Annotated in this window: 52 protein-coding genes (1 of these 52 running past the window's edge); 31 read left to right on the top strand and 21 right to left on the bottom strand. The window is 48.9% G+C overall.

The annotated features are described in order from the left end of the window. Positions 1-983 carry the 5' portion of a L,D-transpeptidase family protein gene (locus C8R30_RS10650; RefSeq protein WP_239654071.1) on the bottom strand. The gene continues 91 nt to the left of window position 1, outside the view, so the window shows 983 of its 1074 coding nt (coding positions 1-983); it begins with the start codon at positions 981-983; its stop codon lies off the left edge, out of view. 528 nt (positions 984-1511) lie between these two features. On the opposite strand from C8R30_RS10650, the gene C8R30_RS10645 reads away from it, so the two are divergent. Both C8R30_RS10645 and C8R30_RS15915 read left to right on the top strand, forming a co-directional pair. Further along, on the top strand, positions 1512-1901 hold the full coding sequence (locus C8R30_RS10645) for a hypothetical protein (protein ID WP_090672470.1): 390 nt from the start codon (positions 1512-1514) through the stop codon (positions 1899-1901). A gap of 13 nt (positions 1902-1914) precedes the next feature. Further along, complete coding sequence (locus C8R30_RS15915) at positions 1915-2067, top strand: hypothetical protein (RefSeq protein WP_177182381.1); 153 nt, start codon at positions 1915-1917, stop codon at positions 2065-2067. A 21-nt stretch (positions 2068-2088) separates the two neighbouring features. Here C8R30_RS15915 and C8R30_RS10640 read toward each other — a convergent pair whose 3' ends face one another. The 4 genes from C8R30_RS10640 to C8R30_RS10625 all read right to left on the bottom strand — a co-directional run bounded on the left by C8R30_RS10640 (position 2089) and on the right by C8R30_RS10625 (position 8272). After that, positions 2089-3687 (bottom strand): S10 family peptidase, encoded by a 1599-nt coding sequence (locus C8R30_RS10640; RefSeq protein ID WP_146162691.1) that lies wholly within the window; start codon positions 3685-3687, stop codon positions 2089-2091. Positions 3688-3788: 101 nt separating this feature from the next. Beyond that, the gene (locus C8R30_RS10635; RefSeq protein ID WP_107790102.1) at positions 3789-5258 is read right to left on the bottom strand and encodes a DegQ family serine endoprotease; all 1470 of its coding nucleotides are present in this window, start codon (positions 5256-5258) and stop codon (positions 3789-3791) included. A 121-nt stretch (positions 5259-5379) separates the two neighbouring features. After that, positions 5380-6432, bottom strand: a complete 1053-nt coding sequence (locus C8R30_RS10630; RefSeq protein ID WP_107790101.1) for a hypothetical protein — start codon at positions 6430-6432, stop codon at positions 5380-5382. Positions 6433-6646: 214 nt separating this feature from the next. Continuing rightward, entirely contained in the window at positions 6647-8272 is a 1626-nt protein-coding gene (locus tag C8R30_RS10625) for a flavin monoamine oxidase family protein (protein WP_107790100.1), read from the bottom strand. Positions 8273-9165: 893 nt separating this feature from the next. On the opposite strand from C8R30_RS10625, the gene C8R30_RS10620 reads away from it, so the two are divergent. The 4 genes from C8R30_RS10620 (at position 9166) to ftsH (ending at position 15993) form a co-directional block, all read left to right on the top strand. Then, on the top strand, positions 9166-10122 hold the full coding sequence (locus C8R30_RS10620) for a hypothetical protein (RefSeq protein ID WP_090666616.1): 957 nt from the start codon (positions 9166-9168) through the stop codon (positions 10120-10122). A gap of 727 nt (positions 10123-10849) precedes the next feature. Continuing rightward, a complete protein-coding gene (locus C8R30_RS10610) occupies positions 10850-12385 on the top strand; it encodes a class I SAM-dependent methyltransferase (RefSeq protein WP_090666618.1) in 1536 nt (511 codons plus the stop codon). Between the two features lie 291 nt (positions 12386-12676). Next, positions 12677-13468 carry a SapC family protein gene (locus C8R30_RS10605; RefSeq protein WP_107790099.1) on the top strand — a complete coding sequence of 264 codons (792 nt, stop codon included), beginning with the start codon at positions 12677-12679 and terminating at the stop codon, positions 13466-13468. A 710-nt stretch (positions 13469-14178) separates the two neighbouring features. Next, entirely contained in the window at positions 14179-15993 is a 1815-nt protein-coding gene (ftsH, locus tag C8R30_RS10600) for an ATP-dependent zinc metalloprotease FtsH (RefSeq protein ID WP_090666783.1), read from the top strand. A 24-nt stretch (positions 15994-16017) separates the two neighbouring features. Here ftsH and C8R30_RS10595 read toward each other — a convergent pair whose 3' ends face one another. Beyond that, a complete protein-coding gene (locus tag C8R30_RS10595) occupies positions 16018-16506 on the bottom strand; it encodes a DUF3293 domain-containing protein (RefSeq protein WP_239654114.1) in 489 nt (162 codons plus the stop codon). Here C8R30_RS10595 and C8R30_RS10590 point away from each other — a divergent pair. The 4 genes from C8R30_RS10590 to C8R30_RS10575 all read left to right on the top strand — a co-directional run bounded on the left by C8R30_RS10590 (position 16505) and on the right by C8R30_RS10575 (position 19569). Further along, complete coding sequence (locus C8R30_RS10590; protein WP_244887978.1) at positions 16505-17251, top strand: c-type cytochrome; 747 nt, start codon at positions 16505-16507, stop codon at positions 17249-17251. The two genes, C8R30_RS10595 and C8R30_RS10590, sit on opposite strands and share 2 nt — an antisense overlap. Continuing rightward, positions 17248-18528, top strand: a complete 1281-nt coding sequence (locus tag C8R30_RS10585) for a c-type cytochrome (RefSeq protein WP_239654116.1) — start codon at positions 17248-17250, stop codon at positions 18526-18528. Before C8R30_RS10590 ends, C8R30_RS10585 begins: the two co-directional genes overlap by 4 nt. Before the next feature lie 155 nt (positions 18529-18683). Further along, the gene (locus tag C8R30_RS10580) at positions 18684-19043 is read left to right on the top strand and encodes an SPW repeat domain-containing protein (protein ID WP_090666622.1); all 360 of its coding nucleotides are present in this window, start codon (positions 18684-18686) and stop codon (positions 19041-19043) included. A gap of 151 nt (positions 19044-19194) precedes the next feature. Beyond that, positions 19195-19569 (top strand): hypothetical protein, encoded by a 375-nt coding sequence (locus C8R30_RS10575; protein ID WP_090666624.1) that lies wholly within the window; start codon positions 19195-19197, stop codon positions 19567-19569. Positions 19570-19622: 53 nt separating this feature from the next. Here C8R30_RS10575 and C8R30_RS10570 read toward each other — a convergent pair whose 3' ends face one another. Continuing rightward, positions 19623-20513: a c-type cytochrome gene (locus tag C8R30_RS10570; protein ID WP_107790098.1), complete on the bottom strand. Its 891-nt coding sequence runs from the start codon at positions 20511-20513 to the stop codon at positions 19623-19625. Between the two features lie 58 nt (positions 20514-20571). Here C8R30_RS10570 and C8R30_RS10565 point away from each other — a divergent pair, with 58 nt between their 5' ends. Then, positions 20572-20961 carry a YchJ family protein gene (locus C8R30_RS10565; RefSeq protein ID WP_218143419.1) on the top strand — a complete coding sequence of 130 codons (390 nt, stop codon included), beginning with the start codon at positions 20572-20574 and terminating at the stop codon, positions 20959-20961. Between the two features lie 202 nt (positions 20962-21163). On the opposite strand, the gene C8R30_RS10560 is transcribed toward C8R30_RS10565, so the two are convergent. Together C8R30_RS10560 and uvrA are read right to left on the bottom strand one after the other, a co-directional pair. Continuing rightward, entirely contained in the window at positions 21164-22435 is a 1272-nt protein-coding gene (locus tag C8R30_RS10560) for a glycerate kinase type-2 family protein (RefSeq protein WP_090666628.1), read from the bottom strand. Continuing rightward, the gene (gene uvrA / locus C8R30_RS10555; protein ID WP_107790097.1) at positions 22432-25284 is read right to left on the bottom strand and encodes an excinuclease ABC subunit UvrA; all 2853 of its coding nucleotides are present in this window, start codon (positions 25282-25284) and stop codon (positions 22432-22434) included. The genes C8R30_RS10560 and uvrA overlap by 4 nt, the downstream gene beginning before the upstream one ends. Positions 25285-25377: 93 nt before the next feature. Here uvrA and C8R30_RS10550 point away from each other — a divergent pair, with 93 nt between their 5' ends. After that, positions 25378-26736 (top strand): MFS transporter, encoded by a 1359-nt coding sequence (locus C8R30_RS10550; RefSeq protein WP_090666632.1) that lies wholly within the window; start codon positions 25378-25380, stop codon positions 26734-26736. Continuing rightward, positions 26737-27213 (top strand): single-stranded DNA-binding protein, encoded by a 477-nt coding sequence (locus C8R30_RS10545; RefSeq protein WP_090666634.1) that lies wholly within the window; start codon positions 26737-26739, stop codon positions 27211-27213. It abuts the gene before it with no gap. A 74-nt stretch (positions 27214-27287) separates the two neighbouring features. Here the strand turns inward: C8R30_RS10545 and C8R30_RS10540 are convergent, their stop codons facing one another. Further along, a complete protein-coding gene (locus tag C8R30_RS10540) occupies positions 27288-27896 on the bottom strand; it encodes a hypothetical protein (protein ID WP_107790096.1) in 609 nt (202 codons plus the stop codon). A gap of 136 nt (positions 27897-28032) precedes the next feature. Between C8R30_RS10540 and C8R30_RS10535 the strand changes: the two genes are divergently transcribed. The 3 genes from C8R30_RS10535 to C8R30_RS10525 all read left to right on the top strand — a co-directional run bounded on the left by C8R30_RS10535 (position 28033) and on the right by C8R30_RS10525 (position 31768). Continuing rightward, on the top strand, positions 28033-28992 hold the full coding sequence (locus tag C8R30_RS10535) for an alpha/beta hydrolase (protein ID WP_107790095.1): 960 nt from the start codon (positions 28033-28035) through the stop codon (positions 28990-28992). 288 nt (positions 28993-29280) lie between these two features. Continuing rightward, positions 29281-29790, top strand: a complete 510-nt coding sequence (locus tag C8R30_RS10530) for a DUF3015 domain-containing protein (RefSeq protein ID WP_107783276.1) — start codon at positions 29281-29283, stop codon at positions 29788-29790. A 61-nt stretch (positions 29791-29851) separates the two neighbouring features. Further along, on the top strand, positions 29852-31768 hold the full coding sequence (locus tag C8R30_RS10525) for an Lnb N-terminal periplasmic domain-containing protein (RefSeq protein ID WP_258192009.1): 1917 nt from the start codon (positions 29852-29854) through the stop codon (positions 31766-31768). A gap of 538 nt (positions 31769-32306) precedes the next feature. Here C8R30_RS10525 and C8R30_RS10515 read toward each other — a convergent pair. Together C8R30_RS10515 and C8R30_RS10510 are read right to left on the bottom strand one after the other, a co-directional pair. After that, positions 32307-32795 carry an NUDIX domain-containing protein gene (locus C8R30_RS10515; protein WP_107790092.1) on the bottom strand — a complete coding sequence of 163 codons (489 nt, stop codon included), beginning with the start codon at positions 32793-32795 and terminating at the stop codon, positions 32307-32309. A 77-nt stretch (positions 32796-32872) separates the two neighbouring features. Further along, positions 32873-33871, bottom strand: coding sequence for an isoaspartyl peptidase/L-asparaginase family protein (locus C8R30_RS10510; RefSeq protein WP_107790108.1), 999 nt, complete (start codon positions 33869-33871; stop codon positions 32873-32875). 781 nt (positions 33872-34652) lie between these two features. On the opposite strand from C8R30_RS10510, the gene C8R30_RS10500 reads away from it, so the two are divergent. Beyond that, on the top strand, positions 34653-35906 hold the full coding sequence (locus tag C8R30_RS10500; protein WP_090666661.1) for a D-alanyl-D-alanine carboxypeptidase: 1254 nt from the start codon (positions 34653-34655) through the stop codon (positions 35904-35906). Between the two features lie 109 nt (positions 35907-36015). Here C8R30_RS10500 and C8R30_RS10495 read toward each other — a convergent pair whose 3' ends face one another. From C8R30_RS10495 to C8R30_RS10485, 3 genes are all read right to left on the bottom strand, one after another. Then, complete coding sequence (locus tag C8R30_RS10495; RefSeq protein ID WP_107790091.1) at positions 36016-36783, bottom strand: hypothetical protein; 768 nt, start codon at positions 36781-36783, stop codon at positions 36016-36018. Between the two features lie 24 nt (positions 36784-36807). After that, positions 36808-38259: an alkaline phosphatase D family protein gene (locus C8R30_RS10490; RefSeq protein WP_146162690.1), complete on the bottom strand. Its 1452-nt coding sequence runs from the start codon at positions 38257-38259 to the stop codon at positions 36808-36810. 172 nt (positions 38260-38431) lie between these two features. Next, positions 38432-38992: a macro domain-containing protein gene (locus C8R30_RS10485; RefSeq protein ID WP_107790089.1), complete on the bottom strand. Its 561-nt coding sequence runs from the start codon at positions 38990-38992 to the stop codon at positions 38432-38434. A gap of 166 nt (positions 38993-39158) precedes the next feature. Between C8R30_RS10485 and C8R30_RS10480 the strand changes: the two genes are divergently transcribed. Continuing rightward, positions 39159-39584, top strand: coding sequence for a hypothetical protein (locus C8R30_RS10480; protein WP_090666668.1), 426 nt, complete (start codon positions 39159-39161; stop codon positions 39582-39584). Between the two features lie 49 nt (positions 39585-39633). On the opposite strand, the gene C8R30_RS10475 is transcribed toward C8R30_RS10480, so the two are convergent. Then, positions 39634-40881 (bottom strand): Nramp family divalent metal transporter, encoded by a 1248-nt coding sequence (locus C8R30_RS10475; RefSeq protein ID WP_181257746.1) that lies wholly within the window; start codon positions 40879-40881, stop codon positions 39634-39636. Between the two features lie 352 nt (positions 40882-41233). On the opposite strand from C8R30_RS10475, the gene C8R30_RS10470 reads away from it, so the two are divergent. The 3 genes from C8R30_RS10470 to C8R30_RS10460 all read left to right on the top strand — a co-directional run bounded on the left by C8R30_RS10470 (position 41234) and on the right by C8R30_RS10460 (position 43378). Continuing rightward, complete coding sequence (locus C8R30_RS10470; RefSeq protein WP_090666671.1) at positions 41234-41536, top strand: DUF4389 domain-containing protein; 303 nt, start codon at positions 41234-41236, stop codon at positions 41534-41536. 147 nt (positions 41537-41683) lie between these two features. Continuing rightward, entirely contained in the window at positions 41684-42574 is an 891-nt protein-coding gene (locus tag C8R30_RS10465; protein WP_239654120.1) for a transglycosylase SLT domain-containing protein, read from the top strand. A gap of 33 nt (positions 42575-42607) precedes the next feature. Further along, on the top strand, positions 42608-43378 hold the full coding sequence (locus C8R30_RS10460) for a DUF3750 domain-containing protein (protein WP_090666672.1): 771 nt from the start codon (positions 42608-42610) through the stop codon (positions 43376-43378). A 76-nt stretch (positions 43379-43454) separates the two neighbouring features. Here C8R30_RS10460 and clsB read toward each other — a convergent pair whose 3' ends face one another. The 3 genes from clsB to nadA form a co-directional block, all read right to left on the bottom strand. Then, a complete protein-coding gene (gene clsB, locus C8R30_RS10455; protein ID WP_107790088.1) occupies positions 43455-44624 on the bottom strand; it encodes a cardiolipin synthase ClsB in 1170 nt (389 codons plus the stop codon). Beyond that, positions 44621-45373 carry an endonuclease/exonuclease/phosphatase family protein gene (locus tag C8R30_RS10450; RefSeq protein ID WP_090666676.1) on the bottom strand — a complete coding sequence of 251 codons (753 nt, stop codon included), beginning with the start codon at positions 45371-45373 and terminating at the stop codon, positions 44621-44623. Before C8R30_RS10450 ends, clsB begins: the two co-directional genes overlap by 4 nt. A 63-nt stretch (positions 45374-45436) precedes the next feature. Beyond that, the gene (gene nadA, locus C8R30_RS10445; RefSeq protein ID WP_090666678.1) at positions 45437-46537 is read right to left on the bottom strand and encodes a quinolinate synthase NadA; all 1101 of its coding nucleotides are present in this window, start codon (positions 46535-46537) and stop codon (positions 45437-45439) included. A gap of 297 nt (positions 46538-46834) precedes the next feature. Between nadA and lptC the strand changes: the two genes are divergently transcribed. From lptC to C8R30_RS10425, 4 genes are read left to right on the top strand one after another with little or no spacing between them, the layout of a single operon-like run. Continuing rightward, positions 46835-47413, top strand: a complete 579-nt coding sequence (lptC, locus tag C8R30_RS10440) for an LPS export ABC transporter periplasmic protein LptC (protein WP_090666680.1) — start codon at positions 46835-46837, stop codon at positions 47411-47413. Between the two features lie 43 nt (positions 47414-47456). Further along, positions 47457-48014: a lipopolysaccharide transport periplasmic protein LptA gene (lptA, locus tag C8R30_RS10435; protein ID WP_107790087.1), complete on the top strand. Its 558-nt coding sequence runs from the start codon at positions 47457-47459 to the stop codon at positions 48012-48014. Positions 48015-48052: 38 nt separating this feature from the next. Next, positions 48053-48775: an LPS export ABC transporter ATP-binding protein gene (lptB, locus tag C8R30_RS10430; protein WP_090666683.1), complete on the top strand. Its 723-nt coding sequence runs from the start codon at positions 48053-48055 to the stop codon at positions 48773-48775. A gap of 54 nt (positions 48776-48829) precedes the next feature. Continuing rightward, a complete protein-coding gene (locus tag C8R30_RS10425; protein ID WP_107790086.1) occupies positions 48830-50296 on the top strand; it encodes an RNA polymerase factor sigma-54 in 1467 nt (488 codons plus the stop codon). A gap of 123 nt (positions 50297-50419) precedes the next feature. On the opposite strand, the gene C8R30_RS10420 is transcribed toward C8R30_RS10425, so the two are convergent. Continuing rightward, positions 50420-51988: a sigma 54-interacting transcriptional regulator gene (locus tag C8R30_RS10420; RefSeq protein ID WP_090666796.1), complete on the bottom strand. Its 1569-nt coding sequence runs from the start codon at positions 51986-51988 to the stop codon at positions 50420-50422. A 229-nt stretch (positions 51989-52217) separates the two neighbouring features. On the opposite strand from C8R30_RS10420, the gene C8R30_RS10415 reads away from it, so the two are divergent. The 6 genes from C8R30_RS10415 to C8R30_RS10390 all read left to right on the top strand — a co-directional run bounded on the left by C8R30_RS10415 (position 52218) and on the right by C8R30_RS10390 (position 57225). Further along, positions 52218-52877 (top strand): DUF938 domain-containing protein, encoded by a 660-nt coding sequence (locus tag C8R30_RS10415; protein WP_090666687.1) that lies wholly within the window; start codon positions 52218-52220, stop codon positions 52875-52877. Next, on the top strand, positions 52874-53608 hold the full coding sequence (locus C8R30_RS10410) for an SDR family NAD(P)-dependent oxidoreductase (RefSeq protein ID WP_107783288.1): 735 nt from the start codon (positions 52874-52876) through the stop codon (positions 53606-53608). Before C8R30_RS10415 ends, C8R30_RS10410 begins: the two co-directional genes overlap by 4 nt. A 21-nt stretch (positions 53609-53629) precedes the next feature. Then, complete coding sequence (locus tag C8R30_RS10405) at positions 53630-54238, top strand: DUF1326 domain-containing protein (RefSeq protein WP_107790085.1); 609 nt, start codon at positions 53630-53632, stop codon at positions 54236-54238. A 100-nt stretch (positions 54239-54338) separates the two neighbouring features. Then, positions 54339-55091, top strand: coding sequence for a DUF2182 domain-containing protein (locus C8R30_RS10400; RefSeq protein WP_219908845.1), 753 nt, complete (start codon positions 54339-54341; stop codon positions 55089-55091). Between the two features lie 826 nt (positions 55092-55917). Then, a complete protein-coding gene (locus tag C8R30_RS10395) occupies positions 55918-56508 on the top strand; it encodes a pentapeptide repeat-containing protein (RefSeq protein ID WP_107790106.1) in 591 nt (196 codons plus the stop codon). A 105-nt stretch (positions 56509-56613) separates the two neighbouring features. Further along, positions 56614-57225: a hypothetical protein gene (locus C8R30_RS10390; RefSeq protein WP_107790084.1), complete on the top strand. Its 612-nt coding sequence runs from the start codon at positions 56614-56616 to the stop codon at positions 57223-57225. Positions 57226-57368: 143 nt separating this feature from the next. Here the strand turns inward: C8R30_RS10390 and C8R30_RS16170 are convergent. Then, the coding region (locus C8R30_RS16170) for a hypothetical protein (RefSeq protein WP_219908843.1) at positions 57369-57671 on the bottom strand (303 nt) is incomplete at its 5' end.

The raw sequence follows: 57671 nt of genomic DNA, 5'->3' as shown, positions 1-57671 counted from the left end.
TTCTGCACACGTGTAGCATGATCAAGATAAGCTTGCAGCGTGAGATGCTGGTAAGTGATCGGGACGGCGAGTGCGCGCGGGTTCTGGATCACCTCTTCTAGCAGAATCGGGTTGATCGTGGCTTGGGGGCGTGCATCGAGCTTTGCTTTGGGGGTTGAACGGAGGGTGGTGGCAAGCGATTTCTTGAACAGCTTGTTGTGATCGCGCTTATCGTCTTCCAGAATAGGATAAGCCTGTAAATAAAGTGTCTGTCCTCGCCAACCCAACAATCGGGGTTGATTGACCACACGCACCGGCGTTCCAACCGAAACCTCGGTGTAGATATGCGCGATGTCTTCGGGATACATGCGCAAGCAGCCATGGCTGCCGCGCAAACCAATACTCGGGGGTTTGTCGGTGCCATGAATGGCATAGCTCGGCCATGCGAGTCTCAGTACATGAGTACCCATCGGATTGTCTGGCCCAGGAGGGACGATGGCAGGCAGGGGATTGCCATTTTTTGCGTATTCTTTACGAATAGAAGGTGTTGGTATCCAAGGGGGATTTTCCTGTTTGGCGGTAATGCGGGTCGTGCCTTCCGGTGTTTTCCATTCTACGCGTCCGATACCGAGTGGGTGTGTAATCACTTTCTGCAGTTCGCCGGCTTTGGCTTTCGGGAAATAATACAGCCGCATCGCCGCGAGGTTGACGACGATACCTGTCCGGGGTGCATCTGGTAATACGAACTGGGTAGGAATGATGATTTCGGTGCCTGCTTTCGGAAACCAAGGATCGACACCAGGATTGGCACTTACGATTTCTTCGTAGCCAAGATTGAAACGCCGTGCGATATCGGAAAGGGTATCTTCATCACGGACAGTAATGACTTGTAGCGTACCGACGACATCTTCGCGGGCTGGGTCAAAGCTAAATTCGTGACTGGCGATTGGAATAGGCAGTGAAAGGGTTGCTGGCGCAGGCGAATCTGCTGATAGTTTGGTCATAAATGACTGGCATCCGCTCAGAAGGGTAAGAGCGCCAATCAGACTCATTAGCAGACTATACGACAGCAGTGACGAAAGAATTCTGTTCATCCGGAATTATGCGGTTATCTGTATTATCAACATGATGAGATCATAATACGATTAATTATAGGGTTATTGCGTATTGCATGCCAATCCTTATCTTAATGGACAAGACAATCGGTACGATCTAAAAGACTGCGAAAAAATCAACTGAACACGCCAATCGTTGGGTTGGGCGGTGGTCGTTAAAATTTTTATCGATACTTCGTTTTACAGATTATAAGCCACATCTATCACCGTAAACATGGCTACACAGGCGATGATCAAGCAGCTGGTAAGCGCTGATCGCCTCAATTTTTATTTATCCGGACACGGTTACCACGTTTACATGGAAGACGATTCACATCGCTGCTGGGTCAGAACCTAACAGACGCGTTGCCCCTTCGCATTGGTGACTGCGAAGTTTTTATCCCAATTCTTACAAAAATATCCAACGACGCTACCTGGATGAGAAGAGAGTTCGATTGGGCACAAAGCACCATTTTGCCGGCGATGATCGATCGGGTAGCCGATGCACAGAAAATCGTTGAAAACGCGCAAGCACAGAATCCGGGTGATTTGGATCTGGCCAGAATGTGTTGGGCGCTGGGCACCTACTCGGCTAGTGGAACCGATAGACTGGAATGGATTAGGCTTGCGACGGAAAAGAACAACCTTTGCATGACACTGGCGTTTCCTGTTAAACGTATCGGTTCAAATTGGCAGTTATTGCTTCAGATGGAGGCAGCGCCACTTTCTTATATCTTGCCTGAAGATTGGGCTAATTATTGTATCCCTCAAATCGCGGGGCACATCGTTTGGTCAGCAGCGGCACAAGGCATTTCCGTAAAAAAGTAGCGCAACGTTATGCATGGAGATTATCCGAACATCAGCGGATCAGCCTGGCTTAAATGGGGCAGCAAGTACTTTTTATCCCGATGAAGGAAGTTTCTTCCAAGCCATCCTGAATCAGGCTATTTATGCCGCACTGATTAAAGGGTATACAGGGACGCCTACATTATGACAAGCTTTATGGTGGTCACCGTTAAGGTAGTGATTTGTAAAAACGCGCGGTATCCTCATACATGTGATGAAATGTACGCTCCTGCAGATAGGGCATGTGCCCGCCGTGATAAACTTTAAGCTGAACGTTTTTGCTTATTTGCGGATCAAGCGCCATTTGTTTGATGATGATTTCAGAAGCATAGTAAGGTGTCACGAGATCAAATACACCGTGCATGATGAGTACGCGCATATCAGGATGCAAGCTCATGGCTTGTTTAAGATCTGAAGCTGCTTCGACAAAACCTTGCCGGCCCCGAATCCCGGAGCGCCAGTTCCACGAGTCGAAAACGTCATTATTTAATAATAAGTAAGGCAGGTCGGTCCTAAAATGCAGCTGTTCCTGGATGTAACTGTTAAACGCTGTCGTCATTGGCACATTGAGACGATCAAGATATAAATCGCGGCCTGTGAGCAAATGTGATGCGGGTTCTGGATCTATCGACACAATCGATCCATCATACAGACTCAATACACGGTGCCGGTCAGCTAGTAAAACCTTGGTAAAACGGGCGGGTGGAACGCGCCCCACCCAGCGTCGTAAGGTGTCATTGTCAAGGCTGGTCAATCTACTGGTTTGATCGAGCCAGTTACCCGAGAATGTGCCTGTCGCCAACCCGCTTAGAAAATCAGATAAGGCGATGCGCTCTACTTCCCCAAGGGAGGCACGGGGATTATCTGCCTTGTAATGGATTTGATCACTGCGTTCATGGTGGGCTGCAACGGCCGCGTAGCTTGGCAATAGGGCTACCCATGGCCAGAGGCTTCGTTCATTTCCCCAGATAAAACTGAAATCAAGCACGGGTGAGATAAGAATCAACCCACTGGGTGCGATATTGAAATTGGTCTGCAAACGTTTAGATAGTCGCGCGACGCGGAATCCGCCGTAGCTTTCGCCAACAAGATAAATCGGTGATAGCCAGCGATTCTCTTTGGTGAGATAGGCGCGAATGAAGTGGGAAAGGGACTGGGTATCCTCTTCAACACCCCAGACTTTCGATGACAAAGGCGCATTCTTGGAATGCCATGAATTCTGGTTTGCTTCTTTGCCCTGATTTCCTTTTTTACCCTGCTTGATTTCGCGGCTATAACCTGTTCCAACAGGGTCGACAAATACTAGATCGGTAAATGCCAGCCAGCTTTTCGCATTATCTGCGATCCGGGCGGGCATGGGAGGCACGCTCCCATCTGCATTAAATACAACACGCCGTGGCCCAAGTGCGCCAAGGTGCAGATAGGCAGATGCCGCCCCCGGCCCTCCATTGAATACGAAGGTGAGCGGCCGTGATTGTCCGTCCTGAGGTTTGGCCGTATACGCAACGTAGAAGATTTGGCCCATAGGTCTAGATTGTTTGTCATTGACCGTGATCGATGTGGCGGTGGCCGTATACTTCAATTCAGTTTCGCCTATCTTTAAAGTATGCGAAGTAATGGAGCGATTGAACTCATCAAGTATGCCCAGTTTGCTCGCAGATCTGGCGCGTGCTTGATTCTCTCTTTCTTCGTGCGCGCTCCATACGCTCGTCACTTGTGTCAGGCCGATACAAATTGAGACCAGAGTACATAGCATGTGCCGATTCAAATCAACTCTCCTGATGAATGAATATTTTTCGCTTAAATGAGAGCTTGTTGAAAAGCGAGGCTCACAAGCTCTCGGTAGAACGCCCTGTATGGCTGTATTGACTACCAGTTCAGTACAACGAAGCGTTGAATGCCACCTTCCCGGACAAGCAATAGCAAGCGTTTGTTCCTAATACTTTCCTTAATGGCTTGCTGAAAGGCGTCAACACTATTCACCTGTTTGCGGTCAACCTGGAGAATGATTGTGCCCTGTCTGATCCCAGCCATGGCGGCAACGGAACCTGGCCTGACTTCTGTAACGATGACACCTTCTCCAACAGTTGCATCAAACTGTTCCGCCAACTGGGGTGTCAAGGTCTGTACGGTCAGTCCGATATCTTCCGCGCGTTCTGAGGTTGCTTCTGTGAGGTGTTGGCCCTTGGCGAGTTTTCCGATAGTGACTTCAACGGTTTTTCGTTTGCCATCTCGCAGAATGGTGAGCTCTATTTTGCTTCCAGGAGCAGTCAGCGCTACGCGGTTACGAAAATTACCGACATCTTTCACGGGGTCGCCTTGGAAACGTTCAATAATGTCGCCTTGACGCAACCCCGCTTTTTCCGCTGGTGATTGCTTGCTGACATCACTGACGAGTACGCCTTGCAGTGAATCGATTCCAAAAGATTCAGCCAGATCGGATGTCAATTGTTGAATCACGATACCCAAGTAACCCCGTGTTACTTCACCTTTCTCAATTAACTGATTGGCAATCGCCTTGGCTAGATTGCTGGGGATGGCAAACCCAACGCCCATATAACCCCCGCTTCGGCTAAAGATGGCCGTATTGATACCGACGACTTCACCGTCCAAATTGACTAAGGGCCCGCCTGAATTGCCAGGATTGATGGCAGCATCGGTTTGGATGAAATCTTCGTAGTCATTGATGCCGATACTGGTTCGCCCCTTGGCGCTAACGACACCGACCGTTAGGGTATGGCTGAGGCCAAATGGATTTCCAATTGCGACGACCCACTCGCCAACTTCCAATTCTGATGAATCTGCGAGCGGTAATGCAGGCAAATCACTTGCTTCTACCTCGATGACTGCTATATCAGATTGGGGATCTCGGCCGGTAATCTTGGCTTCAAATTCACGCCCATTCTGGAACCGTACTCGAATCTTATCCGCATTTTCGACTACATGGTTATTCGTGAGGATATAAGCTTTATCGGACAGTAATTTGTCCTTGGTTGTAAAAACAAAGCCAGATCCCTGACCGATGATACGGCGCTCTTCTCGTGGCTTGCCAGAAGGCGGCATACGCGGTATTCCCGGTAGGCGGTCACCAAAAAAATGCCTGAAAAAATCGTCGCTAAACGGCCACTCATCTTTGAAGGGTGAGGAAAACGGTGAGCTTCCGCTGGATGTTTTTCCTTCAACTTGGATATACACGACAGATGGGGATACTGCACGTGCCACTGAGGCAAATGCCTTGCCCGTTTGCCGCAGATTATCAATCGCGTCATCACTGGCATGAGTGGACGCGGTGATTAGACATACTATCCACAATAACGTAATGAATAAGTTTTTTTTCATGATGTTAGTGTTTCCTGTTGTATATCTTATTGATCGTATCTAATGGAAATTAAAAATGACTTTTTGGCTCTTTTATTCGTGATTCAGAGACTCACACATAAACTCTCGTGCGCAGTCACGCCTATAAACGTTTCACCGCCGAACGCAATCCTTTTAAATTTTTGACCATTTGTTTCTTCATTTGCTCACGGCCGATGCTGCGTTTTAAATTATTACCAAGGCCCGTGACCTGATCAGTATACGTTCGGTGTGTATAGAAAACGATAGCACCCTCACGATAAGGTAAGCAGCCCACAATGAGATGGCTGGAGTTGTAGGAATGGCCTACAAAGAACTGTCTGGTAATAATGACCGAGGAAGCATCGGAAGCCAGCAAAATACGATGACTCAGTATAGCGGTAGGCCGATCATTGACTTGGCGGTTAAGCCAAAAAAAACGTTCCTCTGCCCCTTTCGGGAGCTGGCTGGGATAGTTGAGCCAAGCTTGTTGCAAAGCCGGGGAAAAAAGCGCCAGTAATTGGCTATTAACTGCTGCGCTGCGTAACTCTTCGGCAGGGCTGGATTCTGTCTCTTCACGTGCATAAGGTACGATACCGGCCAGTCCCTTGTTTCGATAGGCATTCCAGCGATTCCATAAGATGTGTTGGTAGTGTTGCGAAACTTTCGAAACGGAAGACACTTTGTTGCTGTTCGTCAATTGTTCCCTGAGTGCAGCAAAACCGTGGATTTCTTCTGATGACAAATTAAATTGATCACCTGGTTCAGTGTTGAGCAAATGCTGAACTTCATCATGCTGCTGTGGTGTAAAAACAAATCCTTTGAAAGCCTCTTTGCCGGATTTTGGCGAAATTTCGCCAAAGGCTGAAACATCTGGATCGATCGTCGCCATGTCTCCTTTTTTGAAGAAAGTCACAAGCTTTGCGGGGGGCGATGGTAGGTATATTGCTAGCCCTCCCGCCAATTCTTTGGGAGAACTTTCTTTGACTTCGAAGGCAATGATTTTACCTTGTTCAAGATTAGCGATCTGATCCTGATCAAGCTCAAGTAATGCGATGATGTTTTTAACGGTAAGCGTGGAGGCTGTTTGACCGCTAATAGGTGATAACAGTATCTGTATAAGCAAAAACCATGAGAATTTAATATAGTTCGAACAGCTTGTGGCAGGTTTGCTCATTTGTACCCCCTATTTGCTCGTCAGTCGTGCATTCCCAGCGAAGGGTTGCTCGCAGCACCATCGTGCTTCCCTCAACTCAACAGGGTGATAGTATAGCCAAAATGGTGGCTATGTGGCTGTTATCGAGAAGGTCCTGTTTTTTTTCAGCCGCGGCAGTATCACAAAGTAAGTGATAGTGAGCGAATGGAATGATGTTATTTGCGGGGCTGCACCGTCAAAGTAATCTTTGTTTTCCACTTGCGGTGACAATTTCTTTCGCAACGCGTTTCCCGGATAGGACGGCGCCTTCCATGAAACCTTGCCACTCATAGAATGAGCTCGTATGCTCGCCAGCGAAATAGATATTATCAATGGTCTTCGCTTCATTATCGGCAATAGTCGTGAAGTAGCCAGGGTGATTGCATACATAACTGCCTTTAGAAAAAGGGTTAGAGGGCCAGTGTTCTAGATGAACTACCCATTGATTGTCCGCTGTTCGTCTGGCCATCGACATTGTTCCTGGATAAATTTTTTCAAGATCGCCGAGAAAGCGCTCAGCTGCAAATTGCGGATCGGCCGGATTGAGTGTGGCGCCACGCAAGCCCCCAGAATAATCGGTCAATATTCCATGTGTCTCGGTCGCAAAGGTAGGTTGTGTTTCCCATGTCGTTTGATGATTGGGGAGATTACTATACGATGCGCCGTTACTGCCATGTTGTTGCCACGGTCTGCCATTGAAAGCAATCATCATTTTGCTATTGGTCCCATAGCGTAAATTTTCGATGGCATAGCGTTTCCATGGGGGTAATTGCAGATTGGTATCAAATTCTACTTGACCATCGCGCATGACTGAAAAAGGAAGGGTCAGAACAACAGCGTCATGTCGCGTAACCTTGGAAATACCGTCACAATCGAATGTCAGTTCAATGCGTCCATCGCTCAATCGTGATAGATGTATCAAGCGATGCTCAAATTCGATCGGGTAGGTGAGTGCATTTTCCAGTCCAGTGACGATGGCCTGATTTCCCTCGACCACATGATATCGCTCGTCGCTGAAGACACCGAAAGGTTGAAAGCGTGAGCGGCGATCGGCATGCATGAAAAGCAACAAGTTCAGTGCGCTTTGTTCACTGGTTTCCAGACCGAATTCGATGTTGTAAGCGACGTCCAGCACTTTTCTCAACAACGGGCCTGCACCCCGCGAATCCAAATACTCAGCCAGCGACATCATATCAAACGCACGGTCGAGTTCGGTATGGCTGCTTGCTGTCGGTGCGCCAATCGATCGCAAATCATTGTTCATCTGTTTGAAAAAAGCGCGAAACTCCTCAACGATCGCACTTTCATGATAATGCTGGCCATCAAAATAATAGGCGATTTCGCCTGGCTGCTTGCCAACGTCTTCCAGCGTCAGACCGAACTCGCGCGCGTAGCCAATCATTGCCTTATGCCCTGTATCAATCAATTCACCGCCACGTTCGATTGTCTGTCCAGCGAAGTCTACCGGTCCTGGAAAACCAGGTCCCATCGAATAGCAACGTCCCCCACTACGTGAGGAAGCCTCGAAAATTTGAGCGGCGATACCATTTTTTTTCAATTCATAAGCACAACTCAATCCAGCCAAACCTGCACCGACAACTGCAATATCAAGATCAGACGGCCGTTGTTTACTGATTCCACCTGCAAGTGCCCATGACATAGTGGGTTGAATTAACGCTGTACTTCCGATCAGCGTGGCCCCGCGAACAATGAATTTACGTCTTGATTGCTTAAAGTTTATGAGGGCTTGGTTGGGTTTACTAGGGAATTGCACCTGAGAAAGCATGCTGAGCAATGAACGAAACAGTGGACTGCGAGCCATTGATATCTCTCCTTGGATTGTGACTACTTGTTGTTACGACAATAACTTTCTCAAGTTTATATCTTGCCAGTGATGATGTCGTGTTGCTAGACACTTTGAAATCATCAAATCGAGTATTTTTTGGAAAGAACGAGCGTAATCAAATGCTAATATGAGGGTTGTCAGTCTGTGCTGAGTGATGTTATTTCCGTAATAATTATTTCTGATGTTCCAAAGCACCACTGGACTGACGCAAGCGGTCGTAGCGGTTAATCAACAGATACATGCGATTAGCCACGATGATTGGCGGCGCTGACGGCAAGCTGCATCTTTGCGGCCAGGGGAAGACAGAAGCGGCAACTTGCCATGGGTGCCTGCCAATGACAGACGCAGTCCTTTCTGTCCCGCCAACATCGGTCGGTTAACGGCTTCACAGATTGTCTCAGGATCGGTACTTTTTTCGTCCTGTCTATACCAAGTATCTGAAATACCTGCTTCGCCAAATCAATCCCAACTCATGTTATATTCATAATTTCCCCGCTTTTTGATTTGCTAAAATTCTGGGTTTGGCATATGCGATGCCGTTTAAGGGGGAGAACCCAGCATCGCTTTACCTCTTTGGATGTATGGAATTACAAACAGATTAAGATGTGATTGTGGGAGCATTGGAAATACTGAATAGTTTGCCATTTGGAATGATGTAGACGGGTTTTGCGGGCTTTATGGCTTGGGTTACTTATGGATGCGATAGGGTGTTAAGGTAGCGTGATATAAACACCGTTAAACTCGCGTAAGGCAATAATCCTCGGACAATGCGTTTCGCTCATTTACTTTACCACTTGGTAGTAGATCTGAAGCTGCTATGAAAAACCGGTGCTAAAGCATTTTTTTTAACTTCAGGCGCACCTTTATATGTGCCCGTCATACTTAACCACTTAACCTTCACCATCTTTTTCCCTTTACTACTGATGACTGGTTGCAGACCACTTCTGCCAAATGAACCGCGTGTACCCGATTGGCAAAGCGAACAGGTATTGACCCATCAATTCCTGACGCCTGCGCTTGCTAATTTGGAGGCATTTTTTCTCACTGTGCGCAACATCCTTGATCCTGAATTGAGCCGTGCTCAGCCTAGCAAATGGGGCAAACCCTATCCGCTTGGTCAGTGTCTTGAAATCTCTAAAGCGGTGCAGCAGTATCTGGAACAAAATGGTCTTTCCGGACTAGACGGTGCTTCGGCAGAAGGTTATACGGCTTTGATCGCGTTTCTGCGTCATGGTGGGAGCATGCGGCAGGTGTGGGGCGATTTGCGCGGTGAGTATTTTCAAAATGCGTTTCTGCTCGGCACGCTCTATGTCGATGTATCCAATGATACCGTGGTCAGCACCAAGCCCAAGGTCGAGATTCTACCTTTGGAGCAAGCGCGATTCGTTCCTCTTGAAGATTATGGCCATTTCGCCCGAGTGGCGGCACGCTACTGGCAGGCGCACATTTTTCCCAATCACATCGTGCCGGCATTGGCGCCCTATTTTCCAATCATTACCGTCGTACCAGGGGGGAATGTGCGGTTTCAATCGGTGACCAACTACATGATCGCCCTTACACAGCACGGCGAATTCCGGCCCAGTGAAATCGCGCTGGACGCACCTTTGCTGAGCAGTGATTTGTTTCAGCTTCTGACTCATTGTTTTCCGGATTTCGCATTAGATGTTGCAGGCAACCCGGCGCAAGGACGTGATTTGGCATTGCGTCATTGCCAGCAATACCGTGCGGCGCGCTGGCACCGCTCAAACGAGCGAAGAACCTGGGCGATCAACAAAGTGACCGAAGCCAACCATTGCCTGGCAAGAATAACGGTGAACTCTGCGTAAAGTTTATTTCACCACTTCGCTTCCTATCTGAAGCTGAACGGGAGAAATTTGCTGGGGCGGTTTTGTATCGTTTAGTATGCTATGTTTTTGTCTGAAAACAATAGGAATTAAAGCATCAACGCGGGCTGAAGTTCGAGAGATTCAAGCAGATGGGGGAACGGTTTGAGCAGATAGATAAGCATTTCGAGGCGCTGATCAACACGTATCAATCGTTTTATGATCTGGTCGTTTGCGATGACACTTGCTATCGGTGGTCTGGTTGTTGCCGCAATTAAATCCTAGTCCGTGCAAGTGCAATAAACAACGAGTATGGTACTGCAAAAAAAATCAAGAAGATCGCGTAGCGCGACTTGTTTATTGCCCTACAACCCTGGTAAAGATAGCAATAATGCATGAGGATAACGGTTCCAGACGCTCGAGTGCTTGTCGGTAAGGATATCTGCTCTCAGAAACTAAAGCACGATGAACCCCTGCAGTACTTCCCTCATGACGGAGCTCATTCATGCACGGCAGATTCCAGCGACCTCCATAAATCTTCCAAAATGATGAGTAGAAAGGCAGTACTCAGCCCACGTGGCTTGAGCGGTGATGTCTGGATGCTCGTTATAATAGGCCGGTCGAGGAATAATTGGGTCGGAAAAGTTTGAACTTCATTCCAGAACTAAGCTGCAATGAGGATAATATGCATTAAAAAAACGATTGACCACTATTTTTGAAAGAGGGTTTTATGACAGATTGGACGGCCGGTTATATGGCCGATGTTGGCTACACCTATGGGTACTATGCGGAGCTCAATCCATTGCGTCTCAGCTTGCCTTTTCTGGCAGCGGGTTTGGTTTTTCCAAAGGTAGAAACAGCTTGTGAGCTGGGTTTTGGTCAGGGTATGAGCATCGGTATCCATGCGGCAGCTTCCACGGGGCATTGGTACGGTACTGACTTCAATCCCGCCCAAGCCCATTTTGCCCGTGAACTCGCGGCAGTAGCGGGTTCGGGGGCGCAGCTTTACGACGAGGCTTTTGCCGATTTTGCTCACCGTTCCGATCTGCCCGAGTTTGATTACATCGGGCTGCATGGCATTTGGAGCTGGATTTCCGATGAGAACCGGTCCATCGTCGTCGATTTCGTCCGCCGCAAACTGAAAGTCGGGGGCGTGCTTTATATCAGTTATAACACACAACCTGGTTGGGCATCGATGCTGCCGATGCGTGATCTGCTTACGGAATATGCGGAGGTGATGGGAGCAAGCGGTCAAGGAATTATCAGCCGCATCGATGCAGCGCTCGATTTCGCAGACCGCCTATTGGCTACCAACCCGCTCTACAGTCGGGTGAACCCGCAGGTGGCCGAACGCATCAAGAAAATGAAAGAGCAGAACCGTAATTATTTAGCGCATGAATACTTTAACCGCGACTGGCATCCGATGTCCTTCACACGGATGCATGATTGGCTGGCGGCAGCCAAGCTGAGTTTTGCCTGTTCTGCACATTATACGGACCATGTCGATGCGGTGAATCTTTCGGAAAGTCAGCAGCAATTCCTACGCACTATTCCTGATCCGGTTTTCCGGGAAATGACGCGCGATTTTATGTGTAATACCCAATTCAGGCGGGATTATTGGATAAAGGGAGCGCGGCGTACTGATCTGATTGAGCGGGGAGAACAATTACGCGCTCAGCGCGTAGTGTTGAGCAGCTCACGCGAAGCGGTCGAGCTAAAAGTGACCGGTTCGTTAGGTGAAGCGACGTTGAATGTGGGTGTCTATGTGCCGATTCTCGATTTGCTGGCTGATTACAAGCCGCGCACATTGGGACAGATCGAGCAGGCAGTTCAGAGTAAGAACATCGTATTTTCGCAAGTTTTGCAAGCAATGATGATTTTGATCGGCAAGGGGGATGTCACGCTGGTGCAGGAAGAGGTTTCGGCGTCAAAAGCGAAGCGTAGCACGGATAAGCTCAACCTTCATTTGATGAACAAGTGCCGTGGCAGCAACGATTTCGCTTATCTTGCCAGCCCGCTCACGGGAGGGGGCGTTTCTGTCAATCGTTTCCAGCAGCTCTTCTTACTGGCTCGCCATCAGGGTAAGAAAACACCAGGCGACTGGGCGCAATTCGCATGGCAGCATTTGGCTATATTGAATCAAAGACTGACGAAGGAAGGAAAAGTCATTGAATCCGAGGGTGAAAGCCTGGCCGAGCTTAGCCGGCAGGCCAGCGAATTTGCTGAAAAACGCTTGCCGATGCTGAAGGCGTTGCAGGTTATTTGATTGGGTGTTGTAACCGGAAGTAGGGTAAGTGATATTCCGCTTATTCTGTCCGGATGTTTAAAAACGGCTCCTCTCAGGGAAGCCTTGGCAGGGGTGAGATAAGGTGTGGTAGGCGGAGTATACATTTTGCACCGGATGGCCGATCTAGGTGCATTTGCCACCCTGTCCACAGGCTATCGTGCCAGATACGATTCCAAAAAAAACGAGTAAACAGCGCGATAGTACGCCAGTTGAGTGATATCATTGGGCTCAATTGAATGTTTTGCTAACTACTTACCTTGATTCGTTGATATGACTGAGAATGCAATTCAACCCTTATCAAAAAGCCGCCATGCGCTGCAGCGCTGGCGGCCTTACCGTCACTACGATTTTGCTGCAAATGACGCGGTTGTTCCTATTGTGGCGGCTGAGTTGTACAAGGCAGTCATGGCGTTGCCGATTGGTTTTGTAGCGGTTGAGTCGAGTTTCGTCATGGTGGCGGTGCAGGGGCTTGCGGCGGGAAAAAATCTTTTGGTGGCCAAGGATGGGAGCTGGCTGGCTAGCTATATTCCTGCAGCGTATCGGGGCTACCCTTTTTTGTTAGCGAATACGAGCGATGGCAAGCAAGTGTTGTGCATCAATGAAGGTAGCGGTGTCATCACTGATGATCCTGACGGCGAGCGTTTTTTTGATGATGAAGGCAACCCGGCTAAATCCGTTCTCGATGTCCTCGAATTTCTGAAGCGGGTGGCAACTGCCCGCGAGGCAACCAAACGTATCTGTGCCGCCTTGCAGAAATATGATCTGATCCAGCCTTGGACGATCAAAGTCCAACACAGTGCCAATGAGCAGCAAATCGCTGGTTTGTATCGTGTCGACGAAGCAGTGCTAAATACGCTGACTGGCGACGCTTTTGTTGAGCTGCGCGATATCGGTGCACTGCAAGCTGCCTATTGCCAGCTTTTATCCATACAGCATTTGCCCCGCCTCGGTGATTTGGCGCAAGCCCATGCGAAAGCGGGCATACCAAGCACACCGAGCGGGGAGCTGGATCTGGAATTCCTCAATCAGGGCGGTACGTTAAAATTTGATCATCTGAATTGATTTTGTCGTATTACCAAGCAGGCATAATTTTCTGTGTAGCAGGTCGGACACAAGCGATGAAGCGGGGAGTTACCATTCCAGATAATGGAAAAAGGTTTGTTTACTGTGCACAATGAATATGTTGATTCCTATTGGATAGGATAGCGATAAGACAAACGATACGTTTGACACACACAAATTAGTCGAGAGACTTGAAAAATCTGGCGTTCACCGCGAACGAGCAATCGCTATTATCAAAGCACAGCAAGCCGCGTTTTTGCTGAGGCAATGAAAACTCAGTGAGTTGCCAAAAGCGATTTGATGGAGATGGAGAATCGATTGATAACATGGCGTATTGGGCTCGCGCCTGGTCAAGTAGCCATTATCGCTGCATCATTTACATTAAAAAAACTACCGCTGCTCCCTATAGCATCACAACATAGAAGCTGTTCTTTGTACTTATTTTCTGCTTGTGGCAGCATAATAGCGGTGCACAAAGGAGCGCTTTCCATTTGCTATTGCTTGACTATGACCGTCTTCTGCCAATTCGCGCTCTGTTACATGCAATCATCCAAAAATAGTTTATTTTTAGACTGAATGGGATTGATTCTGACAGACTGAGATCATAGATAGTGGGCATGATCATAATCCGATCTGTCTCGTCTGGTCGATTCTTGCGACAATGAAACGTTTTCCAATAAAGAAGGTGAATGCTGATGGATAGCAATGTAATGGACAAGAAAGTGCAGTTCAATTTTTGGTATATCGTCATTGCCATTCTAGGCATGATGTTTTTGCAGAATCTGTACAACCAATATACTCGTATTGAACCCATTCCCTATAGCCGTTTCCAAACGCTGCTCGAGCAAGGGCGCGTGGCTGAGGTGGCGATTACGGAGAACCATATTTACGGCACGCTTAAAGAAGCAAGTTCGGAAGGGTTTAAGGAATTTGTCACAACCCGGGTCGAGCCCGAGCTGGCAGAGATTTTTGATAAGCATAACGTGACCTATACGGGGGTCGTGAAGAGCACCTGGTTGCGTGATTTGCTGTCCTGGATCGTGCCCATGGCCGTGTTCATCGGAATCTGGTTGTTCATTATCCGCCGCATGAGCGGTAGCATGAGCGGAGGGTTGATGTCGATTGGCAAGAGCCGCGCCAAGGTGTATGTCGAGAAGGAAACCAAAGTCACGTTTGCCGATGTGGCGGGTGTCGATGAGGCGAAGGAAGAGCTGCTCGAAATCATTAATTTTCTAAAGAATCCAGCGGATTACAGCAGCCTGGGGGGACGGGTGCCCAAGGGCATCTTGCTGGTTGGCCCACCCGGAACCGGTAAAACCTTGCTGGCAAGAGCGGTGGCAGGTGAGGCAGGTGTGCCGTTCTTCTCGATATCAGGGTCGGAATTTGTCGAGATGTTCGTTGGTGTGGGGGCCGCTCGGGTGCGTGATCTGTTCGAGCAGGCTCGTCAAATGGCGCCTGCGATTATTTTCATCGATGAGCTTGATTCATTGGGGCGCGCGCGAGGCGCCTACGGCTTGGGTGGACACGATGAAAAAGAACAAACGCTCAATCAGTTGCTGGCGGAGCTCGATGGTTTCGATCCTGCAAGTGGTATCGTCTTGCTGGCAGCGACCAACCGCCCTGAAATTCTCGATGCCGCATTGCTGCGCGCGGGGCGCTTCGACCGGCAGGTGTTGGTCGATCGGCCCGATAAAGTGGGACGTGAGCAGATTCTGGCGGTCCATTTGAAAAAAGTGAAGTTGAATACCGATGTCAAGCCGGAGCAAATTGCGGCACTCACGCCAGGCTTTACCGGCGCTGATCTGGCTAATTTGGTCAATGAAGCGGCGCTGTTGGCTACCCGGCGTAAAGCCTCTGCCGTGACGATGGACGATTTCAATAATGCGATCGAACGGATTGTGGCCGGTCTCGAGAAGCGCAACCGCTTACTCAATCCCAATGAACGCCGCGTGGTCGCTTTTCACGAACTGGGGCATGCCATGGTCGCGTTGGCATTGCCCGGGACCGATGAGGTGCACAAAGTGTCGATCATTCCACGAGGCGTGGGTGCATTGGGTTATACCATTCAGCGGCCGACCGAGGATCGTTTTCTGATGACACGGGTAGAACTGGAGAATAAAATGGCGGTGCTACTGGGCGGACGGGCAGCCGAACAAGTGGTGTTCAATGAAGTGTCAACCGGCGCGTCGGATGATCTGGTGCGTGCGACCGATATTGCCCGTGCCATGGTGTTGCGCTATGGCATGAGTGATGCGTTGGGTCATGTGGCCTACGACCGCGAACGCTCCGCGTTTTTGCAACAGGGGTTTCCGGTGCCGCAAAGCCGCGACTACAGCGAGGAAACCGCCAACAAAATCGATACCGCGGTGCGATCATTGGTTGATCAGGCGCTCGAACGGGCGGTAGGCATACTTCGCAGGAACCGTGCGTTATTGGATAAAACTGCCGAGGAATTGCTCAAGACCGAAACGCTCAACCAGCCACAAATCGAGACGCTCAAGCAGGCAATCGTGCGCGAAGGATGAGGATTGGCTTTTTCAGTAGCGCGGTCAACGTAACAGTACTAGCCTGGGAATGGCATCGTCATTAATCCACACGAGCGCGTTCTGGTCGAAGTGGCGACCCAGAATCTTGGCGGTGACCAAGTCGATGCCTAGGGCAAGAAAGCTGGGTTCGGCTGGCCATTTTTCGGCAGGATCCAAACTTCTTCCGATAAAAATATTATCGGTGTAGCGGAAGAGGCAACTGTATAAGCGATGATTAGCCAACTCGTTTATTTGCTGCGGGCGAGGTCGGCTGCGGGGATTGCAAGCCGTAATATACAGCGCGCACTGCACTGCCTTTGTGGACAGGAGGTGAGACAAGGACTCGCAATGTTCGCCAATTCGTAACGTCATCTTGTCTGTATCGATGTCTGCCTGGTAAAGGGTAGCAAGGTAGCTTTGGATCAGTTTGGCCGGAATAGCGGTTTGCTTTAAACTTTCATGCAAAATAACAAAGCCGTGTCGAAAGATGTCTTCCTGGAATGAGTCGGGCATGGCGTTTCCTCATCACAAAAATAACAACATGAAATATTTTATTCTAACTGGACTATTTCTTTTCACTTGTTTTGCGGAAGCTGCAGAAGCACCGCAGCCCGTCGACGTTCCCAACACGCTGGCAGAGCGCGTCAAAGCCTGTACCATTTGTCATGGCGAGGAAGATAAGGCGAGCAGAGACGCTTATTATCCGCGCATTGCAGGCAAATTGGAGGGTTATCTTTATAACCAGCTGCGGCATTTCAGGGATGGGCGCCGCTACTACCAACCGATGGCCATTTTGCTGGAGAACATGTCCGATACGTATTTGCGCGAGATAGCGCAGTATTTTGCTGGGCTCGAGATACCTTATCCTCCACCTGAATCCATCGTGATCCCGCCTGCACAAGCGGCGCTGGCCGAGAAATTGGTTTATTCGGGTGATCCCGAACGAGAGGTGCCCGCATGCAGCGCGTGTCATGGTCAAGATCTGATGGGTACCGAGCCCTTTGTACCTGGATTGCTGGGTTTGCATAGCACTTATTTGGCTGCACAATTGGGCGGTTGGCATAGCGGCGGACTGATCCGCGGGAAGATCGCGAATTGTATGGCGGATATCGCCAAGCAATTGACCTACGAAGAAATCAACGCGCTTGCAAAATGGCTGGCTGCTCAACCTGCTTCAGGAGAACCCGCCAACGCCCTTCCTGCCGAGATGGCGCAACGGTGCGCGAATCTCGCTCTGGAGAATGGAGACAGCCGATGAAAACTGCTCTGATGTTGGTTGCAACGATAAAAAGGGTTTTTTCAGGGACTGGCTACGGATTGATCGCACTCCTGATGGTCGGTGTCATGGAAATTCATGCTGCGACGGAAAGTACCGCTGTGCAGCAGCTCGCGCGCGGCGAATATTTGGCGCGTGTCGGAAATTGCCTGGGTTGCCATACTACCAAAGGCGGACAGCCCTTTGCCGGCGGACTCAGGTTGACGACATCGTTTGGAACTTTCGTAACACCTAACATCACGCCAGATGACGAAACGGGAATTGGTCGCTGGAGTCAAGAAGACTTCTGGAGAGCGATGCACGAAGGAAAATCCCGCGACGGACGGCTACTTTATCCGGCTTTTCCCTATACCGACTACACCAAGGTGACACGTGAAGACGCCGATCTTATTTTTGCCTACCTGCGATCGATCCCGGCGGTATCCCAAAGCAACCCGCCGCATGAAATTCGTTTTCCCTATAACTACCGTCCCCTCTTGTATGTCTGGCGTGCGCTTTTTTTCAAGCAGGGTATTTATGAACCGGATAGCACCAAAAGTGAAGAATGGAACCGGGGGGCTTATTTAGTGCAAGGATTGGGGCATTGCAATGCCTGCCACACGGCCAGAAATGTGCTGGGGGCAAGCCAAGATGAGCATGCGAGCGAGGGACAAATCATGGACTCCAACTGGTATGCGCCCTCGCTGACTACCCGCCAGGAGGCAGGCAGTATGGATTGGTCGATCGAGGAAATCGTCGAGCTGCTCACCGTAGGCGTGACCCAACGCGCCATGATGTCAGGGCCGATGGGTACGGTGGTCAGGCAAAGCTTGCAGTATTTGACGCCAGAGGATGCCCGTGCGATGGCCGTTTATTTGAAATCGCTGCCTGAAAGCGATGCGCCGCCTGAAGTGCGCTATCCAGAAATGCCGGAGGGTGTCCGCAAATACTTGGCGCAAGGCGAGAAGCTGTATGAAAAACACTGCCAGGATTGTCATGGTGCGTCGGGGCAAGGTGCGCCTGGTATTTACCCTGCGCTGGCTGGCAATCGCAGCGTGACGATGGCGATCCCTACCAATGTCATTCGTATCGTATTGAATGGAGGTTATCCGCCCACGACCGCAGCCAATCCGCAACCCTACGGCATGCCGCCTTTTCAGCAGATCATCCGTGACGAAGAAGTAGCCCAACTGGTCTCCTTCATCAGAAATGCGTGGGGTAATCGCGGCAGCCTGGTGACGCCGGTCGATGTGGGACAAAGTAGAGGAAGCCGTCATTAACCTGTTGAGAAGCATCGTGCTTTGCATAGCGGCATGAGCTTGTATGAATGTCGGAGTGGTTGATTTTCTGCGCACTGTTTGCTAGCTAACAGACGTAGACCGGGGTGTTGTTTAAAGTGGTGAGCGTTATCAACGCCTACGAAAGGAGCATCACTATGCAAATCATTTCCCCGCGACAACATGGCTATCTGGATTTTTTGACAGTTATCCTATTTTTGCTGGCACCGGTATTGTTCGGCTTGAGCGAAGTACCCGCCTTGCTGGCCTATGGATTGGCAATGGTGCACCTTGCGGTCACCCTGACTTCCGATTTCCCCTTTGGGCTGATCAAGCTCATTCCCTTTACCGTACATGGCTGGATCGAGCGTATAGTCGGGCCTACGCTTGTGGCCGTTCCCTTTGTGCTGGGTTTCGCCGATGAGCCGATGGCGCGTAATTTTTATATGGGCATGGGATTGATTATCATCGTGGTAGGTTTGTTGACTGACTATCGCGCCACTCAACGTAAAAGCTAAGGTATGCGCTTTTTGCACCAAGCGATCACTCGATAAAATTACGTTCACGGACAGCAGGATTACTGCATAATTGGGCTGCCGAGGTGGCAGCCCATCCACGTGGTTGTCGGAAGCTGCTAATCTGCTAATCTGTCTTTGTCGAGGAAACATTATGCTGGTACCCCTAGTTAGCTTAAAGCGATTTTTGTTGTTCTTTGGCGCAATTTTTTTGCTTATGTCCGTGAGTGGGGTGAAGAGTGCTTCGCCCTCGCTGTTTTATTCGCTTTTGCCCCTGAGCAACACTAAAAACGAATGTCTGAATCGGGCCTATCGGGCTATTGCAGCTGAGGTGACGGGATCGATTATCCAACGCGCAGATGATGTTGCGCTCGTTAACAGCCAATACAACCTTGCTGTCCATTGCCGCAGAACGGGTGACAAAAAGAGCTTCGCCACCATTATCGTTACACATCAGATAGACTTCAATCTCGCGAAGCAGCTTGCGCTGAATATTCAGCACAGGATGGAATCGGCTAAGTTCGATTGAATGCGTTGCTTCTGAGTAGATAAAGAACAGTTGTATAAATTACACGCATAAAATCAATTGGAGACTGCAGCAGGGGATCGTTTCAGCTTGCTCATCGCTTCCAGATAAGCAATGATTTCTTCGATAACCTCGGCACGCCGTGGCGTTTCTATGCCCAGTGCCGGCATGGTCGTGTTGTAGCGGATGCTCTCGGGGCGATCGATCCAGCGCTTAAGGTATTGGGGCTCGATGTATTCGGTCACGCTGACCGGGTAGTTGAGCTCAGGCGCTTTGCCACCGCCTTGTCCGTTGATCGTATGGCACGCAAGACAATATTTGCGGAAATGCTGGAATCCGCGTTGAGCGGATAGCGAAGCATCGGCGGGTGGATAAAGATGCGGAAAACGTGCCGCGAACGAGGTGAGCTCGACACCGGTCACTTGATAGGGCATGTCGGATGCCCCGTCATCGAGCAACGTGCGTGCTGCCAGATTGTCCCAGACGAGGTACAACGGGCCTAGTGTGACAGCCTCGTTGTTTTGCAGCTTGTTTACCAACGTGAACGGTATGTCATCCGCACTCGCAAACGCGAAATAGGCATCATACGCAAGAAATTTGGCTACCGGAATGCTCGGTTGATAACCATCTGCGCAAAAAAAGACGAGTTCATCCGCTAAACGCCATGTTTTGCCAAAAATCTGATCGAACAGCGCACGGGCGGAATAAACCTGGTAAGTGCGTGTTCTTTTCTCATGTGACTCAAAAATTTTAAGCGGCCGGGCTTGGGCCATCTTGCCGAGTGCCTCAAGACTGTGAGAGCTGATCACTTGTCCCTCGCGCTTGAATTCAATTAGCGCATCCTTCATGGGATTCGCTGCAAAAGCGGGATTGAATGGGCTCAGTATGGCGCACAACGCGGCAGCGATGACGCTCAAAAAATGAATTTTGCTTAAGCTTCTCAACATGTTGACTTGCCTTTCTGATAAGTTTTTTTATAGTAACCCATTTATCCTGGATTTGAGTATGAATGGAAGCATAATGCGCTGCCCTTGTGGTAGCGATAAAAAATATATCGACTGCTGCAGCCGCTATCTGGATAAAGAAGAAACCGCGCCCACAGCAGAAGCGTTGATGCGCTCCCGTTACACGGCCTATACACTTGACCGTGAAGACTATCTATTAGCCACTTGGTGTGCCACCACCCGGCCGGCCTCGCTTGGATTGGACAATGGGCCGCGTAGCAAATGGTTGGGCCTTGAAGTGAAGCGCCATGACTCCCCTGTACCGGATCAGGCCGTCGTTGAATTCATTGCACGCTATAAAGTTAATGGCCGTGCTCACCGACTGCATGAAATCAGCCGCTTTGTGCGCAAGGCTGGGCGGTGGCTGTATGTGGAGGGGGAAATCCTCTGACGGTGAAAGCTTATCATTCCATCAATTGCGATCATGTCCAGAAAATCTAGCGACAGACCCTATTTTTCTGTGTGAAACATGACTGCTGATAACTATAGACCAGGGACCGACAAAATTGAAAACGTGGTTTGCTCCCTTATACTGTTATGTCAAAACCACTTTATCGTATTGCTAGCAAGATATTGATTGTTAATCATATTTACTACAAAACCAAAATTGCACGATAGTCATTCACATTGGTGCGTGTGGGGCCGGTGATGACTAAATCATTGAGTTGTTCAAAAAAGGTATAACCGTCGTTGTCATTGAGTAAGGCCGCAGGATTGAGACCGAGTTGTTGGGCGCGCGTTAGCGTATCGGGAGCCATGATCGCCCCGGCATTATGTTCTGTGCCGTCGATGCCATCAGTATCACAAGCGAGTGCATAAATACCTTCAAGACCATCCAATGCGACTGTAAGCGACAACAAAAATTCGCTGTTACGTCCTCCCCGGCCTCGGCCTTTGACCGAGACCGTCGTTTCGCCACCAGAGATCAACGCAACGGGCGGTTTAAACGGTTGACCATAGCGGTGGATTTCTCTTGCCAATGCCGCGTACACTTTGGCGACTTCACGCGCTTCACCCGTCACGGTATCGCCTAGCACCAATGGGGTGATGTTGTATGTGCGAAAAAAATGATCAGCAGCCGTCAGTGACTGGCGCGCAGTGGCAATGACGTGATTTTGTACATTCCTGAAAACCGCGTCGCCCGGTTTGGGTGTTTCATCTTCCGTGTGCTGGCTTTTTTCCTGCAGGATCGCCAGCACGTTGGGAGCAACCTTGATTGCATGTTGCTTGAGCAGAACAAGCACGTCGGCATATGTCGTCGGATCCGGCGCACAGGGACCGGAAGCGATATGGGTTGGATCATCGCCCGTCACGTCGGAAATGATCAGGCAATGAATCGGCGCGCGGCAGGCGGCAGCCAGTCGGCCACCGAGCACAGCAGAGAGATGCTTGCGCACCGTATTGATTTCCTGGATCGAAGCGCCGCTCAATAGCAGTTGCCGGCTAATATCCTTGAGTGCCTCCATCGGGACACCCGCAATCGGCAGCGACAATAAACTCGAACCGCCGCCACTAAACAAACCCAGCAATAGATCGTCGGTGTTGAGCGTTTGCACCTTTTCCAGCATGGTGCGGGTGGCGAGTTCGCCGTGCTGATCGGGTAAAGGATGGCCTGCTTCGATGACTTCAATTTTGTCAGTAGGCAGGCTGTGACCGTAGCGCGTGATGACTATGCCCGAAAGCTGCGCATCCGGCGGCCAATGCGTTTCGACCGCGTGTGCCATGGCGGCAGCCGCTTTGCCTGCACCGACCACCAACGTTTTGCCTTTGGGTGGTTTCGGTAAATGAGAGGGAACGATCTGCAAGGGGTCGGCAGCAGCGAGCGCAACCTGAAAACTATTGCGCAGTAGTTCGCGTGGATTCACGCGCTTGCCTCTGTACTCGCCTGGCCGCTAGCTGCGTCGAGCATGGGCCGTAAATATTGACCAGTGACGCTGGCTGGATTTGCTGCGATGCTTTCCGGCGTGCCTTCAGCGATGATTTGGCCACCACCATCTCCGCCTTCGGGGCCGAGATCGATAATCCAATCGGCGGTTTTGATCACATCGAGGTTATGCTCGATGACGACCACGGTATTGCCATGATCGCGCAGCCGGTGCAATACCTTCAGCAGCAAATCGATATCCTGAAAATGGAGGCCAGTGGTGGGTTCGTCGAGGATATAAAGCGTACGGCCGGTATCCCGCTTGGACAGTTCCAGCGATAGCTTTACACGTTGTGCTTCGCCGCCGGACAGCGTCGTGGCCGATTGTCCCAATGTGATGTAGCCGAGCCCCACGTCGAGCAAGGTTTGCAGCTTACGCGCGACGACCGGCACCGAATCGAAAAAGGCAAAAGCATTTTCCACTGTCATCTGCAGGATTTCGTTGATGTTTTTGCCTTTGTACTGAATTTCCAGCGTTTCCCGGTTATAACGTTTGCCATGACACACATCACAGGAAACGTAAATATCCGGCAAGAAATGCATTTCCACCTTGATGACACCATCGCCCTGACAGGCTTCGCAGCGGCCGCCTTTGACATTGAAGGAAAATCGTCCGGGACTGTAACCCCGTTCCCGTGCCTGCGGAACACCCGCGAACAACTCGCGGATCGGAGTGAACAGCCCGGTATAGGTCGCCGGATTGGAACGCGGCGTGCGGCCGATCGGCGTTTGATCCATATTGATCACTTTGTCGAAAAAAGCCATCCCATCCAGCGCCAGATATGGCGCAGGCTCCGCACTGCTGCCATAAAGATGACGCGCTACCGCACAATACAGCGTGTCATTGATCAGCGTGGATTTACCTGAACCCGATACGCCAGTCACACAGACCAGCAACCCCACCGGAAGATTGAGATCGACCTTTTTCAGATTGTTGCCGGACGCACCGGTGATTTTCAACGTGCGCTCAGGATTAGGCGGGGTACGGGTAGTCGGTACCTGAATTGACAATTGCCCGGAAAGATAACGCCCCGTCAGCGAATCGGCATTTTTTTGAATTTCGGCCGGCGTCCCTTGAGCAATGACACAACCGCCATGTTCACCTGCGCCCGGTCCCATATCCACCACATGATCAGCCAGTTGAATGGCGTCCTGATCATGTTCGACCACGATCACGCTATTGCCGAGATTACGCAAATGCTGGAGTGTTTCCAGCAGGCGACCATTGTCGCGCTGGTGCAAGCCGATCGACGGTTCATCCAGCACATACATTACCCCTGTCAGACCAGAGCCAATCTGGCTGGCCAGACGGATACGCTGTGATTCTCCGCCCGACAAGGTATCCGCAGAGCGATCGAGCGATAAATAATCCAGCCCAACATTGTTGAGAAATTGCAGCCGGCTGGCGATTTCTTTGATAATGCGCTCAGCGATTGCTTGCTTGTGGCCTGCCAGCGTCATCCGATCGAAAAACAACTTGGCCTGTTTGAGCGGCCATGCACTGATTTCGTAGATGGTTTTTCCAGCGACATGCACATGACGCGCTTCGCGGCATAGCCGCGTCCCTTCGCAATCAGGGCAAGTACGCGAGTTGATGAATTTTGCCAATTCTTCGCGCACCGCCTGCGAATCGGTTTCCTTATAACGGCGTGTCAAATTGGGAATCACGCCTTCAAACGGGTACGTTTGTTGAGCAGATCGGCCCGTTTCGTTCAGATATGAGAACTTGATTTTTTCCTTGCCAGAGCCGTACAAAATAATCTGCTGGATTTTCTCATCCAACTGCTGGAAGGGGGCTTCCAAGTCGAAATCATAGTGCTGGGCAAGCGCCATCAGCATCTGGAAGTAAAACTGATTGCGCCGATCCCAATGCTTGATCGCGCCCGAGGCGAGCGACAAGTGGGGAAAAGCGACGATTCGCTCCGGATCGAAAAAAGTAATTTGCCCGAGTCCATCGCACTTAGCGCAGGCACCCACTGGATTGTTGAATGAAAATAAGCGTGGTTCCAATTCGGACAAAGCGTAGTTGCACACCGGACAACTGAATTTGGCGGAAAACAGATGCTCCTGCCCTGTATCCATCTCGACCGCCAATGCCCGGCCATCGGCATGGCGCAGTGCGGTTTCAAACGATTCGGCCAAGCGCTGTTTGGCATCGGCCGATACCTTCAGCCGGTCGACGACCACTTCGATGGTGTGTTTCTTGTTTTTTTCCAATTTTGGCAGATCGTCGATTTCGTACGTCTCACCATCGAGCCGCACTCGCACGAAACCTTGCGCACGCAGTTCGTCGAATAAATCCTGCTGTTCGCCTTTACGCCCCACCACGCTCGGCGCGAGGATCATCAGGCGGGTGCCTTCCGGCAATTGCAGCACATGATCCACCATTTGCGCGACGCTTTGCGCCGTCAGAATAATGCCGTGCTCGGGGCATTGCGGATCACCCACACGGGCAAACAGCAAACGTAAATAATCATGGATTTCAGTGACGGTGCCCACCGTCGAGCGGGGGTTATGCGATGTCGCTTTCTGCTCGATGGCAATGGCAGGCGAAAGCCCTTCGATCAGATCGACATCCGGCTTCTCCATCAACTGTAAAAATTGCCGTGCATAAGCCGAGAGCGATTCGACGTAGCGCCGTTGTCCTTCCGCATAAAGTGTGTCAAAAGCGAGCGATGATTTGCCCGAACCGGATAAGCCCGTGATCACGATCAGCTTGTTGCGTGGCAAATCAAGATTGATATTTTTGAGATTGTGGGTACGCGCCCCACGAATTTTAATCAGTTCCATCAGCTACCTAAGTATGGGTCAACCTGCTAATATACCCAATTTTCCAGTTTTCACACAATCTGATTCATGTCTGCAATATCAACTCCTGAAAAAATGTCTCCCGTGGAAATGCGCGCCTCTATTGGCTTAGCCGGTGTGTATGGCCTGCGCATGTTCGGCCTGTTCATCATTTTGCCCGTTTTCGCGCTGTTTGCTGAAGATCTCCCTGGTGGAGACAACTTCACGCTGGTAGGGATTGCGCTGGGTGCCTATGGGCTCACCCAGGCTATTTTTCAAATCCCGTTTGGTTGGATATCCGACCGTCTCGGACGCAAACCCGTCATCTATATGGGGCTGGTGCTATTTGCCATCGGCAGCTTCATGGCAGCCACCGCGATCGATATTTATTGGGTGATCGCAGGCCGCGTCATCCAGGGCACCGGCGCGATCTCCGCGGCGGTCATGGCGCTTGCCGCCGATCTGACACGCGAAGAACACCGCACCAAGGCCATGGCCATGATCGGCATGACCATCGGCGCCATGTTTCTTCTTTCCATGATGTTGGCGCCGCTGTTAAACCAATGGATCGGAGTACCCGGCATCTTCATCATGACCGGACTTTTGGCGATTGCCGCTATCGTTGTGGTCAACAGAATCATCCCGGATCCTATCATCAGCCGTTTTCATTCCGATGCGGAAGTCTCCACGGGGCGATTCTCCAGCGTACTGAGCAATCCGGAGTTATTACGCCTGAATTACGGTATTTTTGCGCTGCATGCGGTATTGATGGCGCTTTGGCTGATCGTGCCGTTATCCTTGCGCGATGCGGGGCTGGCAGCAGCGCAGCATTGGCAAATGTACCTCCCCGTGATGGTGCTCTCGGTCATCCTGATGGTACCGGCCATCATCTACGGTGAAAAAAAAGCCAAACTCAAACCGGTATTCGTTGCCGCAGTCGCGCTGCTGCTGGTCGGCCAGATTCTACTAGCGGTAACACAACAATCGCTATGGGGTATGGCGGGCGCTTTGCTGATATTTTTTACCGCTTTCAATTTGCTGGAAGCCAGTCTCCCGTCACTCATCTCCAAAATTGCGCCGGTAGGCGCTAAAGGCACGGCGATCGGCGTGTATAGCAGTACTCAGTTTTTAGGTGCGTTCGTCGGTGCCAGTGCGGGGGGTTATTTCTTTCAGCACTATGGTATCTATGCAATCGCCGCATTCTGCGCACTGCTCTTGTTGGTCTGGCTGTATCTCGCTGCCACCATGAAAGCGCCTGCCGCCGTACGTTCCAAAATGTATCATGTCGAAGAGATGGATGCGAACCGCGCCAGCGGCTTGTCGCGTGAACTGGCATCACTCCCGGGCGTTTACGAAGCGCTGGTACTGGCCAATGAACAAGTGGCCTATCTGAAAGTCGATCTCAAAGGATTTGATGAAGAAAAAGTCGTCCAATTATTAAAGGGGAACGCATAAATGGCATCAGTCAATAAAGTTATTCTAGTCGGGAACCTGGGGCGAGACCCCGAAGTCCGCTACATGCCGAGTGGTGACGCCATGGCTAGTCTCAGTATCGCTACGACCGACACCTGGAAAGACAAGGGTGGCGAGAAGCAGGAACGAACCGAATGGCACCGTGTGGTGATGTTTGGCAAGCAAGCCGAGATCGCCGGCGAATATCTGAAAAAAGGTTCACAGGTCTACATCGAAGGCCGTCTGCAGACGCGCAAATGGACCGACAAATCCAATATCGAGCGCTACACCACTGAAATCATCGCTGATCGCATGCAAATGTTAGGCAGCCGCTCGGCCGCAAGCAGCGGCGACTTCGAATCCCCTGACAGGGACAACGATTACAACAACAGTACACAATTTAGCGATAAACCCGGCAGCCCAAATAAACCCAAGACCGGCACCGGTTTCGACGACTTGGAAGACGATATTCCGTTTTAAATTGTGCCATTGATGGTCGAGGGATATCATCAGTCCACGTCATTTCAGCTTTAGACGGTATCTATTATGGCTGCTTACCGCACATCACCGCTCCGTCTGATACCCAGAAAACCGAGCAAGCCGAGCCCCACATGCCCCAGCATCTCGGGTTCGGGAATCAGCGCGGCAAGAAAAGAGCTATCGGCCAAAGTGACCGCCAGCAGCATAGTCAAGTAGTGATCGTAGCGATGGTGAGCGAAGGGTTCGCCTCTGTCCGCATGAGGCAAGCTGGGAAAATGGGTCGCGCTTAGTGCCACAATGCCGAAACTGCGCGATAACGCAAACAATCCATCCATTCCTCCTGGGAATGCACCGGGTAATTCGGAAAAATTGGCTGCCAGCCCATTGACTTTATTGAAACCAAGGGAAACTGCGGTCGGCGTGGCATTGCCTGAAAACGAAGTTCCGGTGTGGCCCAGAGAACCCAATGCAAGGCCATAATCTGCATTTGCAGTCAGCTCGACCGGATAGGCAATGTCCCCATAAACATTCAAGCGCGGGAAACCCGAGATCGACGTTTCGCTGGGCTTGTTGTTGCCAGGCTGTGTTATGCTCAAAGCCGCGTTGATTGGCGCACTCAAATTCTCGGACCCTAACCAACCTCGCAGATCTGCCCCATAAGCATGAATTGATTCAGAACGCATTGGCGACACCCTCCATTGGTTACAACACTGATCGCATTGTGTCCAATGAAGCATTCTGTGCCTATCGTACCGAGGTACATTGTACTTTGGTGCATGTACGCATCATAGTGCCGCCAGGTGCGATGCATTTGCTCAAGTGAAAAAAGTTGGCCTCTTCAATGGGTTATACTGTCAGGCTCAATTAGCCCCAATTAACGCTCAATTCGATGGTGTCATGCAGCTTGCGATTATCCTCATGAAAATGATGCGCACAAAACTCACGTGGTTTTTGATTTTGGCTATCCTAAGTATCCTCATGCTCAGCGGTTGTTCGAGTCTTTTCTATTACCCGGACAAGAAACGTCTTTACTATGATCCGAAGGTGGTGGGATACGCACCAGAAGATATTTTCTTTACCGATGCCGCTCAACGAAAGCTGCATGGCTGGTGGTTTCCTGCTAAAAAAGCCCCTGCAAAGGCGACCATTGTATTTTTTCACGGTAATGCCGAAAATTTGACCTCTCATTACCTGCAGTTAGCCTGGATTACCGATGAAGGCTACAATCTTTTCATTTTCGATTTTCCAGGTTATGGCCTATCCGAAGGCAAACCCACGCCCAGAAGTTGTGTCGAGTCTGGCCACGCAGCGGTCGACTGGGTGGCAAAAAATAAATCCCCCGGCGGGCCTGTGATCATTTACGGCCAAAGTATGGGGGGAATCGTTGCGCTGCGGACGGCAATCGATAAAAAATCCGAACTCAACTTGAAACTGGTGGTTGCCGACAGTACTTTTGATTCTTTTCAGAAAATCGCCAGGGTAAAACTCGCGCATACCTGGCTCACATGGCCGCTGCAACCCCTGAGTTACCTATTATTCAGCGATCGTTGGGCACCGCAAGATTTGGCTGCGATTTCGCCCATTCCTGTTCTGGTCATCCATGGGCAAAAGGATATGGTGGTGGAACCCGAACTGGGCGAAATTATTTTCGATAAACTGGCCGAGCCCAAAGCCTTTTGGCGAATTCCAGAAGGCGCCCACACGGATGTATTCTGGCGCCACGATCGTCAATACCGTGCCAAGTTCATCACTTTCCTGGAAAAATTGGTGCATCCTTAGGTTTGTATCCTGTCGATGCCGGCTGTTATGACATAAAATTACCTAACCATCATTGCTGCACCCTTTGCTGCTCTCTGAAATCAATTGTGTTATGTTTGACAACCTACAGAAGTTTCAGTAGATTCTGGCCTGTTCTAACGAAAAAGGTTGCTCATTTTTCCTAGATCGCATTCTTGAAGTTTTATGACAGAAAGCTATACGCTTTGAAACTCACTGAGACCAATTGAGCATGATCGAAGCGTTCACCTGGTTTGAAGCGGAAACAACCTTTTATATGGAGAGAATAATATGAAACGACGTCATTTGATTGCAATCGCAGCTTCTCTACTTTACCTCCCTGTTTCTAGTTTTGCTGCCGGATATGGGGCAGCAGGCTGTGGACTGGGTTCCATGGTCATCGGATCGAAGCCAGGTGCGCAACAGATTTTTGCGGCCACCACCAATGGTACTTTTGGCTCGCAAACATTCGGCATCACTTCCGGCACATCGAATTGTGGCGACCATGGCTTGCTAAATTTGAGCAAGGAACGAGAAATATTTGCGCAAGAAAACTACACCAGCTTGATCAAAGAAATGGCGCAAGGAAAAGGTGAGAACCTGGCTACCCTGGCAAGCTTGTACCAATGCCCTGCGGAAACACATGGGGAATTTGGCGCGATGACCCAGGAAAAATTCGATCATCTAGTGACAAACGATCAAACCACTTCGAACGAATTGCTGGCGCAGCTTGAGAATCAACTGTCTCAACATCCTAAACTGGCAAAATCCTGCAATATCCATTTATCCGCACTGAATTAATCCAACGTGCGCACGGATATAGGCTAACCCCTGTATCCGTGCATCTATTCGTTACTGTCCCTTGCCATTTGCATTCCTTGCCGTCAGCTTGTTTTTCTCGTTTATTTGGTTTCCTGCTGTCTCCCATTCCCAAGACAATAATGCCGCGCGGTATCTAGCGGAGCTGCAACAACAAGCGCGCACGCAAAAACTCAGTGATCAGCGTAGCTGGCATTTACTCCTGAAATATAACAAAAAGCGTTTTGGCGGTATGGAGAGCGAAGCCGATGGTATGGCGTTTTTCAATTCCCCCGCTGGCAAAACTGATCCGGAATCGGAATTGGCAGCCACGTTGGCCAGCTTTTTCGTTCCGCTGGCTGAAATTGCCAACGGCGAGGAACACCCGCAATGTAACTTCCCTGCGCGTTTCAAATGGCTAAACGAACAACTCGCGTTCGACCCCGCCCGTTTGCAAATCCAAGAATGCGACCGCTTGGGTCGCTGGCTGGAAATTCTCGACCCCGTTGGCGTCACATTGGTGTTCGCCTCCTATTTCCTGAACAATCCCGCTTCGATGTTCGGTCATACCCTGATGCGCATCGATAGCCGCAGGACAGGCGGCGACAACAATCTCATCAATTACGGCGTAAACTACGCCGCGATCCCCGATACCGAAAACGCCTTTCTGTATGCGCTGAAAGGGTTGATCGGTTCATTTGAAGGCCGCTTTGCGATTTTTCCCTATTACACCAAAGTGCAGGAATACAATAATTGGGAAAGCCGCGATCTATGGGAGTATGAACTCAAGTTTACCGAAGATCAGTTGCACATGATGCTGCTGCACTTGTGGGAGCTGGGTGGCACTTACTTCGATTATTATTATTTTCAGGAAAACTGCTCCTACCACGTACTCTCGCTTTTAGAGATCGCCAATCCAGATTTGCGCTTGAAAGACGAATTTTTTTTCAGCGTGATTCCGGCCGATACGGTCAAGGTGGTCATGGCGCAGGATCAACTGGTCAAACAGATCGTTTACCGCCCAGCCGTTCTCAATCAGATGAACCATCATCGCGCCCGCATGGACAGCGGGGAAAGGCAGCTCCTGCACGCCATCATCAAAGGGGAAGTGACCATTGAAAGCGCCCGCTTCACTAGTCTTTCCACGCGCACCCAGGCGCTGTTGTTGGATGCCTATATGGACTACCTTCAGTACCAGAGCATGCAACAAGTAAGCGATCAAGAAGTGAAAATTCCCCGCTCCCTCCTATCCGCCCGAAGCCGCTTGCGTGTGGCCAGTGATCAGAATGAGGAGGTCACGCTTTTTTCCAGCCCGCCGCACCTCGGTCACGGCACTGACCGTGTGCGCCTTGGCGTTGGGCATAACGATCGAGAACCGTTCCTGGAGCTGGCTTACCGTCCGGCATATCATGATTTGATGGCGAAGGATGTGGGCTATGACAAGCACTCGGAGATTATTTTTTTAGACTTCAAACTCCGTTATTACTTTGAGTCTGAACGGGTCAGGCTGGACCGGGCCAATATTCTCTCGATCACTTCACTCAATCCGTACGACCCTTTGTTTGGCAAGACTTCATGGCGTGGTAGTTTGGAGATCGATACGCTCAGAGACCGGGATTGCCATTATTGCAATTCATTAAAAGCCTTTTATGGAAGAGGGCTTTCTTACCGTCCCGATTTTTTCTCACCTTTGCTGTTATTTTCATTTATCGACCTCAAAGCCGAATTGTCCGGTCATCTACAGCGGGATTACCGTCTGGGCGGCGATCTGGAAGCAGGTGCCTACTATGACATTTCCGAAAACCTGAGGGTCAAAATCGCCGGAAGCTATCACGTTTTCATCGTGGGTGAGCGCAAACGTTTTTTCACGACGCACTTCGAAAGCCGATATGCCTTATCGCAAAATCTCGATGTCAGACTGGAACTCAACCGCTTCGATCACAACCATGAAGGCATTTTTTCCGTCAATTATTATTTCTGATTGCCTCTTGTAGACATCATCATGGTAGAAATCCGTGGACAAACCCCATTTTTCTGTGTGGAACATGACTGCGGATAACCATGGACCAGAGACCGACATAATCGGAAATTATTTGAAAACGTGGTTCTCTGTTACTGTTCGTAGGGTTGCAGCGTCAAGCAAAAGTAATGAAATCGCTATTTCCGATCTCATCATGTCTCAAAATGTAAGGGAAAACCACTGCGCACTATTTTCGCTCGACAAACACTTTCAGATGTTGAGTCAAGTTATTCAGTCAGGTTATACCAAGCAAAAGATTAGCGTTACCTAACCTGGATAACTTATTCCCCAATCTTTTCCATTAGTCTTTCAAGAAATACTTGTTGCCCTTTTACCATTTTCTGCCTGGCTGTCTGCACTTCAAACCATTGTGCGCTATCGACTTCAGGAAAGTGTTGAACCTAGATTCTTTATTCAGTTGATTGCTAATTATAGCGCTAACATTATGAATATTCTAGCTTTGCAACAATTTTCGCCTTCACCTTTTGGGTTGCCAACGCTACGATGCGGATTGCGCGATTTTATGGACGCATGGCTGCGTTGTAACTCCTTGGAATAGAGTGACTATTCCGCGTCGTTGCGCCTTGTCCTGCACCCCTAAAACCGCACACTCCGGCCCCGTCCAACCGAGGAATCTAGGTTGAATTGTGCCGCTTTTGGGTGGCCATTCCAGGGGAAATAGATTGCTTGCGATCCTGGATGTGTCGAAATGGTGAGCCAAGGCCCATGCGTGGATAGTTCTTCCGCTCGGCTGTTTTGCTTCTCCTAGATCGATGAACGTGCCTTCGATTTTCTGCCCTGTTTCTTCTTGGAACTCCCGCTTGGCGGCGGCGAGTGGTGCTTCATCGCGCTGGCAAATTCCTTTTGGGATAGACCAAGCACCATCATCCTTGTTTGCCCAGTAAGGGCCGCCTGGGTGAACCAGCATGACTTGCAGCCTGCCCCCGATGGGGCGGTACAGTAGGATGCCAGCGCTATGAATACCCATCTGTCGCCTTCGCCGAATATTGAGTGGGTGCTTTGCGCATGTTCCGCCAACCTGGCGTCAGGCCGGTGGGGGCGGTGTCAGAGGGTAGAAGTAGAAAAAGATGCGGCAGGTACTTCGTCCTCCGAAAAAATGGCTACCCGCGCAATGCCATCATTACCGATGGTGCCGCGGTACATTCCGCTGGTGTTGAAGCGCATCGCATAATTACCCTGTGCATCCAATACAATCAAGCCGCCGTCTCCACCAATGGCGGCGATTTCAGACAAGGTGTTGTCGGCTGCTTCGGCAAGTGGGGTATGCAGCAGTCGAACTTGGGCTGCAGTGCTGAATGCGGCTGCAGCGCGGATGAACATTTCACCGGTACCTGTTGCGGATACGGCAACCGAGCGATTGTCCGCGTAAGTACCGGCGCCAATGATAGGTGAATCGCCCACGCGCCCAAAACGTTTATTCGTCAATCCGCCAGTCGAGGTCCCGGCAGCGAGATTGCCATGACAATCGAGCGCGACAGCGCCGACTGTTCCGTGTTTTCCATCGTTGACTGGCAGGGAGGCTTCTGGCGCTGCATCATGATCGCGCAGCACGCGTTCTTCTGCGATCGCTTTTTGCAATTGATTCCAACGGTGCTGAGTAAAAAAATAGGCGGAGTCGACAATTTCCAGTGCTTGTTCGGCCGCGAAGTTTTCGGCGCCTTCGCCCATCAGCATCACATGGGTGCTTTTCGTCATGACGGCGTGCGCTGCACGGATTGGATTGCGGATCGTGGTGACCGCTGCCACGGCCCCTGCTTGTCGAGTTGCTCCTTCCATAATCGATGCTTCCAGTTCGTTGCGGCCTGCATGACTGAATACCGAACCTCTACCCGCATTGAACAGAGGCGAATCTTCCATAACCGTGATGGCTGCCACCACGGCATCCACGCTACTACCCCCCCCGGCGAGTATTGCATAGCCCATCTGCAGAGATTCTGTCAGCGCTTGGGTATAAGCTTGTGTGCGTTCTGGAGGTAGTCTGCTGCGTTGGATGGCACCTGCGCCCCCGTGAATGAGTAGTCTGATCGATGGAGTATTAGTCATGAGTGTATTGGAGGTCATTTTTTTCAAGATGAGACGTGGCAACTTGGGCTTGAATACGTTCAAGTGGTGTGTGCATAGCAGGGAAGGAAATCTATTGATAGTTTTTTATGCTACCTAATTCCTGCTGGGGTTACAAATGCGGGGTGATGCGAAGTAATCCCCTCTGGTTATGACGGGTTCTCAAGGTTGCATGAAAGCCGGCTGCTTATTTGTTGTTTTGTTTACGGACGGTTACGAGTCGGCTGGCCAATTTCTTCATTTAGGAAACAGGAAAAATTATAGAATATCATTGTCATTAGATGATTGTTCTGTGAAAATACTTTAAGTGTATTTATTGTTTTTAGCGAGTGTAATGGTGGGTTGACTGACAAGGGCAATGCTAAAAATAACGGTATAAACAAGCATGTTTTTGTAGCAACAACGGGTTGCGTTAATTTTTATACTGTATTGCCGCAGGATTTTACTGTGTGCGATAGCGCTGGCGAGCAAGCGAATACCTATCAAATGATTACTGCTCGCGGTGAGCTCAGGCTGAGCGAAATACACGTCGATTTTTGAAGAGAGCATCTTATGGGTACCTCTAAAAATTCAGCGTTCTAAACAAGACGAGGCGAGAACAAAAAATGTTAACGCAACCCATAATGAATAGTAAGGAAGCGGTTTTTGTGAACGACGCTGTATTGTTGTGACGAAGTAGGGATTTTTAGCGTTACCTTCTACGTGAAGGTGCTCCGATTGATAGGCACTTTGATTTGCATTGATTGCAGAGAGGATAGATTCCATGTTTGTTTTTGAACGTGCAGGGAGAGAAGGATTTCTTGTTCTTGCCATACTGCTGCTTTTTTCTATGGTAAGCCCGGCGCAGGCGAATTCCCGTCATGCCGCAATTGTGATCGATGCGGATACGGGCGAAGTCCTGCACGAATCCCAAGCCGATGCTAGCCGTTACCCGGCTTCATTGGTAAAAATGATGACGCTGTACATGCTATTTGAAGCACTGGAACAACGTAAAGTGGCCTTGGATACCCGCATGCGGGTGTCACCCCATGCTGCAGCCATGCCGCAGACCAATATCAGATTGCGTGCTGGCGATACCCTGAGCGTGCGGGATGCAATTCCTGCTTTGATCGTGCGCTCGGCCAACGATGTGGCGGTGGTGGTAGCTGAAACGCTGGGTGGAACCGAAGCGGGTTTCGCGCGCATGATGACCGACAAAGCTCGCCGTCTAGGAATGCGCACCACCACTTTCCGCAATGCATCCGGTTTGCCTAATAGCGAGCAGAAAACCACCGCTAGGGACATGGCGATGCTCTCCATGAGATTGATGAAGGATTTTCCTCAACATTACCACTATTTCTCAACGAGATCATTTCGTTACAAAGGTGTAACCTACAACAGCCATAATCGTATGGTGAGCAATACGCATGGGGTCGATGGGCTGAAAACCGGTTTCATTCGAGCTTCCGGATTCAATGTGGCAACTTCTGCCAAACGAGGCGATCGCCGCGTGATTGCGGTGGTCATGGGCGGACAATCTGCCGCTTCCCGGGATCAGCAAGTAGCCCAATTGCTGAATCGTAGTTTTACTCGCACTGCAGCAACCTCGCTCGCTCGTAACGTTGACAATACAAACTCTGCTGCAGCCGTTGCGGCCATGCGGGTCAGTACGACCGTTCCTGTATCCAAGCCTGCTGCCAGAATCCTGGAAAACGAGGCTGCTCCCGCTTTGATGCGAGTGTCTGCTCAACCCAAGGACTGGACCATGGAGCGCGAGGTTACCCCGGCAAGCAACAGCAATAATAACTGGGGGGTGCAGATCGGTTCATATTCTGCACCTGACCGGGCTCAGGCACAAGCCGAAGCAGCTACCCGCTGGGTGTCAGGCGAGATAGTGGTGAGTGAAGTGGAAATCAGTAACCGCAGGCTATATCGAGCCCAATTATTCGGACTGCAAGAGAGCCAAGCGCGCTCAGCTTGTCAGAACCTAGTCCGGCAAGGGATGGATTGCTTGGTTGTTCGGCTATCGCAGAGCTGAGAACTGATTGGGAGGTTGGCAACAAGTGCGGCTACACTCTTTAGTGCCGCAGTATCGCAATCCTCCCCTCAGTACCTAATGCATCTATTTTCTTACAGAAAACGATCTCTCAACCTTCGTCGATATCGTAACGATGATCAATGACATAACGTGCTTGGGGAAGCAGTCCATTTTGTTGTGTTTTGCTGTAATAATCTTGCCAGTGTTTTATCCCGCTCCAGAAAGCCTCGGGCGTTGAGAGATTCCTGTTGATTCCAGGTGCCAAATCAAATCCTTGAGCGCTGAACAGTTGGTTGAGCATTACCGCGGAAGGAAAACCGATTTGCTGCATCAGCGGATTGGTTGCGCTACCCGCTCCCCAGACAAAAGCCAACCAAGGTAAGATGTTTTCCACGGCATCGTATGCGACGCGGGATTTTTGGTAAGTATCCAGCGCCGCGTGAATATCGTTTTGCGTAACCGGGATCGCCAAAAGCGCTAAATTGGGAAAATCCTTTTGATTGGGTATTTTACTCAAGGGCAGTTCTACCAGGCCATTGCGGGCTGGCGCGTAGCTTGCGGTCGACGGCTGCAACAAGGGTAAATTGAAAATACTCGCGTCAGTTAAATCACTCGAAATTACTTTTAGCAATGCGCAGTCTGACCAATAAGAGGGTAGCATATCGCTTCTTAAGTGGGATTGCGCGACACGGATACGGAAGGCTGTGATGTCTTTTCCGCCTGCCAGCACGATAAAGCTCCACTGATTCTTGTTACGGATTGTAAAATCAGCATAGGCGCGTTGTAGCCAGCCCTTATTGGATTCCCGCTTCGGGCGTGGCAGCTCCCGAAGATTTTGGTGATCGCTGCTGCCTGCCGAAAGAGTTTGTCTGATCATATTCTTTCCCTCATGTCTTGAAAATTAATTTAGGCTCGTGATTTTGATGGGTGCTATCGTTTGGGTATAAAGGGTGCGTTTATTTTCGTCTGGATCAGTACAGTAGTAGTCTACCGCCAATGTGACACCACCTGGGATATGGTTAAAACGCAGTAATGCGACATGATCGCCAGTCTGCCTGTGCTTGATGGCAAAATCCAGATTTGCCAGCTTGATGTCGGGAACCTGCTCGGGGGGATCAGAGTGATAGGGAAATGGCCTGACGTTGCCACGAGTAGTTTGAATTTTGTTTTCCACATAACTTTTCTGGTCTTTGCCGATGGTGTCGATTAAGCGAGAAGGAGAGGCAATGACTTCGTAGAGCATCACTTGGCCATTCTTATTCCTGCCTTCGATGATCCGTCCCCAGTGTACATCACCCGTGATGTAAATCACGGGTACGCCTGCTTGAATCAATTGAGTCAACGCTGCTTCCACGATCTTGAAATCCTGGAAGTTAGCCATTTCCATATCTGCGAGCCGACTGCTCAAGAAGCTTGGTTTTTCGACCAATAGTGCTTGGCCGGAGCTTAATAAGCCAACCGCCGCCAAATTAGCAGCTTTCCTATTCAGCAGATCGGTTGCCCATTGCTTGATTGCATCGATAGTCGCTTGGGTGAACATGAGATTATCTTTGTCATCGCGCGCGCTGCGGCCATCGATGAATAACATGCTAAGTGGTTCTATGTCCTGGCGGAAAAAACCGTTCTTCTGGATGGGGGCCATTTGGTAACGCTGGTATAACAGCATCGCCGCATTACGCCAATTATTCCGATCTTTTTCAGAGTGTGTGTTAGTGAGCTGGGCCTGAAAATAAGGATAATTATTCCAGTACTCGTGATCATCGGGGATGCATAACACCGGGCCATGAGCAAGTATATCTGCCAAGCCAGGTTGTGATAGTTGCGAGGAAAACCAGTTCATCTGGTATTTCTTGCCGAGAGTTTGTGCGAGGGCTGTTTTGTCTTTGGGTAGATTTTGCAGCGAAGGTAAATCGAGATAGACCTGGTCTCCTGCCAGCAGTGTGAAATCCGGTACGGGTTTGATTTGCTTGACGAGCCAGGCGAAATTTTGCTGCGTTTTATCGTTTGGCTGGTAGTAGCAGGAGGATAGCAATAGATTGAAACTCGCTTCTCCCGAGGTGGGTAGCTGCAACGGCGGGCGTTTGCTGGTCAAATACACCGTTTTGTCACCACAAGTGATTTCAACTGGAAAGCGTTCGGATGTGGCGGGCCAGTCAAATATAAAAATAGCGCGATGATTTGATTGCTGACCATCGCCCAGAAGCTCAAAAGATCCTGTCGAGTTCTTTGGCTTTACGTGATCTACCCCCGCAATTTTAAAAGTTACGGAGGGTGGATCGAGTACGCCCATGACGCCGACCCAAATGACTAATTCGTCGGGGCGCCCTACCTGGTTATAAGCAAACAATTGCAATTTGATTCTCCCTTTTGCGTCAAGCGGATACTGCAATAGATGACATGTTGCTTGTTATGCCAAACAAGTATAGTGATTTTGCAATTTAAATCAAACTCGCTAAAGCAAATTACCTGGTTGCTTCAAAACGTATTTTATTTCTGTCATGATAGCGCCAATTGGCCTGTTCCATTCAAGAGTCGGTGCTCTCTGTTTTATTTTTTATTGATTCATCGAGGGTTTGCTCGTATATCCGAAGGTCATCGAGGTTGAACAACACAAAGCGTACATGGTGAACGGTGGCGAGATGTGGGAGTACGTCCAAAACGGTCATGCAAGCGATTTTTGCGGCGGCTGTGGGTGGGTAGCCAAAAACACCGGTCGAGATCGCGGGAAAAGCGATGGATTGAATGCCGTTATCCTCGGCCAGTTGCAGTGCATTGCGATAACACAAGGCCAATAACTGTTCGGAAGGCTCGTCTACTCTGTAGATGGGTCCGAGACAATGAATAACGTAGCGATTTGGCAAGTGATGCGCGCTGCTTATAACGGCCTGGCCTGGGAAGAGCGGTGCGAGTTTGCGGCATTCCTGTTCGAGCGCAGGACCCGCAGCACGATGGATTGCGCCAGCCACGCCGCCACCGCTCTTAAGCGAAGCATTGGCCGCGTTGACAATGGCTTCCATGTCTGGCTGATCAGCGATGTCGCCTTGGGCGCATTCGATGATTGCTCCATGAAATTTACGCTTCGACATCGATGATTGCCTCCTCTGCTAGAATTGAGCTTTCATTTATATTGTAGAGGCTTTTTGCAGATTTTTCGTGCCTCCAGGGTCGCCGAAGTAAATTGCAAATCTGGGGAAAGGCAATGCTATGTTTGATACACTTTCACCTGAAAATAACCCTTCATGAGGATAAATAATGCAAAAACGAAATTTGAAAGACGCGAATAGCAAACGTAGCATCTGGCCAAGATTGGTTACGCTCGCCTTTGTGTTGGCGTTTGCAACGATAGCGGTATCACTTCTTCCGCGCGGTTTCTCAGAAGATACCTCATTGATTGGAAAGGGCACCAACGCCTTGCTGTTGGTTCATGATAGCAATATTCTGCAAAGCGCGGATACGATGGCTGCCATGAATGAAATCAGAGATGAATATGCCGGTCGCTTGGAGCTCATCGTGGCCGATATTCAAACGCCGTCTGGCAAAGCATTTGCAGACCGGAATGGTTTTCAGCCCGTTGCTTTGGTATTTTATTCCGCAAATGGTGAAAATCTGCAGACGCTTTATACGCCCCAGACAGGAGCATCCTTGCGTCAGGAGCTGAATAGAGTATTTGGCTATTGACCGTTGTTTTCTCATTTTTTGATTATCGGCTGCTGATGGGGGGGGGCAGTTACGTGCCGTATAACAAAAACAGCAGGCTGAACGCAATCAACAAACCAGTCGAAGTGAGGTAAAAATACTTGAACGCCCCTGACAATTTCGCATCATCGGGTACCTGGGGATGATGCAAAGCAATGTAATTCAATATGGCCAGAACTGGAGCCAAGATGAATGAAATAGTCGTTGCGAGATCGACCATGGCGCGCATGTCTCTAAGGTAAAAGTGCAACAGTACCGTAGTGCCTGAAACGGTAAGGAGCAACCAAAACCAATACAAGCCATTGTGATAACGGCTGCTTTGATATTTTGTAATGAGGATTTCAGTAGATCTTCGTAATGTTCGAGGATACGCGTCGAGACAGGTCAGTAAGGTGCTGAACATCGTGGTAAAGGCTGCCAGCGCAATGAACGGAAAGGCCCATTGCCCTAAATTGATCGTGTAAAGATTAATGAACTGCTTGGCGAATTCTGTGCTGTTGGGGGCTGGAGATTCGGGCGTTCCATACATAATCAGCGCGCCTAACGCAAGGAAGCAAACTGCCAGCAAGGTGGTGCCCCAGTAGCCTATTTTAAAATCGAGCAGTGCCTGAGACAGTGGAATTCGATACCCTTGTTCCTTATTTTTGGAAACAGACCATATTGAATGCCAGATCGAGATATCGACGGGAGCAGGCATCCATCCGATCAGAGCGACCAGGAAGAGGATATGGGCATGATCTGAAAGATTAAAGGTATTTTCGAAAGCAGCTTGTTTTTCAACGGGTTCCAATACCGAAAATATCAGTGCGAATAAAGTCGAAATTGTCAGTGTAATAATGATGAGTTTCATCAGCTGATCCAGGGTGGAATAGTGCCCGAAACCCAGAATGAGCACGGATAGGAACAGCAACAGCATCGCCATGGTCGGAATTTCAATATCTATTCCAGTCAGTTGCATGAACAAGCCCGCTGTTACGATGGAGATGGCGCCCATAACGATAAACATGGTAAATGAGCTTAACAGCACATAAACCCAAACTGCCCAGGCACCGATACTGCGGTAACCGTCTAGCAGAGTCCTGCCGGTAGCGGCTGCATAGCGCGGGCCTGCTTCAAAAATAGGATATTTCAGCATATTGACCAGCAGCACGATGGCGACGAGCTGGAAACCAAATTCAGCACCTGCCCGTGTGCTCTGTACCAAATGAGAAACGCCTACCGCAGCGCCCGCATAGAGTAACCCAGGCCCAAACAGACCAAGTTTATCTTTTAATGACATTAACGACATTCTCCTTGTTGAATATTTAAAAAGCAGTCGCGAAATGCGGCCGGAGCGACATTTTGATTTATCGGTACGCACTCATAAGCAATTTACTGGTATTTTCGCAGGCCGAACAATTTTATCCGTTTCCTTTAAATGCAAATAAAAATTATTGAGCCTGATATCGGATTAGATTGGGAATGAGAATGACACATAGAGTGAGTTCTGACCGGGGTATTTCCATTGCATGCACTTGACGATCACTGTTTGAGTTTTACTATTAAGCGCATGATCCGCACAATGATAAAATTGATATCGCGCGTGCGGCTGAAAACAAGAGTAGAGTAGATACTTCTGCAAGGGGGTGGTAATGAAAGAAGAGATCAAGCAACGGCTACAAAAAACTGAAACATGGATGCGCGTGTTGTATATGGTATTTTTCGTCTTTGTCTATGGCCTGACAAAATTCTTGATTATCCTGGTGATGCTGTTTCAGCTTTTTTCCATGGTGCTATCTGGCAGCACGAATAGTCAATTACTTAAATTTAGCCAGAATCTGGCAGCTTATGTTTTTCAGATCATCACATTCCTGACCTTCAACAGTGAACAACGGCCTTTTCCCTTTAGTGCGTGGCCAAGTGATACGAGCGATCCTGGTGAACAAGGGCAATAGCCTGGCTGTTTGTTGTCTTTGTGCAGTGAGTTATTCAGACTGAGAGATGAATGCACAGATCAAGCAAGATTGTTTATAATGGATGGGACATTGGAACGCTTTTTAATATGGCATGATTTATTAATCACTCAAAAAATGCAGTTCTATATGCAAAAATTGATTGTGCTGACAAGCCTGATATTGTGTACAACCGCTACACTCGCGAACGACGGTCTCCTGGATGTCTTGTCGGAGGCAATGATTGCCAACGAAGAGGATCCTCATAAGTTAGTCATACTTGCTGCTAAGTATGAGCATGCCGAGGGTTTGCCGATGGACAGGGAAAAGGCGGCGGAGCTCTATTGCCGGGCGGCTAGGTTGGGATCACCCGATGCGCTTTATGCGCTGGGATGGATGTATGCCAACGGACGGGGTGTGCAGCGAGATGATAGTGTTGCCCTACAGTTGTTTCTGATGGCGGCCGGGGAAGGGCATGTTCACGCGCAAAAAATGATTCAATACACATCTGCGATGTTGCCCTCACGCTTACCGGATTGTTTGCTGCCAGCGATCGAAGAAGAGGATAGTGAAGAAGCTGCCATTTATTATACCGATGGCGCAATTGCTAACCTGGTCCACAAGCTGGCGCCTGATTATCAGGTTGATCCCAAGTTAGTATTGGCTGTGATTTCCGTTGAGTCAGCGTTTAATCCAAGAGCGGTTTCACCTAAAAACGCCCAAGGTCTGATGCAGTTGATTCCCGAAACCGCACAACGCTTCCAGGTAAGCAATCCATTCGATCCAGAAGAAAATATTAAAGGCGGCATGGCTTATTTGCGCTGGCTGTTGGCCTTCTTTAAGGGCGACGTGGCATTGGTGGCAGCCGCGTATAATGCCGGGGAAGGGGCTGTAGAAAAATACCGTGGCATCCCACCCTACCAAGAAACTGTCAAGTACGTGGAAAAAATCAGAACGCGTTACAAAAAATCCATGCATCCTTATCAAGCCAACCTCGTTCAGCGGACGTCCATGATCGTTTCGTCCGATCACCTCGATTGATTCAGTGACATTTGGCGCCGTTTTTAAGTTTAGATGAAATTATCGACTGCCTTTAAATACCTGTTATTCGTTGCTTTTATATCAGCCTTGTTGGTTCATTTCGTTACCGAGCATGTCAAGGCCGGTTGGCGGACGGCAAGCCGCGAATCTGTTGGGCTGGCACCCGATCCTGAGCAGACGCCAGAACCGATTATTCAGGTTTATGGCGCGCGTGCTTATGGCTGGCGCGGCTATTTCGGTATTCATACCTGGATTGCTGTTAAACCTTCCCTGGCGAGAACATATACGGTCTATGAAGTCATCGGCTGGTATCTGCGTCGAGGAGGCTCTGTCGTGGCTATTCATCAGCAAGCTCCCGATAGACGTTGGTTCGGCAGTATGCCTGTGTTGTTGGCTGAGAAACGGGGAGACGGTGTGGATCTGTTGATCGATCGTATCGATAAGGCAGCACACAGTTATCCCTATGCGAGAGAATATTCTGTCTGGCCGGGGCCGAATTCGAATACTTTCACCGCTTGGGTTTCGCGCGCTGTTCCCGAGTTGGCGCTCGATTTGCCGCCAACAGCAATAGGCAAGGATTATCTCGGAGATAGCTTGACCAGCGTTGCGCCGAGTGGCAGCGGTTGGCAGTGGTCGATGTATGGGTTGTTGGGTGTGATCGTTAGTGAAGTTGAGGGATTCGAAGTCAATTTGCTGGGATTGTCTTTCGGCATTGCTTCCGACCCAATAGCCCTTAAGCTCCCTATTATTGGGCGTATTGATTTCAATACCTTGAATCAGCTTGCTGTGTCGCTTCAAGAATAGTTGATTAACCAACAACTATGTTGCTAGGTATGGCTGTCCACGTTGCTTCCATCTATCAAAGATCTAGTGAGCCCTGTCAGACGCGTGTGCGTTCTTGCCCGTAACCGAGGATACCTTGCAATATCCGGACGATGTAATAGCTAACCCAGTTGAGCAATCGATCGAACCAGGATTGTGTCCTCCAGTGTTTTCTCGATACAGGCCTGGAGTCTTCAATGGCTTGCTGCAGGCTGGCCTTGAGGTCATGGGCGAACGCATGATCGGTAATCACCACATTGGCTTCACGCGCGAGAAGCAGGCTGATCGGGTCGATATTGGAAGAGCCGACTGTAGACCAATAATGGTCGATGACGGCCACTTTGGCATGAAGATAACTTTTTTGATATTCGTAAATGACGATACCTGCATCGAGCAGGTTCCCGTAGAGTGCGCGTGTCGCATAATGTTGCAACCGATACTCGATTCGTCCTTGTAACAAGAGGACGACGGATACACCACGGCGGGCCGCTTTAATCAGTGCGCGCCGAAAGTGCCTTCCCGGGAGAAAATAGGCATTCGCGATGATAATTTCACGGTAAGCGGTGGCAATCGCCGTGAGGTATGCGCGCTCGATGTCGCGGCGATGGCGTAGATTGTCGCGTATGATGAATGCGGCCCGCTGATTGCCAACGGGTGTGACAATCGGCTTCAGCTCGAGATGAGCTGTCCAGCGTTTCTTGAAATGTGCCCAAGCAACCAGCATCCATAACCGTCTGGCTGTCTTGTGGATGGCTGCGAGCAATGGCCCCTCTATTTTTACGGCGTGGTCAAAGCGAGGTGGGGCTTCGCCAAGTTCGGCGTGATCATCGATGATATTGATCCCGCCGATGAAAGCGATACCGGCATCGATGACGGCAAGTTTGCGATGCATGCGACGCAATCGGTTGCGTCGGAGTTTGAAGGAGAAGACTTCCTTGCGGTATATCAATACCCTAACACCGGCTGCAAGCAAATCTTGTAAGGCTTTTTCCGGAAAATCAAGTGAGCCAAATCCGTCTATCAGCAAATGGACGGCGACGCCTCGGTGGGCGGCACGCTTTAGTGCGCTCGCGATCTTGATGCCTGTCGAATCATATTTGAAGATATAAGTTTGAAGATGGATTTCCTGCTTGGCAGCCTCGATGGCGGCTTCTAGCACGGGGAAATATTCAGTGCCATTGTGCAGGAGCGTGATCCGGTTGCCGTTGATGAAGCTGGGTAGGGTCATGCACGCACGATATTCGCCGATAGCGCGGTATGATCAGAGATTCTCGACCATGCGCGGCTTTGATGGATGCGCGCATTTTTAACTTGGAAGCCTCGTACATAGATCCTGTCAAGGCGTAACAATGGAAAAATAGACGGATAGCTGCGAGCTGTTTTGCCGTGAGTTTGCTCGAATACTTCGGTCAATTCGAGGTGCTTGACGAGAACGCGGCTGGCTGTACCATGCCAATCATTGAAATCTCCTGCAATGACAAGGGGTGCATGAGCCGGGACAAGTTGTTTGATGCGTTTTTCCATTGCCCAGAGTTGCTTGTGTTGGCCGCGCTTGAACAATGCTAAGTGGACGCAAATGCAGTGTAGATTTTCCTCCCAGCCAGGGATACTGATTTCGCAGTGGAGCAGGCCGCGGTTCTCAAAACGGTTAGATGAAATATCTTCGTTTTCCCAACTGGTGATCGGATAGCGACTGAGGATCGCGTTTCCGTGATGGCCTTCATCGTATACCGCGTTTTTGCCATAAGCAAAATCGTTCCAGACCGAGTCCGCCAAGAATTCGTATTGAGAATTGGTAGGCCAGTTCTCGAAACGAGAGGCATGCCGAGTATGTTCGCCGACCACTTCCTGTAAAAAAACGATATCCGTATCCAGTGCTCGCAAGCGCTCGCGCAAGTCATGCAACACCATGCGTTGATTGAAATAGGAGAAGCCTTTATGAATGTTATAGGTGGTGATATGCAGTTTATCGATCATGGGCTGTCCTTTATCAAAATACACGTTGTTCAGTAAGTAGCTCAATGCGGTTGAGCACACTCTCTATTTCGAAACAGCAAGCATTCTTTCGAGTGTGAGTTTAGCAAGGTTAGCTTCATGCGTCGGTACTTTGATTTGGTTGACAACATTGCCAGCGACCAGGTTTTCCAGTGACCATGCCAAATGTTGGGGGTCGATTCGGGCCATGGTCGAGCACATACATACCATCGGTGACATAAATTGAATGATTTTTCCTTGTGCCTTAAATTCCTCCGCGATGCGTCCCACCAGATTCAATTCGGTACCCACGAGCCAGCGTGTTCCCGGTTCAGCTTCGCGGATGGTATTGATGATATATTCAGTCGAGCCGACATAGTCCGAAGCTTTGCAGACTTCAAAACTGCATTCTGGATGTGAAATGACCAAACCGTCAGGGTGTTGATTGCGGAATCGGATGATATGTTGAGGTTGGAACATCTGATGAACAGAACAGTGCCCCTTCCATAATAAAATTTTGGCTTTTCTAATTTGTTCTTCGCTCAAACCGCCCATTGGCTCATCGAAATCCCATACCGGCATTTCTTCCATCGAAAAACCGAGTTGATGGCCGCTCCAACGTCCTAAATGCTGATCGGGGAAGAACAGCACTTTCTCGCGTTGTGCAAAGGACCATTGCAAGATTTTGGCTGCATTGCTGGAAGTACACACAATGCCGCCGTGCTCTCCACAAAAGGCTTTCAGATCGGCGCTTGAATTGATATAGGTCACAGGCGTGATCGTTTCTTCGGGATCAAGGATTTCGGCCAATTCACGCCAGACTCGCTCGACTTTGGAAAGGTTGGCCATATCGGCCATCGAACAACCGGCTGCCAGATCGGGAAGAATGGCAATTTGTTCTGAGCCGGAGAGAATATCGGCAACTTCAGCCATGAAATGCACGCCACAAAAAACCAAATAATCCGCATCCGTTTGTGCAGCGAGATACGAAAGCTTGAGGGAATCCCCAGTTAAATCGGCATGACAGTAAACATCGGCGCGTTGATAATGATGCGCTAAGATGACGGCATGCTTCCCTAATTTTTCTTTGGCAGTGATAATGCGTTGCGCGCAGGTTTCATCCTGTAGCAGTTCGTAATTTTCAAATTCAATGGCTTTTGCATGCATGACGATTCACAAATTTAAATTGAGAAATACGTTACCATAATCATATTGTGACAGGGATTCAAGTTTAAAGAGAGGGAACGAGCAAAATATATGCATTATTTTCTGCGCGATCTTGCTGGATATTGGAGAGAATCATACAAAACTTACTCGGTTGCCACCTGAGTATGTGTTTCGCTTTGTTATAATGATTAGATATGAATGAATGGCAATCATTGCATTACTTTTTGAATTTTGAGCTGTAAATTGAGATCCTTTTTAAAGCGATTTTCTGGTTTTTCTGTAGAGCGATAATATAAGATGATTCATCGTCTACTACCCGGTCCTGTTCTTCTTTTGATCGTACTTGCGCTATTGACATTCTGGCTGGATCAAGCAATCCAGCAGCCCAGATTGCGTGAGGATCCCAGCTTGGATGACCAACCTGACTATATCATTGAACATCTTTCAGGTGTCCAGATCGACCACCATAAAGTGATTCGGCATTTCTTCTCCGCGGAGACGATGTCGCATTTTCCGCTAGGGGACAAAACGCATTTTGAGCAAGTAGCGTTAGTGAGTTTTCAACCTAATGAACCCGTGGTGCGGGTGAACGCGGATCGTGCTGAAATGACTGATGGCAGTCATGATATCTTTCTGAGCGGGAATGTTTTTGTATCAAGGGAGAAAGAAGCCGATGATGATAAAGTAACGATGGCGACTCAGTTCCTCCATTTGGTGCCGGATAGCGAAATTGCCAAAACCGATCAACCGGTAACGGTTATACGTCGAAATACGATCGTGAATGCGGTAGGGATGGAATTGAATCATCGTACGGGACAAATCAATCTGAAATCTAGAGTGAAAGCCAGTGACGATAAAAAACGGGAAACGCGCTGATCTGCTAGCTCATCTGCAATAATGAATATAACGACATAACAAAATGAATCCATTCTTTTTTGTTTTATTAGTTGGGAGTCTGTTTTTTTCAGGTTTACTTCTTGCTGAGCGAGCAGATCGCAACAAACCGATTCATTTGGAAGCGGATAGCGCAACAGTCGAGGACTACAAGCGGAAAGACAATTTCCGCCAAAGCATTTTTACTGGAAATGTCATTCTTACGCAGGGAACGCTCGTCATTCGGGCAGACAAAGTTATCCTGAAAGAGGATCTGAAAGGTTTCAGGTATGCGACAGCTTACGGTGATCTGGTTAGTTTCAAACAGAAACGCGATGGCGTGGACGAGTATATCGAAGGGTGGAGTCAGCGCGTGGAATACAATGATAAAACCGACAAGATCGAGTTGTTTGGAAAGGCTCGGCTAAAGCGTGGCGTAGATGAAGTCTATGGCGACTATATTTCTTATGACATCATCCGCGATTTTTTCCAGGTAACAGGTGGTCGTAAAGAAAAAGATATCAAGGAAGAGTCTGGTAATAGAGTGCGCGTGATCATACAGCCTAAAAATAAATCAACAGAAACAGTCAACACGCAAGAGTAGTTTGCCGTTAAGTAGATAATAGAATTGAATCGCAAAAAATGAGCATACTGAGAGCAGATCACTTAATGAAAAGCTACAAATCCAGGGCGGTTGTGCGAGATGTATCCTTTTCTATCGAGAGTGGTGAGGTGGTAGGGTTACTGGGTCCTAATGGGGCTGGCAAAACCACTTGCTTTTACATGGTGGTGGGGTTAATCCCGTTAGGGGGTGGCGATATCTCCTTGGATGACCGCAGCTTAACCAAGATGCCGATTCATGCGCGCGCGCGCTTGGGCCTGAGTTATCTGCCGCAGGAAGCGTCGATTTTCAGGCGGCTGACGGTCGAAGACAATATTTTGGCCGTACTGGAGTTGCAGGATTATGATGACGCAGAAATTCAACAGCACCTCGATAATCTGTTGCATGATTTACATGTCGGACACTTGCGGGAAAGCTTGGGGATCAGCTTATCGGGAGGAGAGCGACGGCGTGTGGAAATTGCGCGTGCATTAGCTTCTAAACCACGTTTCATTCTCTTGGATGAGCCGTTTGCCGGGGTAGATCCGATCGCTGTTATGGATATCCAGAAAGTTATTGGTTTTCTTAAAGAACGTGGGATCGGCGTATTGATTACTGATCATAATGTAAGAGAAACATTGGGGATCTGCGATCGCGCCTATATCATTAGCGAAGGTACGGTGCTTGCTAGTGGAGAGCCCGATGACATTATCGATAACGAACGTGTCAGGGAAGTATATTTGGGTGAACATTTTAAGCTTTGAGCGGAACACACGATTGATGGTACGAGATAATTCACCCCCGCTTGTTGGGGAATTATGAAGCCTACTCTTCAGCTTAAGTTAACGCCTAGTCTTACGCTGACACCCCAGTTGCAACAGGCGATCAAATTGTTGCAACTGTCTACACTTGAATTGAATCAAGAGATCGAACGCATCGTACAAACTAATCCTTTATTAGAATTGGGCGATAGCGTGAGCTATGAGCAAACTCATGACAAAGATTCAATGGCGCCGATAGCTTCCGATGAGATCGCGTCTCAAGCAGAATCGTATGAAGAAACGATGCCGAGTGAAAGAAATGAACTGGAGTCATTCTCTTCTCCTGAGGAGAATGCTGATTGGTTCGGTGATCACGAAACTTTTTATAATACACGGGAAGGGCATGGCGACGAGTGGGATGCTTCTCAACAGGCGATCATGTCGCCAAGTTTGCGCGAGCATCTTGCCATGCAGGTCAGCTTGAGCCAGGTTAATGAGCGTGATCGCAAAATTATACAAATATTGATTGATAGCCTGGATGAGGATGGCTATCTTAAGCAAGATTTGCATGAACTCCTGGAGATGCTACCTGCAGAATTAGGGCTTCGGCTTGATGATTTGAACGCAGCGCTCGCGTATTTGCAACAGTTAGATCCACCTGGAGTGGGTGCGCGCGATTTACAAGAGTGTTTACTTTTACAGCTTCGAGCACTTCCGGAGGAGACGCTCTATCGTGATGAGACCATTTTGTTGGTAGAGCAAGCGCTCGATGCGCTTGCCTCGAAAGATTTTAGGCAGATCAAGAAATTGTTTCATTGCGATGATGATTGTTTACGGGCTGTGCAGCAATTGATTACCCAACTCAATCCTAGACCCGGGGATGCATTCAATTCAACGGTTTCGCGTTACATCGTCCCCGATGTGGTTGTGACTAAAGTCGATGATGCTTGGGTTGCTCGCCTTAATCCTGATTCGATTCCCCATCTCAGTATCAATCAACTCTACGCGGATATATTGAAGCGTGATCGGAATGATTCCGCACAAATGTTGATGACACAGCTTAACGAGGCTAAATGGCTCCTTAAAAACATTCAGCAGCGATCGGAAACGATACTAAGTGTATCCAATGCGATTGTCGAGCGCCAACAAGCCTTTTTTGAACATGGAGCAGTCGCTATGCGTCCTCTCGTCATGCGAGAGATTGCTGAAAACTTGAATCTACATGAATCAACAGTATCGAGGGTAACCACGCAAAAGTTTATGTATACCCCACATGGTATTCTAGAACTCAAGTATTTTTTTGGTAGCCACGTTGCGACCGAGAGTGGAGGGTCGTGCTCCGCAATCGCCATTCGCACCCTCATCAAGCAGATGATTCAGGAGGAGGACCAAAAGAAACCCCTGACTGATAGCCGTATTTCAGAAATTCTAGGGGGGCAGGGCATTATAGTGGCACGTCGAACCGTTGCGAAATACCGCGAAGCCATGCATATTCCACCGGCTAATCTGCGTAAAACTGTTTAACCTATTTTCAGTTGCAATGCCTTAATCGTTCAAGAATGCTATAAATTGAGCAATTTGCCTTCTAGTGAAGAAAAGTTTGCATGCGGTTTTTTATCAAGTGAGCGATTAGATTAATTCATTTTGTTATCTTTGGCTGGGTTTGCGATAATCTGCCAAGTTAATTTGGTATTTTTTTAGTTTGGCGTAAACCGCGCGTGATGTAATGCCCATCGTATCAGAAACGCTTTTTATATTTCCATGATGCTGCTTTAAGGCTGTTTCAAGTAACGATTGCTCAATTCTGGCAAAAGTGTGTTTTTTTGCATCTTTCCATTCACCAATACTTTCTGCCTTGATTGGAAGTTCTAAATCGAGATCAGTCATTACTTCGCCGTTGGCAAACAGAATGCTGCGTTCAAGGATATTCTCCAGTTCACGAACGTTGCCTGGCCAATGATAAGCGTGGATTTTCTGCATGACTTCTCTGCTGACGCTTTCAATGCGCTTGTTATAACGCTTGTTCAAACGCTGAATGATCAATTGCACTAAGTAAGGTAAATCCTCTGGTCGTTCAGACAATGAAGGAACGCTTAAGCGGACGACATTAATGCGGTAATAAAGATCATTGCGAAACAGATGCTGTTTGACCAGATTTTCTAGGTTTTTATTCGTTGCCGAGATGATTCGTACATCAATAGACAATGTTTGTCTGCCGCCCACTCTTTCCAGTTCGCCCTCCTGAAGCACTCGCAGCAATCGTGTTTGCGCAGCTGGTGATAATGAATCGACTTCATCCAGAAACAGGGTGCCGCCTTCAGCGCGTTCGAAATAGCCCTGGTGCACTTCTATAGCGCCAGTAAAAGCGCCTTTTTCGTGTCCGAACAAGGCACTCTCAATCAGACTTTCAGGGATTGCACCGCAGTTAATAGCGATAAATGGTTTCGGGTTGCGATCGCTCATCGCATGAATGGCGCGGGCAATCAGCTCTTTACCTACCCCTGTTTGGCCCTGGATTAACACGGTTGCTAAGGTGGGTGCAATAACCTCGATGGACTGCAGAATCTGTTGCATCTTAGGCGATTTTGCCACGATGGCTGGCGGCAAATATTTTTTTGATATTTGACTACTTTGCTTGTGCCAAAGCCGCTGCATGCTGGTTTCTATACGGCAATGCAGTTCATTGATATCCTTCGTTTCCCTGACGGGGGTTGTTTCGGTGTATTCCATACCCGCATGATCTTTTGCTGCATGAGGGTTGGTGTAAATGCATACATCACACTTGCCATCCAGACGCGCTATACTCTTTTTGATTTCTACCTTGGCATAGCCGAAGTTTCTGGCGGCAATGCCTCCAAATACGCTGGAGGTCATTCTGCATAATTCCGGAAATTGGGTTACTTGCTCGCCAAATGGACAACGGGAATTGGTTACTGTAATGCAATCCTGGTTGCTGGACACCAATGAAAATTTACCGCCAATATTGTTTTTGATGCCAAGTATGAGTTCGATGTAACTCTCGATGTCGAGCGGCTCGCTTTTGCGGGCATTTTCGCGATAAGTCTCTTCGAAAAAGCATCCCGCAGTTTTGGCGATATGCTCAATCAACTGTTCACAATGCTTTTGCCCTTGTTGCTCGCTGGCGTGCATCAGCTCAAGAATAAAAGTTTGCAGAAAAAAGACCGGTGTGAGCTCAGAAAGAGGATTATTGTTCATGATCGGTGTGCGTTGTGTGAAGCAAAGCTTCACAAATTGAAGCACAGCTACATTTATCTGGCAATGATTATTTGCTAAGTCACTGTGGTTTATGAAAGAAATAATTTTAGATCGGTGGCATGATATTTGCTTTTAACTTTATTGTAACTATACAGTTATGCAGATAAGCACGTCTATTTACTAGAAATTCTGGCAACCAATGAACTTCATGAGTAGGAGAGATTAGAAAATGAATCAAGCCATGCCCCCTTTAGATCCTCACCCGCTAAGCGAGTATGTGGCTTGGGCGGGTTCGCGTAATCGTGAGCCTTTACTGGGTGTTTTGAAAGAAAAATTGCCCAAGGATCCTGAGCGTGTTCTGGAGATGGCCAGTGGCAGTGGGATGCATATCAATTATTTCGCACCCCATTTCAACCATTTGCATTTCCAGCCATCTGACCGAGATATCGAAGTATTCGATCATATCAAGAAAGTAACCAATGAACATGGAAATGATAATATAGCCGACCCGGTCCATTTAGATTTAACGGATCCCGAAACCTGGTTTAACCCAGGGCCGGAAAAGTCATTTGCTGCGATATTCTGTATCAATATCTTTCAAGTGGCGCCCATCACTATTGCGGATGGCATGATGAAATGTGCTGAGCGTTTACTCAAGGATGACGGGTTTTTATTGATCTATGGCCCTTTCCAAGTGCATGGTGAATTTTCTTCAGACTCCAATCGGGAATTCCATGAAACCCTGCGTTCCGTGGGCGTGGATGAATGGGGCCTCAAAGATATAGCTGACTTGAAGAAAGCCGCGGCCCATCATGGTCTGGAACTCAAGGAACAAATCGAGATGCCCAGCAATAATTTTTCCTTGGTTTTTGGCAGAATCGCACGATGAATCAATCTGCTTCAGCCATCGTAGCGGGTGTTGGCCCAGTACGCGGACTCGGCGCGGCACTTGCTAGTTGTTTTGCTGAAAAAGGCTTGCATGTTTTCATTGCTGGGCGCAGCGCAGAGAAGCTCGATAAGGTTGTGCAACATATTCGGGCATCAGGCGGGTCGGTGACTCCTGTCGTGGCCGATATCACGGTGGAAGACGATGTGCGCCGATTGTTCGATCACGTCCGAACACGCGGCGAAGCTATCGACATTGCCGTCTATAATGTGGATAGCAACGTCCCCGCCCCCTTTATGGAAACGGAAACGAAAACATTTGCTGTGTTATGGCGACAAAATTGTCTGGGCGCGTTCTTGTTTGCCAAGCAAACCCTCAATATTATGCAAGCACATGGGCATGGCACACTGTTTTTCACCGGCGCAACCGCCTCCTTAAGAGCGAGACCGCCTTTCACGGCATTTGCATCTGCCAAAGCCGCTTTGAGAGCCTTAGCTCAGGGACTGGCGAGAGAATTCTCCCCGCACGGGATTCATGTCGTCCATACCATCATCGATGGCGTCATCGACGGCGAACGCGCGCGCAATCAATTCCCGGAATATGTAAAAACGAAAGGTGAAACAGGTTTATTGCAACCTGAAGCCATTGCCCAAACTTATTGGGCCATTCATCAACAGCAGCCAAGCGCGTGGACGCATGAATTAGATTTGCGTCCCTTTAAAGAACCATTTTGAAATAACACTCAGGAAGCTAGCATGAATAAAACAACAAACTGGCAGTTGCAAGGCAGTTATTTTGAAGCCTGTAACTGTGTAACCTCCTGCCCTTGTATCTGGCTGCAACCTCCCTCGGAAGGCAATTGCAAGTTGCTGGTAGCTTGGCATATCGAATCGGGTCATTATGATGGTCAATCGTTGGATGGATTGAATGTCGCTTTGGCCTGTTATTCACCAGGAACGATGATAGAAGGTAACTGGCAAGCTGCCCTATACGTCGATGAGCGAGCTGACGACGCGCAATTCGAAGCCATTATGCAAATATTTAGTGGCCAACAAGGTGGTCATCCTGCTCTGTTGATGAGTTTAGTCAGCGAAGTATTAGGTGCCAAGAAGGTCAAGATCGACTACCAGATCCAGGATAATAAGCGGCAACTCATTATTCCAGGCATTGCGCAGGCAGAAATTGAAGGCATTAAAGGTATCAAAGGGGGTGATGCCACGATTGATAATCCCCCCTTATGCGTAGTGACCAGCCATCCCGCTGTGGTGGCGCGCTCCAGCAATTATCAGTATCAGGATTACGACAAAGCCTGGAAATTTACTGAACGTAATGGCTTTTACTCGTCATTTACCTATCAACCCTAGCACGATAGCGCAGAAGAAGCTATTGAGTTTGTTTTGGTCAACAAGTTGTTCCTTGCTATTGCGTTTACTCACCGAGCGCAAGCGTAACTAGTCGCTTATCATGCTTAAAATGCGATCCGTGATTGTGTTGTCTCTATTGACAGCTGTTATGGTTGCCTGGGCTTTTCTTTTTTATCAGCACTGGCAGATGACTATGCGGCCGATGTCGGACATGTGGATGCTGCCGGCAGACATTTCATCCTGGCAATGGATAGATTTTGGCATGGTTTATATGATGTGGGCGGTGATGATGGCCGCCATGATGCTGCCGTCAGCCGTACCGATGTTTATGGTGTTTGCCAGAGTTTGTTGGCAACGCTATCCAGTTTCTCATCATCTGAATGTGTTGTTTGTTCTCGCTTATCTGCTGGTATGGCTAGTATTTAGCATGGTGATGACATGGCTGCAATGGCAATTGCATGGACTGCACTTCCTATCCCCGATGATGGAGAATCAGAATGAGCGCCTGGCGGGAGCGATATTTATCGGCGCAGGCATCTATCAATTGACACCCTGGAAAAATGATTTTTTACAAATCTGCCGAACCCCGATGGGTTTTATATTGACTGAATGGCGAGAAGGGGCGTATGGCGCGTTTTCTATGGGGCTCAAACATGGCAGTATTTGTGTCGGTTGTTGCTGGGCACAGATGTTGATCATGTTTGCAGTGGGCGTGATGAATCTGCTCGGTATGGCATTGATCACCCTGCTCATTACATTGGAAAAAACGGCGCCTGGCAAAAGTCAGCTAATTTGTAGAATGGGAGGAATACTGCTAATAGGCTGGGGACTTGGGATAATCCTGATGGGATAGTAATCGTTTTGGCTGTTTAGAGCTTGTTAATCATTACAGTAATAATCCTGGCGCCGCTAACTTCTCAATGCATTTGCCGGATTAAACAGCAGTTTCCCGCCAGGATTATTTTCGGGTTTGTTTGACATCCTATAGGTTCCTCGGTACATTCCGATTAAATGAAAGGCAAAGCGCGTATTTCCAGTATTTGGGAGCTACCGTATCGTAGAGTGCGCATATCGAAAGCACAAGTGTAAATTTAGGGGGCTGTCCGAGAATAGCGATCGTAGCGAGAGTGAGTCTGGTTGAGTTGGATTTTTCGATCATTTGAGGCGAATACGAATAGTTGCTCTATTTAACAAAAAGGATCGGAAAATCCGGTCAACCAGGCTCGTCCACAGTAAATCGGTCTATTCTCGGACAGCCTGCTAGCTGGCGCAATTCAGGATCTGTTCGTCAAACTCGTATTGCATGGCTTTTAGAAGGCGCACTCCATAGAAATCTTAAAAAATAACCGATTAGCTGGTCTATATTAATCCGCGCTGTATTAGGGAAAAATCACCCTCGGAGAGGGGCTCGAGTCGCTCAGAGGTGATTAGCGGATTACCTTTTACTGAAAACCAATCTAATCATACGTTTCCAACCAAGTTAAATCATTATGCTCAGAAGAAAAATCTTTGAACGATTCTTTAGCTCAGAAAATGTAGTATGTACTCGCATAGCTACAACATGCAGTACCCCGATTCCAGCCCCTTCATTCAGTATACTTTTCATTTTGGGTGGTATATCCATTGTACTTCAGCTGTTTACCAAGTTTTTTCAAAGCGGTTTGGTGTTGCTTTTGTTTATGGGCACTGAAGCTATTGCACAGGGTATGCGTAGTATTGATGGGTGCAGTATTCGGCGAGGTACGTTATGTTCGGATGCGAATTTATATGGAGCTGACCTGCAAAATGCAAATTTGGCGAACTCTCAATTTACCCGTTCGGTGCTTTCTGGAGCGAATTTGACAGGAGTCAATCTGAATGAAGCAAATTTATCGGGTGCGCAATTACGCGGAGCCAAATTAAACCAAGCTTCGCTAGTAAAGACAAATGCCCGGGGAGCGCGCTTCAACGATGCACAGCTTGTTGGCGCGAACATGCGAGCGGCCATCCTGCATAATGCGGATTTGAGCGGTGCGGATATGACGGAATCTGTGCTGACCAGTGCAGACCTTACCAATGCCCGGCTCAGTGGCGCTAAACTCGACAGTGCCAACTTAATGGGAGCCAATATGCGCGCTGCTAATTTACGGGGTGCATCCCTTGTCAGCGCGAATTTGCAAGGTGTCAATTTTACCGGGGCTGATCTTACTGACGCTGACCTGAGCGAAGCTATTCTTGATAACGCTATCTTTAACTTGGCAAAAACAAGTGGTTGCAAGGGTTGTCCTTGAACGATTGGGTATTTCTGCGACCTGTTCTTGGGTAGAAGATATATCATTGAAAAATAAAGAATATCTATCTTATTGGCAATAAAAATATCCAGGGGGTAATAACTTATGATGATGAAGGCGATGAAAGCGATTTGCTTGGGAGTGGTCTGTACCGGTTTGTTAACGGCTTGTTCAACTACGCAGAAAATAACCAATTCAGCCAGATCCGCTACTGAACAACTACTGATCAGTGAGGCGGTAATGCGCAGTCTTCCCAAGCAATCTGATTCGCCTTTGCCTATTCCGCAAGGGTCTAATGTAAAACTGGACATTGCCGGTATCAGTGCAGACAAGGATATTGTGCGGGATGCCGTGGTGAGATGGCTGGGGCAGCATGGCTATACGGTTCAGGATGGTTCGGATAATACTACCCATCGTATCAATATCGTGGTCGGTTCGGTAGGCACAGAATTAGCGAATACTTTTTTTGGAATCCCACCCGTCCAAGGGTCGCTCATTCCAATTTCTCTGCCTGAATTATCTTTCTATAAAGCAGAGTACCAGACCGGGTACGTGAATTTTCATTTGGATATTTTTGAATTGCCATCTGGTCAGTATATAGGATCATCTTTGCCGTTCGTTGCTAACACGTTTTATAACGCTTACACAGTACTTTTCTTGTTCTCTTTTAAAAAGACGGATTTAGTTTCTCCCCCAAAGATGGGTACTTATCGTTAGCCAATAATGTAAGCAATGATTTGTCTACTAAAGGGTATCTCTAAAAATTCAGAGTTTTAAACATTTTTTGTGAACAATGATGTTTGTGACGAAATAGGGTTTTTAGAGGCACTCTTAAGTTTTTTTTTGCGAATTTAACGGTTTCATTGTTCTTGATCGGAACTTGGATATATCTCTTTTTTCTGTTTCCACCTGACCGTTCCGAATGTGCCTAAATACGCACCAATAAAAGCGGCCACTATATAGATTTTGTTTTCTACATAGTTGGTGACGGTGAATGCAGTGACTAGAATAATCATAGCCGACCAGAATGCAGCGGGATGCGCTTTTCTTTCCTCCACATCGATGAAAGTGTGCCACGAAGGCGCACAGGGGGTGAAATTCCCTCGTGCAGCTATGCTGCACAAGAGATGAGGGTAGGTCCCTCGGAGTCGCCGTACAGGCGG

It is taken from the genome of Nitrosomonas nitrosa, from assembly GCF_003051105.1.
In the GTDB taxonomy this organism is placed as follows: Bacteria; Pseudomonadota; Gammaproteobacteria; order Burkholderiales; family Nitrosomonadaceae; genus Nitrosomonas; species Nitrosomonas nitrosa.
Note: the sequence above shows the minus strand (reverse complement) of the source record. Positions and strands in the feature narration are given on the sequence as shown.

Excerpts from the sequence above, each read along its gene's own strand:
- C8R30_RS10645 (WP_090672470.1), top strand. The coding sequence starts at position 1,512 with ATGAGAAGAGAGTTCGATTGGGCACAAAGCACCATTTTGCCGGCGATG.
- C8R30_RS15915 (WP_177182381.1), top strand. The coding sequence starts at position 1,915 with ATGGAGATTATCCGAACATCAGCGGATCAGCCTGGCTTAAATGGGGCA.
- C8R30_RS10635 (WP_107790102.1), bottom strand. The coding sequence starts at position 5,258 with ATGAAAAAAAACTTATTCATTACGTTATTGTGGATAGTATGTCTAATC.
- C8R30_RS10630 (WP_107790101.1), bottom strand. The coding sequence starts at position 6,432 with ATGAGCAAACCTGCCACAAGCTGTTCGAACTATATTAAATTCTCATGG.
- C8R30_RS10625 (WP_107790100.1), bottom strand. The coding sequence starts at position 8,272 with ATGGCTCGCAGTCCACTGTTTCGTTCATTGCTCAGCATGCTTTCTCAG.
- C8R30_RS10610 (WP_090666618.1), top strand. The coding sequence starts at position 10,850 with ATGACAGATTGGACGGCCGGTTATATGGCCGATGTTGGCTACACCTAT.
- C8R30_RS10605 (WP_107790099.1), top strand. The coding sequence starts at position 12,677 with ATGACTGAGAATGCAATTCAACCCTTATCAAAAAGCCGCCATGCGCTG.
- ftsH (WP_090666783.1), top strand. The coding sequence starts at position 14,179 with ATGGACAAGAAAGTGCAGTTCAATTTTTGGTATATCGTCATTGCCATT.
- C8R30_RS10590 (WP_244887978.1), top strand. The coding sequence starts at position 16,505 with ATGGCGTTTCCTCATCACAAAAATAACAACATGAAATATTTTATTCTA.
- C8R30_RS10595 (WP_239654114.1), bottom strand. The coding sequence starts at position 16,506 with ATGCCCGACTCATTCCAGGAAGACATCTTTCGACACGGCTTTGTTATT.
- C8R30_RS10585 (WP_239654116.1), top strand. The coding sequence starts at position 17,248 with ATGAAAACTGCTCTGATGTTGGTTGCAACGATAAAAAGGGTTTTTTCA.
- C8R30_RS10580 (WP_090666622.1), top strand. The coding sequence starts at position 18,684 with ATGCAAATCATTTCCCCGCGACAACATGGCTATCTGGATTTTTTGACA.
- C8R30_RS10575 (WP_090666624.1), top strand. The coding sequence starts at position 19,195 with ATGCTGGTACCCCTAGTTAGCTTAAAGCGATTTTTGTTGTTCTTTGGC.
- C8R30_RS10570 (WP_107790098.1), bottom strand. The coding sequence starts at position 20,513 with ATGTTGAGAAGCTTAAGCAAAATTCATTTTTTGAGCGTCATCGCTGCC.
- C8R30_RS10565 (WP_218143419.1), top strand. The coding sequence starts at position 20,572 with ATGAATGGAAGCATAATGCGCTGCCCTTGTGGTAGCGATAAAAAATAT.
- uvrA (WP_107790097.1), bottom strand. The coding sequence starts at position 25,284 with ATGGAACTGATTAAAATTCGTGGGGCGCGTACCCACAATCTCAAAAAT.
- C8R30_RS10550 (WP_090666632.1), top strand. The coding sequence starts at position 25,378 with ATGTCTCCCGTGGAAATGCGCGCCTCTATTGGCTTAGCCGGTGTGTAT.
- C8R30_RS10545 (WP_090666634.1), top strand. The coding sequence starts at position 26,737 with ATGGCATCAGTCAATAAAGTTATTCTAGTCGGGAACCTGGGGCGAGAC.
- C8R30_RS10540 (WP_107790096.1), bottom strand. The coding sequence starts at position 27,896 with ATGCGTTCTGAATCAATTCATGCTTATGGGGCAGATCTGCGAGGTTGG.
- C8R30_RS10530 (WP_107783276.1), top strand. The coding sequence starts at position 29,281 with ATGAAACGACGTCATTTGATTGCAATCGCAGCTTCTCTACTTTACCTC.
- C8R30_RS10515 (WP_107790092.1), bottom strand. The coding sequence starts at position 32,795 with ATGGGTATTCATAGCGCTGGCATCCTACTGTACCGCCCCATCGGGGGC.
- C8R30_RS10510 (WP_107790108.1), bottom strand. The coding sequence starts at position 33,871 with ATGACTAATACTCCATCGATCAGACTACTCATTCACGGGGGCGCAGGT.
- C8R30_RS10500 (WP_090666661.1), top strand. The coding sequence starts at position 34,653 with ATGTTTGTTTTTGAACGTGCAGGGAGAGAAGGATTTCTTGTTCTTGCC.
- C8R30_RS10495 (WP_107790091.1), bottom strand. The coding sequence starts at position 36,783 with ATGATCAGACAAACTCTTTCGGCAGGCAGCAGCGATCACCAAAATCTT.
- C8R30_RS10485 (WP_107790089.1), bottom strand. The coding sequence starts at position 38,992 with ATGTCGAAGCGTAAATTTCATGGAGCAATCATCGAATGCGCCCAAGGC.
- C8R30_RS10480 (WP_090666668.1), top strand. The coding sequence starts at position 39,159 with ATGCAAAAACGAAATTTGAAAGACGCGAATAGCAAACGTAGCATCTGG.
- C8R30_RS10475 (WP_181257746.1), bottom strand. The coding sequence starts at position 40,881 with ATGTCATTAAAAGATAAACTTGGTCTGTTTGGGCCTGGGTTACTCTAT.
- C8R30_RS10470 (WP_090666671.1), top strand. The coding sequence starts at position 41,234 with ATGAAAGAAGAGATCAAGCAACGGCTACAAAAAACTGAAACATGGATG.
- C8R30_RS10465 (WP_239654120.1), top strand. The coding sequence starts at position 41,684 with ATGCAAAAATTGATTGTGCTGACAAGCCTGATATTGTGTACAACCGCT.
- C8R30_RS10460 (WP_090666672.1), top strand. The coding sequence starts at position 42,608 with ATGAAATTATCGACTGCCTTTAAATACCTGTTATTCGTTGCTTTTATA.
- clsB (WP_107790088.1), bottom strand. The coding sequence starts at position 44,624 with ATGACCCTACCCAGCTTCATCAACGGCAACCGGATCACGCTCCTGCAC.
- C8R30_RS10450 (WP_090666676.1), bottom strand. The coding sequence starts at position 45,373 with ATGATCGATAAACTGCATATCACCACCTATAACATTCATAAAGGCTTC.
- nadA (WP_090666678.1), bottom strand. The coding sequence starts at position 46,537 with ATGCATGCAAAAGCCATTGAATTTGAAAATTACGAACTGCTACAGGAT.
- lptC (WP_090666680.1), top strand. The coding sequence starts at position 46,835 with ATGATTCATCGTCTACTACCCGGTCCTGTTCTTCTTTTGATCGTACTT.
- lptA (WP_107790087.1), top strand. The coding sequence starts at position 47,457 with ATGAATCCATTCTTTTTTGTTTTATTAGTTGGGAGTCTGTTTTTTTCA.
- lptB (WP_090666683.1), top strand. The coding sequence starts at position 48,053 with ATGAGCATACTGAGAGCAGATCACTTAATGAAAAGCTACAAATCCAGG.
- C8R30_RS10425 (WP_107790086.1), top strand. The coding sequence starts at position 48,830 with ATGAAGCCTACTCTTCAGCTTAAGTTAACGCCTAGTCTTACGCTGACA.
- C8R30_RS10420 (WP_090666796.1), bottom strand. The coding sequence starts at position 51,988 with ATGAACAATAATCCTCTTTCTGAGCTCACACCGGTCTTTTTTCTGCAA.
- C8R30_RS10415 (WP_090666687.1), top strand. The coding sequence starts at position 52,218 with ATGAATCAAGCCATGCCCCCTTTAGATCCTCACCCGCTAAGCGAGTAT.
- C8R30_RS10410 (WP_107783288.1), top strand. The coding sequence starts at position 52,874 with ATGAATCAATCTGCTTCAGCCATCGTAGCGGGTGTTGGCCCAGTACGC.
- C8R30_RS10405 (WP_107790085.1), top strand. The coding sequence starts at position 53,630 with ATGAATAAAACAACAAACTGGCAGTTGCAAGGCAGTTATTTTGAAGCC.
- C8R30_RS10400 (WP_219908845.1), top strand. The coding sequence starts at position 54,339 with ATGCTTAAAATGCGATCCGTGATTGTGTTGTCTCTATTGACAGCTGTT.
- C8R30_RS10395 (WP_107790106.1), top strand. The coding sequence starts at position 55,918 with ATGGGCACTGAAGCTATTGCACAGGGTATGCGTAGTATTGATGGGTGC.
- C8R30_RS10390 (WP_107790084.1), top strand. The coding sequence starts at position 56,614 with ATGATGATGAAGGCGATGAAAGCGATTTGCTTGGGAGTGGTCTGTACC.